Annotated in this window: 56 protein-coding genes and 1 tRNA gene (2 of these 57 running past the window's edge); 36 read left to right on the plus strand and 21 right to left on the minus strand. The window is 40.4% G+C overall.

Features of this window, described 5'->3' with window-relative positions; genetic code table 11:
• The 11 genes from CBG49_RS00485 to CBG49_RS00535 all read left to right on the plus strand — a co-directional run.
• On the plus strand, positions 1–863 hold the 3' portion of the coding sequence (locus CBG49_RS00485) for an ankyrin repeat domain-containing protein (protein ID WP_088592905.1). It extends 265 nt beyond the left edge of the window; the window shows 863 of its 1,128 coding nt (coding positions 266–1,128); its start codon lies beyond the left edge, outside the window; the stop codon is at positions 861–863.
• A gap of 4 nt (positions 864–867) precedes the next feature.
• Entirely contained in the window at positions 868–1,443 is a 576-nt protein-coding gene (locus CBG49_RS00490) for a hypothetical protein (RefSeq protein ID WP_088592906.1), read from the plus strand.
• A 31-nt stretch (positions 1,444–1,474) separates the two neighbouring features.
• On the plus strand, positions 1,475–2,737 hold the full coding sequence (locus CBG49_RS00495) for a nucleotide sugar dehydrogenase (protein WP_088592907.1): 1,263 nt from the start codon (positions 1,475–1,477) through the stop codon (positions 2,735–2,737).
• A 3-nt stretch (positions 2,738–2,740) separates the two neighbouring features.
• Complete coding sequence (locus CBG49_RS00500; RefSeq protein ID WP_088592908.1) at positions 2,741–3,340, plus strand: hypothetical protein; 600 nt, start codon at positions 2,741–2,743, stop codon at positions 3,338–3,340.
• A gap of 174 nt (positions 3,341–3,514) precedes the next feature.
• Positions 3,515–3,985, plus strand: a complete 471-nt coding sequence (locus CBG49_RS00505; protein ID WP_088592909.1) for an IPExxxVDY family protein — start codon at positions 3,515–3,517, stop codon at positions 3,983–3,985.
• Positions 3,979–5,445 carry a pyruvate kinase gene (gene pyk, locus CBG49_RS00510; protein ID WP_088592910.1) on the plus strand — a complete coding sequence of 489 codons (1,467 nt, stop codon included), beginning with the start codon at positions 3,979–3,981 and terminating at the stop codon, positions 5,443–5,445. The genes CBG49_RS00505 and pyk overlap by 7 nt, the downstream gene beginning before the upstream one ends.
• A 135-nt stretch (positions 5,446–5,580) precedes the next feature.
• Positions 5,581–6,519 carry a transporter gene (locus tag CBG49_RS00515; protein ID WP_088592911.1) on the plus strand — a complete coding sequence of 313 codons (939 nt, stop codon included), beginning with the start codon at positions 5,581–5,583 and terminating at the stop codon, positions 6,517–6,519.
• Complete coding sequence (locus CBG49_RS00520; protein WP_088592912.1) at positions 6,506–7,624, plus strand: GTP cyclohydrolase; 1,119 nt, start codon at positions 6,506–6,508, stop codon at positions 7,622–7,624. Before CBG49_RS00515 ends, CBG49_RS00520 begins: the two co-directional genes overlap by 14 nt.
• Before the next feature lie 20 nt (positions 7,625–7,644).
• Entirely contained in the window at positions 7,645–9,984 is a 2,340-nt protein-coding gene (locus CBG49_RS00525) for a glycoside hydrolase family 20 protein (RefSeq protein WP_088592913.1), read from the plus strand.
• Between the two features lie 76 nt (positions 9,985–10,060).
• Positions 10,061–11,446, plus strand: a complete 1,386-nt coding sequence (locus CBG49_RS00530; protein ID WP_088592914.1) for a dipeptidase — start codon at positions 10,061–10,063, stop codon at positions 11,444–11,446.
• 217 nt (positions 11,447–11,663) lie between these two features.
• A tRNA-Asn gene (locus tag CBG49_RS00535) sits at positions 11,664–11,737 on the plus strand.
• A gap of 134 nt (positions 11,738–11,871) precedes the next feature.
• Here the strand turns inward: CBG49_RS00535 and CBG49_RS00540 are convergent.
• The 4 genes from CBG49_RS00540 to brnQ form a co-directional block, all read right to left on the minus strand.
• Positions 11,872–12,456 carry a hypothetical protein gene (locus tag CBG49_RS00540; RefSeq protein WP_088592915.1) on the minus strand — a complete coding sequence of 195 codons (585 nt, stop codon included), beginning with the start codon at positions 12,454–12,456 and terminating at the stop codon, positions 11,872–11,874.
• Between the two features lie 69 nt (positions 12,457–12,525).
• Positions 12,526–13,182 (minus strand): hypothetical protein, encoded by a 657-nt coding sequence (locus CBG49_RS00545; RefSeq protein ID WP_157668334.1) that lies wholly within the window; start codon positions 13,180–13,182, stop codon positions 12,526–12,528.
• A complete protein-coding gene (locus CBG49_RS00550) occupies positions 13,179–13,835 on the minus strand; it encodes a hypothetical protein (protein ID WP_088592917.1) in 657 nt (218 codons plus the stop codon). The genes CBG49_RS00545 and CBG49_RS00550 overlap by 4 nt, the downstream gene beginning before the upstream one ends.
• Positions 13,836–13,843: 8 nt before the next feature.
• Positions 13,844–15,151, minus strand: coding sequence for a branched-chain amino acid transport system II carrier protein (gene brnQ / locus CBG49_RS00555; protein WP_088592918.1), 1,308 nt, complete (start codon positions 15,149–15,151; stop codon positions 13,844–13,846).
• A gap of 95 nt (positions 15,152–15,246) precedes the next feature.
• On the opposite strand from brnQ, the gene CBG49_RS00560 reads away from it, so the two are divergent.
• The 8 genes from CBG49_RS00560 to CBG49_RS00595 all read left to right on the plus strand — a co-directional run bounded on the left by CBG49_RS00560 (position 15,247) and on the right by CBG49_RS00595 (position 21,895).
• Positions 15,247–15,969 carry a metallophosphoesterase gene (locus tag CBG49_RS00560; RefSeq protein WP_088592919.1) on the plus strand — a complete coding sequence of 241 codons (723 nt, stop codon included), beginning with the start codon at positions 15,247–15,249 and terminating at the stop codon, positions 15,967–15,969.
• Positions 15,970–16,061: 92 nt separating this feature from the next.
• The gene (locus tag CBG49_RS00565) at positions 16,062–17,165 is read left to right on the plus strand and encodes a WG repeat-containing protein (RefSeq protein ID WP_088592920.1); all 1,104 of its coding nucleotides are present in this window, start codon (positions 16,062–16,064) and stop codon (positions 17,163–17,165) included.
• Positions 17,165–17,602: a dUTP diphosphatase gene (dut, locus tag CBG49_RS00570; protein ID WP_088592921.1), complete on the plus strand. Its 438-nt coding sequence runs from the start codon at positions 17,165–17,167 to the stop codon at positions 17,600–17,602. Before CBG49_RS00565 ends, dut begins: the two co-directional genes overlap by 1 nt.
• 28 nt (positions 17,603–17,630) lie before the next feature.
• On the plus strand, positions 17,631–18,266 hold the full coding sequence (locus CBG49_RS00575) for a putative polyvalent protein kinase domain-containing protein (protein ID WP_034555421.1): 636 nt from the start codon (positions 17,631–17,633) through the stop codon (positions 18,264–18,266).
• Positions 18,263–19,039 carry a lipoprotein insertase outer membrane protein LolB1 gene (gene lolB1, locus CBG49_RS00580; RefSeq protein WP_009412887.1) on the plus strand — a complete coding sequence of 259 codons (777 nt, stop codon included), beginning with the start codon at positions 18,263–18,265 and terminating at the stop codon, positions 19,037–19,039. The genes CBG49_RS00575 and lolB1 overlap by 4 nt, the downstream gene beginning before the upstream one ends.
• 44 nt (positions 19,040–19,083) lie before the next feature.
• Entirely contained in the window at positions 19,084–20,379 is a 1,296-nt protein-coding gene (locus CBG49_RS00585; RefSeq protein WP_088592923.1) for a murein hydrolase activator EnvC family protein, read from the plus strand.
• A gap of 3 nt (positions 20,380–20,382) precedes the next feature.
• Positions 20,383–21,309 carry an ABC transporter permease gene (locus tag CBG49_RS00590; RefSeq protein ID WP_167372063.1) on the plus strand — a complete coding sequence of 309 codons (927 nt, stop codon included), beginning with the start codon at positions 20,383–20,385 and terminating at the stop codon, positions 21,307–21,309.
• Positions 21,269–21,895 carry an ATP-binding cassette domain-containing protein gene (locus CBG49_RS00595; RefSeq protein ID WP_088592924.1) on the plus strand — a complete coding sequence of 209 codons (627 nt, stop codon included), beginning with the start codon at positions 21,269–21,271 and terminating at the stop codon, positions 21,893–21,895. Before CBG49_RS00590 ends, CBG49_RS00595 begins: the two co-directional genes overlap by 41 nt.
• 6 nt (positions 21,896–21,901) lie before the next feature.
• Here CBG49_RS00595 and CBG49_RS00600 read toward each other — a convergent pair whose 3' ends face one another.
• The 11 genes from CBG49_RS00600 to CBG49_RS00645 form a co-directional block, all read right to left on the minus strand.
• On the minus strand, positions 21,902–22,279 hold the full coding sequence (locus tag CBG49_RS00600) for a hypothetical protein (protein WP_193433072.1): 378 nt from the start codon (positions 22,277–22,279) through the stop codon (positions 21,902–21,904).
• A gap of 29 nt (positions 22,280–22,308) precedes the next feature.
• The gene (locus CBG49_RS15960; RefSeq protein WP_227002923.1) at positions 22,309–22,536 is read right to left on the minus strand and encodes a hypothetical protein; all 228 of its coding nucleotides are present in this window, start codon (positions 22,534–22,536) and stop codon (positions 22,309–22,311) included.
• Positions 22,537–22,547: 11 nt separating this feature from the next.
• Positions 22,548–22,958 (minus strand): hypothetical protein, encoded by a 411-nt coding sequence (locus CBG49_RS15965; protein ID WP_227002924.1) that lies wholly within the window; start codon positions 22,956–22,958, stop codon positions 22,548–22,550.
• Between the two features lie 106 nt (positions 22,959–23,064).
• Positions 23,065–23,382, minus strand: coding sequence for a type II toxin-antitoxin system RelE/ParE family toxin (locus CBG49_RS00610; protein ID WP_088592925.1), 318 nt, complete (start codon positions 23,380–23,382; stop codon positions 23,065–23,067).
• Positions 23,382–23,621, minus strand: coding sequence for a hypothetical protein (locus CBG49_RS00615; RefSeq protein ID WP_088592926.1), 240 nt, complete (start codon positions 23,619–23,621; stop codon positions 23,382–23,384). The genes CBG49_RS00610 and CBG49_RS00615 overlap by 1 nt, the downstream gene beginning before the upstream one ends.
• An 83-nt stretch (positions 23,622–23,704) precedes the next feature.
• Complete coding sequence (gene ileS, locus CBG49_RS00620; protein WP_088592927.1) at positions 23,705–27,112, minus strand: isoleucine--tRNA ligase; 3,408 nt, start codon at positions 27,110–27,112, stop codon at positions 23,705–23,707.
• Between the two features lie 62 nt (positions 27,113–27,174).
• Positions 27,175–27,648, minus strand: coding sequence for a PIN domain-containing protein (locus CBG49_RS00625; RefSeq protein WP_002678387.1), 474 nt, complete (start codon positions 27,646–27,648; stop codon positions 27,175–27,177).
• A gap of 16 nt (positions 27,649–27,664) precedes the next feature.
• The gene (locus tag CBG49_RS00630; protein WP_088592928.1) at positions 27,665–27,928 is read right to left on the minus strand and encodes a hypothetical protein; all 264 of its coding nucleotides are present in this window, start codon (positions 27,926–27,928) and stop codon (positions 27,665–27,667) included.
• A gap of 164 nt (positions 27,929–28,092) precedes the next feature.
• Positions 28,093–28,713: a GNAT family N-acetyltransferase gene (locus CBG49_RS00635; RefSeq protein ID WP_088592929.1), complete on the minus strand. Its 621-nt coding sequence runs from the start codon at positions 28,711–28,713 to the stop codon at positions 28,093–28,095.
• A gap of 12 nt (positions 28,714–28,725) precedes the next feature.
• On the minus strand, positions 28,726–29,304 hold the full coding sequence (locus CBG49_RS00640; protein ID WP_088592930.1) for a Crp/Fnr family transcriptional regulator: 579 nt from the start codon (positions 29,302–29,304) through the stop codon (positions 28,726–28,728).
• A 4-nt stretch (positions 29,305–29,308) separates the two neighbouring features.
• The gene (locus CBG49_RS00645) at positions 29,309–29,689 is read right to left on the minus strand and encodes a TraR/DksA family transcriptional regulator (RefSeq protein WP_002678619.1); all 381 of its coding nucleotides are present in this window, start codon (positions 29,687–29,689) and stop codon (positions 29,309–29,311) included.
• A gap of 190 nt (positions 29,690–29,879) precedes the next feature.
• Here CBG49_RS00645 and dusB point away from each other — a divergent pair, with 190 nt between their 5' ends.
• Positions 29,880–30,866, plus strand: a complete 987-nt coding sequence (dusB, locus tag CBG49_RS00650) for a tRNA dihydrouridine synthase DusB (protein WP_088592931.1) — start codon at positions 29,880–29,882, stop codon at positions 30,864–30,866.
• A 62-nt stretch (positions 30,867–30,928) separates the two neighbouring features.
• Here dusB and gldB read toward each other — a convergent pair whose 3' ends face one another.
• Positions 30,929–31,918: a gliding motility lipoprotein GldB gene (gldB, locus tag CBG49_RS00655; RefSeq protein ID WP_088595228.1), complete on the minus strand. Its 990-nt coding sequence runs from the start codon at positions 31,916–31,918 to the stop codon at positions 30,929–30,931.
• Positions 31,919–32,086: 168 nt separating this feature from the next.
• On the opposite strand from gldB, the gene CBG49_RS00660 reads away from it, so the two are divergent.
• The 14 genes from CBG49_RS00660 (at position 32,087) to CBG49_RS00725 (ending at position 50,241) form a co-directional block, all read left to right on the plus strand.
• Entirely contained in the window at positions 32,087–37,564 is a 5,478-nt protein-coding gene (locus CBG49_RS00660; protein WP_088592932.1) for an alpha-2-macroglobulin family protein, read from the plus strand.
• A 200-nt stretch (positions 37,565–37,764) separates the two neighbouring features.
• Positions 37,765–37,974 (plus strand): hypothetical protein, encoded by a 210-nt coding sequence (locus tag CBG49_RS00665; RefSeq protein ID WP_088592933.1) that lies wholly within the window; start codon positions 37,765–37,767, stop codon positions 37,972–37,974.
• A gap of 3 nt (positions 37,975–37,977) precedes the next feature.
• Complete coding sequence (locus tag CBG49_RS00670; protein ID WP_088592934.1) at positions 37,978–38,280, plus strand: virulence protein; 303 nt, start codon at positions 37,978–37,980, stop codon at positions 38,278–38,280.
• Between the two features lie 22 nt (positions 38,281–38,302).
• Positions 38,303–39,283, plus strand: coding sequence for a hypothetical protein (locus tag CBG49_RS00675; protein WP_088592935.1), 981 nt, complete (start codon positions 38,303–38,305; stop codon positions 39,281–39,283).
• A gap of 299 nt (positions 39,284–39,582) precedes the next feature.
• Entirely contained in the window at positions 39,583–40,521 is a 939-nt protein-coding gene (locus CBG49_RS00680; RefSeq protein ID WP_088592936.1) for a wall associated protein, read from the plus strand.
• 268 nt (positions 40,522–40,789) lie between these two features.
• Positions 40,790–41,716, plus strand: coding sequence for a wall associated protein (locus tag CBG49_RS00685; RefSeq protein ID WP_088592937.1), 927 nt, complete (start codon positions 40,790–40,792; stop codon positions 41,714–41,716).
• 272 nt (positions 41,717–41,988) lie between these two features.
• Positions 41,989–42,969 (plus strand): hypothetical protein, encoded by a 981-nt coding sequence (locus tag CBG49_RS00690; RefSeq protein WP_088592938.1) that lies wholly within the window; start codon positions 41,989–41,991, stop codon positions 42,967–42,969.
• Positions 42,970–43,215: 246 nt separating this feature from the next.
• Positions 43,216–44,157, plus strand: a complete 942-nt coding sequence (locus tag CBG49_RS00695; protein WP_088592939.1) for a wall associated protein — start codon at positions 43,216–43,218, stop codon at positions 44,155–44,157.
• A gap of 360 nt (positions 44,158–44,517) precedes the next feature.
• On the plus strand, positions 44,518–44,922 hold the full coding sequence (locus CBG49_RS00700; RefSeq protein WP_088592940.1) for a DoxX family protein: 405 nt from the start codon (positions 44,518–44,520) through the stop codon (positions 44,920–44,922).
• A gap of 3 nt (positions 44,923–44,925) precedes the next feature.
• Positions 44,926–46,131, plus strand: coding sequence for a GTPase HflX (hflX, locus tag CBG49_RS00705; RefSeq protein ID WP_088592941.1), 1,206 nt, complete (start codon positions 44,926–44,928; stop codon positions 46,129–46,131).
• Positions 46,112–46,813, plus strand: a complete 702-nt coding sequence (locus CBG49_RS00710; RefSeq protein ID WP_088592942.1) for a transporter — start codon at positions 46,112–46,114, stop codon at positions 46,811–46,813. Before hflX ends, CBG49_RS00710 begins: the two co-directional genes overlap by 20 nt.
• 227 nt (positions 46,814–47,040) lie before the next feature.
• Positions 47,041–48,504 (plus strand): NAD(P)H-hydrate dehydratase, encoded by a 1,464-nt coding sequence (locus CBG49_RS00715; RefSeq protein WP_088592943.1) that lies wholly within the window; start codon positions 47,041–47,043, stop codon positions 48,502–48,504.
• A gap of 65 nt (positions 48,505–48,569) precedes the next feature.
• Positions 48,570–49,232, plus strand: a complete 663-nt coding sequence (locus CBG49_RS00720; protein WP_088592944.1) for a carbonic anhydrase — start codon at positions 48,570–48,572, stop codon at positions 49,230–49,232.
• 85 nt (positions 49,233–49,317) lie between these two features.
• Positions 49,318–50,241 (plus strand): SPFH domain-containing protein, encoded by a 924-nt coding sequence (locus CBG49_RS00725; protein ID WP_088592945.1) that lies wholly within the window; start codon positions 49,318–49,320, stop codon positions 50,239–50,241.
• Positions 50,242–50,402: 161 nt separating this feature from the next.
• Here CBG49_RS00725 and CBG49_RS00730 read toward each other — a convergent pair whose 3' ends face one another.
• The 5 genes from CBG49_RS00730 to CBG49_RS00750 all read right to left on the minus strand — a co-directional run bounded on the left by CBG49_RS00730 (position 50,403) and on the right by CBG49_RS00750 (position 53,625).
• The gene (locus CBG49_RS00730) at positions 50,403–50,777 is read right to left on the minus strand and encodes a phage holin family protein (protein ID WP_088592946.1); all 375 of its coding nucleotides are present in this window, start codon (positions 50,775–50,777) and stop codon (positions 50,403–50,405) included.
• Entirely contained in the window at positions 50,765–51,532 is a 768-nt protein-coding gene (locus tag CBG49_RS00735) for an alpha/beta fold hydrolase (protein WP_193433087.1), read from the minus strand. The genes CBG49_RS00730 and CBG49_RS00735 overlap by 13 nt, the downstream gene beginning before the upstream one ends.
• A 35-nt stretch (positions 51,533–51,567) precedes the next feature.
• Positions 51,568–51,891, minus strand: coding sequence for a DMT family transporter (locus CBG49_RS00740; RefSeq protein ID WP_088592948.1), 324 nt, complete (start codon positions 51,889–51,891; stop codon positions 51,568–51,570).
• A 9-nt stretch (positions 51,892–51,900) separates the two neighbouring features.
• Positions 51,901–52,953 carry an RluA family pseudouridine synthase gene (locus CBG49_RS00745; RefSeq protein WP_088592949.1) on the minus strand — a complete coding sequence of 351 codons (1,053 nt, stop codon included), beginning with the start codon at positions 52,951–52,953 and terminating at the stop codon, positions 51,901–51,903.
• Positions 52,954–53,016: 63 nt separating this feature from the next.
• Positions 53,017–53,625 carry a PASTA domain-containing protein gene (locus CBG49_RS00750; protein WP_088592950.1) on the minus strand — a complete coding sequence of 203 codons (609 nt, stop codon included), beginning with the start codon at positions 53,623–53,625 and terminating at the stop codon, positions 53,017–53,019.
• A 108-nt stretch (positions 53,626–53,733) separates the two neighbouring features.
• On the opposite strand from CBG49_RS00750, the gene CBG49_RS00755 reads away from it, so the two are divergent.
• On the plus strand, positions 53,734–54,414 hold the full coding sequence (locus tag CBG49_RS00755) for a hypothetical protein (protein WP_088592951.1): 681 nt from the start codon (positions 53,734–53,736) through the stop codon (positions 54,412–54,414).
• Positions 54,415–54,716: 302 nt separating this feature from the next.
• A protein-coding gene (locus tag CBG49_RS00760; protein WP_335582332.1) for a SusC/RagA family TonB-linked outer membrane protein crosses the window boundary here: on the plus strand, positions 54,717–57,671 show its 5' portion. It continues 81 nt past the right edge of the window; 2,955 of the gene's 3,036 nt are visible here — the first part of the coding sequence; its start codon is at positions 54,717–54,719; the stop codon falls past the right edge of the window.

Genomic DNA, 57,671 nt, shown 5'->3' on the forward strand with positions numbered 1-57,671 from the left:
AAAAATTCGATTCTTTTTTAGTTGCTCTTGAAAGTGGCAACTTACCCTTGGTAAAATATCTCTTTGAAAACGTTTTTTATAAAGGACGTTCAAAACTTGGAGAAGGTGATTATTACGTACCAGGAAGTAAATATATTCTTCGAACAAGTCCTCTTATCATAGCTTGTAAATCCAACAGCCTACCAGTAGTAACTTATTTATTACAAAAAGGAGCTTCCCCCGAAAGTGTACCGCTACCTTATCCACAAGACTATTTTTGGGAATCACCTCTGTTGATAGCTTATGAAAAGAACAACTACGAAATGGCTAAACTACTCATCAAAGCAAATGCCGATTTAAGTGATTCTGATAGAACAGATAGGTATTCTCTTGCTGATGTATTTGTTAAAAGAGGAGGTAAATGGCGAGATTTAGTATTTGGAGATAATAGCATAGATAAAATTGTCTATTCAAAGAAAAAAGATTTAAATGGTGATGGCATAGACGACTCCATACTCATCTACCAACCTAAAAACAATTTAAATAGAGGATCTTATTTTGTAACAAGAATAAGGCTTAGTAAAAAAGGTTCTTTTAAAGAACTTATAAACGATATGTTCCCATATAATGGTTATTACAAATCTAACGATGGTTCTATGTCTAAAGCAAAGGGTTTTATGGGGATTACTTTTGAGAACAATACTTTTACAATCAAAGAAAACTATTCCTCAATACCTGTGTTATTTAGGTATACTACTTTTGCTATTGATCCAGAAACGAATAACATATTAGCTGTCAAAAGAGTATGTGTAGATAAAAATGGTGAGGAACAGAGAGTAGATAATTTAAACAATACCCCTTTCGAAGAATATAACAGAGATTAGTAGTATGAAAATAAAAAGAACATTTATAATATTAGCTGCTGTTATTTTTCAGACAAGCTGCTCTCAACCTGATAAAACTACATTAGAAGGAATTGAGGGACTTAATACTTTGCCTAATAACTATTTTTTCTTTGAATTAGTAAATCGTTTTCCCTTAAAAAGTGATTTAGTTAAAGAAAAAGGTCAATTTATGGTATGTTATTTACCTCAAACAACTGCTGAAAAGGAGTATTGGGAAGATTTCTTGATCAAGGAAAAGATTTCCCCTCAGTTTCGATATAAGGGCATAGACGATTCTTATTACTATACCCAAGAAGATTTAAAAAAGATAAATACATTATTAAAGAATAGAGTTGAACAGCATCTTTCTGATTATAAACTCATAGGTAGATATACTCCAGCTCAATATTTAGAGAAAATAGAAGGAGAAGAAGGTACTTATGCCTCTAAATATCCTTCCCAAGTGTATTATTACATTAAAAAGAATGACCAATGGAAGTTCATAAAGAAAGTAGAAGTCAAAGATGCTGACACTGATGAGAGCGTTTCAAAAAAAGAGTTTTTAGAAGCTTTATATTAATTATTAATTGTTAATTGTTAATTGTTAATTGATGAAAATAGGTATTATAGGTCTCGGTTATGTGGGGTTGCCTTTAGCTTGCCTCTTTGCTAAAAAATATCCCACTGTGGGTTACGACCCTTATAAGGTGCGTGTACAAAGCCTCAATGCTGGGGTAGATACTACCGGCGAAATCAGTAGTGAAACGCTTAAAGAGCGTTTGGCTACTCACCTCATTTGTACTACAAACCCTGCGGATGCCGCCGATTGCAATGTGTATATTGTGGCTGTCCCTACCCCTATCGACCTCTATCAGCAACCCGACCTTACTGCACTCCGCAAAGCAAGTGCAACAGTAGGAGCATTGCTCAAAAAAAGTGATATTGTGATTTACGAATCAACAGTTTACCCAGGAGTAACCGAAGAAGTGTGTGTACCTGTCTTAGAAAAGGTATCAAACCTCGTGTTCAACCGCGATTTCTTCGTAGGTTACTCACCCGAACGCATCAACCCTGGCGACAAACAACACACGGTGGAGAACATCTGCAAAATAACTTCAGGTTCTACCCCTGAGATAGCAGCAAAGGTCGATGCGCTTTACAATTCAGTACTCACTGGAGGTACTTATCTCGCCTCCTCTATCAAAGTAGCCGAAGCCGCCAAAGTGATAGAAAACGCTCAGCGCGATGTAAATATCGCTTTTATGAACGAAATTGCCAAAATATTCAATATTCTCGACATCGATACCAATGCCGTGATAGATGCCGCCAGCAGCAAGTGGAACTTTTTGCCTTTCCGCCCTGGATTGGTAGGCGGACATTGTATAGGGGTAGACCCTTACTACCTCATACAAAAAGCCAAACTCCACGGTGTTTCACCCCGCCTAATGATGGAAGCCCGTAAAACTAACGATTCTATGGGGGGCTATATCGCTTACCAGATTATCAACCGCTTGTGTTTGCAAGGCTCTCCCGTGAAAGATAGTAAAATCCTGCTATTGGGCTTTACCTTTAAAGAAAACTGCCCCGACACTCGCAATACTAAAGTTATAGACATCTATCGCACGCTCGAAAATTTCACTGCTCACATAGTGATATACGATCCTTGGGCTGACCCTCATCGCGCTGAGGAAGAGTATGCCGTAAAAGTAGAAACCAACAGAGAAAAACTCCCTAAAAACAATGATGTAGTAGTACTTTGCGTAGCACACAACGAGTTTTTACAGATGAATATAGCCGATTACCTAAACGAAAAAGGAATCATTTACGATGTAAAAGGCAAATTGCCTATTGCTGAGAATATTTTTAGATTGTAACAAATGAAAAATATCGTTTACATTGCAGTTTTCTTATTGCCCTCAATGCTTCTCGCTCAAGATTTCTTTGACAAAAGATGGTTTTTCCAAGCAAGTGCTAATTTAAACATCCCGAGAAAAGAAAAAGCTACTTATGCTTATGGGGTTCATTTTATAGACCATTTGGGTAGAGATGCTTCTTATGGAAAAGAACACAAGTTTAAAGAAAAAGTAATTTATTCCACCGATTTTTCGGCTAATTACCTACTCACCCATTCTTTTGCTGTAGGAGGTATTGTGGGGATTCACCATTTCAGAGCTCCCGTAACCACTGCCTTAAAAGCAGGAATCGTTGTTAGAGGAATGCTCCCTCAGGCTTCTTATGCCGATATTTACGGACAACTATCTGGTTTTATCCCGCTGAGCAAACAAGTAAAGGCCTCTTTTGGTGAAGCTAAAATAGGGTTGAGTATCCCTATTGCTGTAGAAGATTCATTCACTGTAAGCGTATTGATAGATGCTTCATATACAAGTTTTGAGGTCGGAAAACCTATCCTTTCCGATGAAATACCCGATACAGCAGAATACCGCACTTTAGGTATAGGCTTTGGCTTCCGATTCTAAAATAAAAAAGCGCGTTACTATCACAGCAACGCGCCTTAGAATATATAATATAATAGCGATTTCTAAATTATTTTACTACCTAAGACCAAAAACCGTGCCAAAACAATTTTCTAATTTGCTAATTTGCTAATTAGCTAATTAGTTCGTATCTTTGCCGCCTGAAAGTGAAGAAGTATGGCTACAGTTCTTAAATTAATAGATATTCTACCTTGTGATTACAAGCTCTTTGCTGTACATTCAGCTTTAGACGACTATCGCTTGGCTTATTTTCTAAACAAAACTCTGCAATTGCAATTGACTAAAGAAAATAAAAAAGCAAGTCTGTTAGACACTTTTTCTGGTAAGTATTTTTCGTATTACTATTGGGAAAACCCCTTGTTAGGAACTGCTTGGCACTGCATAGGCAACAAACTACTAATAGAGAAAGAAATGCACACCCTTTCACTTTTTGAGAGTACAACCTCCCTTACTTATCTGATAGACAAATTTAAAAAAGTAGACTACTTTCTAAAAATAGACACCGAAAGACGCATCGATACCACCTCACTGCTCTCTAAAATATCCGAAATACCCGCCACTACCGCTTATACTATTGATACCGATACACTAAATAATAAATATAAACAGATTTTTCAAGAATGTTAAATACAAAAAAAACGAAAATTGTAGCTACCTTAGGCCCCGCTACCGAAAGTCCTGAGGTGATAAAAGATATGATGGCGGCTGGCGTGAACGTCTTCCGTATCAACTTCTCACACGCCGATTACGACGATGTGCGCAACCGCATCAAAATGATTCGCCAAATCAACGAAGAACACGGGTTCCATACCGCTATCCTCGCCGACCTCCAAGGTCCTAAATTGCGCGTAGGGGTAATGGAAGACGATGCTGTGGTATACCCTGGCGACCGCGTTACTTTCGTTACAGGTGAACCTTTTGTAGGTACTAAAGAACGCGCCTATATGAACTACAAAGCGTTCCCTCAAGATGTAAACCCTGGTGAACGCATCTTGTTAGACGATGGGAAACTTATCTTTGAAGTGGAATCTACTAACCGTGAAGACGAAGTTGTAGCTGTAGTTGTACAAGGTGGCCCTCTCAAATCTAAAAAAGGTGTAAACTTACCTAATACTAAAGTATCACTCCCCGCTCTTACTGAAAAAGATGTACGCGACGCTCTTTTCGCTATTTCTCAAGAAGTTGATTGGTTTGCACTTTCATTCGTGCGACACCCCGAAGATATCCAAGATTTAAAAGAACTCATCAAAGAAAACGCCGGTCACGAAATTCCTATCATTGCCAAGATTGAAAAACCTGAAGCTTTGGTAAATATCGATAAGATTATGGCTGCTTGTAATGGTATTATGGTTGCCCGTGGTGACCTTGGGGTAGAAATCCCAGCTGAAGAAGTGCCTCTTATCCAAAAAGAATTGGTGCACAAAGCTAAATCTCACCACATCCCTGTAATCATCGCTACCCAAATGATGGAAAGTATGATTTCAAGCCTTACCCCTACCCGCGCCGAGGTGAACGACGTAGGAAACTCAGTAATGGATGGTGCCGATGCGGTGATGCTCTCTGGTGAAACTTCAGTAGGTAAATATCCTGTACAAGTAATCCAGCAGATGACTCGTATCATCAAAAGTGTAGAGGATTCTAACCTTATCCAAGTTCCTCTCATCACACCGTTTATACGTTCGTTGCGTTATGTAACCAATACGATCTGTTTCCACGCAGCGAAAATGGCTAACGACACCAATGCCAAGGTAATTACCTCGCTTACAAACAGTGGGTATGCAGCCTTCCGTATTTCGTCATACCGCCCTAATTCACACATTCTCATTTTCACCTCTAACAAGCGCATCCTCACCCAGTTGAACCTCTTGTGGGGGGTAACCACCTTTTACTACGATCGCTTTGTTTCTACCGATGAATTGATTGAGGACATCAACCATATTGCCAACGAAAAAGGCTATGTGGATATGGGTGATATAATGATAAGTCTCGTATCAATGCCAATGCAAGGCAAAGGAATGGTAAACACCCTCCGTGTATCCGAAATCGACTCTTGTGCCGTAAATTTCGAGAATAAAAAGAAAAAGTAATAACAAGTTACAAATAATGAGTAAAAAAGTTGTTTAACAATACTGTTAAGCAACTTTTTTTTTAATTTCCAAATTCACAAATTGGCTAATTAACAAATTATTCCTATCTTTGTCGCCTAAAATTTTCTATTTACAATGAAAAAACTCTCCTTACTCTTAATCGCACTGTTGCCAATGGCAGCTTCCGCTCAATATACCGAGATTATCAACTCTAATCTCCCCGGTAATTCTCAAAGTGCCTATGCTGTAGGGGCTCGCGTATTGCAGTTCGAAGGAGGCTTGTGGTACGAACGCAGCAACCATAAAAAAACCGGCACTTCTATGAACTTTACAGGAGTGAATTATGCCGTGCGCTATGGCTTCTTTAAAGAACAATTAGAAGTAATGCTCAATGGTACGCTGGCTTACGATTATACTGTTGAACACAGCAAGACTTCTTCTCATTTTGGCTTTGTAAACAACACTATTGGAGCAAAATACCAGTTGTTCAAACCCGCTTTTTTAGACGAAAAACCTAATATATACAGCTGGAAAGCTAACAATTCCTTCCGCTGGCGCAACCTCACCCCCTCTATCGCCCTCTATGCTGGTATGAATTTCTTGCCTAACAAGCGTTATTATTATGAGGAAGTACCCCAACTATCCCCCAAAGTAGCTGCTATTTTCCAAGCTGAACCTATTCCTCGTGTGGTAATCGTAGCCAACCTCATCGCCGATAGATTCTTAAAAAAAGAAAGTACCGAGTATAGTTATATCCTCACCGTTACTCATAATTTAGACAATGGTTGGTTCAGTATTTTTGCCGAACAACAAGGAGTGTATAACGAGCAATACCGCGACCAAATCACCCGCCTTGGAGTAGCCTTTTTAGCCTCTGATAAATTGCAACTCAATGCCGATGTAGGCTTTGGCTGGAAAGACACACCTCAGCGTTATATGGGCTTGATAGGCGCTTCTTACCGCATCGACAATCACAATAGCTATATCAAAAAAGTACTCAAAGAAAAAGTAGAACCTACTAAAATAGACCATAAGAAAAAAGCTAAAAGAAACAGACGTAATGCTATCGATTAAAGAACTTTCCTCTAAAAAAGAACTTACCGAATTTGTAAAGTTCCCTCTATCACTATACCCTAACCACCCTTATTGGGTACCGCCTCTCATCAACGACGAAGTGGCATCTTTTGATAAAACCAAAAATCCTGTGTTTGAAAATGCCGAAGCCTTCTTCTACGGCGCTTACAACGAAAAAGGTAAAATGGTAGGACGTGTGGCTGCTATCGTAAACCAACACGACCTCAAACAAGGCGCAAAAAAAGTGCGTTTTGGCTGGCTCGATATGATTGACGATATCGAGGTTACCAAAGCACTCCTCAACAAAGTAGCCGAGAAAGCTCACGAATACCAGTTAGAATATATCGAAGGTCCTATGGGCTTTTCGAGTATGGACAAGGTGGGCTTACTTACTGAGGGCTACGACCATATCTCCAATATGATGACGTGGTACCACTATCCGTACTACAAACAACATTTAGAGCAATTAGGCTTCACTAAAGAAAAAGGCTTTATCGATATGTCTTTCCTCATAAAGAATGCTAAACCCGAATTGTTCAAAAAAACAGCCGAAGCCATTAAAAAACGTTATGGCGTAAAACTTATCGATACCCCCACTACCAAAGAAGTGCTCAAACACGTCGATGCGATGTTCGACCTCTACAACGAAACCTACTCTAAGTTAGCTTCTTACGTACCCGTAAGCAATCGTCAGCGCGATTATTTCAAACAGAAATACATCCCGTTTATCAATCCTGAGTATATCCGCTTTATTGAAGATAAAGACGGCAAACTGATATGTTTTGCTATCGTAATGCCTTCTTTTTCCAAAGCCTTACAGAAAGCCAAAGGCAAACTCTTCCCTTGGGGTTGGTGGCACTTATTGCAAGCCAAAAAACACCACGATACCGTTGAGTTCTACCTCATTGGGGTTGCTCCCGAATACCAAAGTAAAGGTATCCCAGCACTCTTGTTCGATTATTACTACGATGTATTCTCTAAAAACAAGGTTACTCACTGTGTTATTACCCCCGAACTCGAAGAAAACATCGCTATCCAGCAACTCTGGAAAAGTTTTAACCCCATTATATTTGCGCGCCGAGCAACTTTTAAAAAAGAAGTTTAACCCCCTAACAACTAATACCGATGAAGAAACTTTTATTTCTTACCGCCCTCTTAACCATTGCTTGCCAACCCCTTAAACAAGAAACAGTGAAGTTTACCGAGAGTGATATTTGTATCATTCCTAAACCCCAATCAATGACCCTAAATAAGGGGAGTTTCCGATTTACTAAAGAAACCGTTTTTGTAACCGCTCCTGAACTATATCCTGTGACCAACTTGTTTGTTGAACAATACGAAAAGGCAACAGGCTTCAGAATGTTCTTTAGAAAGGCAGCTATACAAACGAGCCATATACTGCTTTCTCTTGATAAATCTCTGCCAAAAGAAGGCTATACCCTTATAGTGAAACCTGATAAGATTTCTATCACCGCAGCCGACCATAACGGGGCGCTCTATGCCCTCGAAACCCTACGTCAGCTACTACCCAAAGAGTTTGAAAGCCCCACCCCCGTGAAAACTGACTGGGTCATACCTGCAGTTACTATCACTGATGCTCCTCAATACCCTTGGCGCGGATTGATGCTCGATGTTTCTCGTCATTTCTTCTCTAAAGAATATATACTGAAGACCCTCGACCGTATGGCGATGCTCAAGCTCAACACTTTTCATTTCCATTTGGTAGACAATGAGGGGTGGCGCATAGAAATAAAAAAATACCCTAAACTTACCGAAATAGGTGCGTGGCGTGTAGACCAAGAAGATAAACTATGGGATGAGCGCACCACTAACCCTGCCAACGCCTTTGCCAATCCTGCTTCTGCTCCTAAAAAATACGGTGGTTTCTACACCCAAGAAGATATCAAAGAGATTGTAGCCTACGCCGCTGCTCGTGGTATTACGGTAATCCCCGAAATAGAAATGCCTGCCCACGTAATGAGTGCCATAGCCGCTTACCCCGAACTCTCTTGCCACAAACGCCCCATAGGAGTGCCCTCAGGTGCCGTATGGCCTATCACCGACATCTATTGTGCAGGACAAGAAGAGACTTTCACTTTTTTAGAAGATGTACTTACCGAAGTAATGGCTCTCTTCCCCAGCAAATACATTCACGTAGGTGGTGATGAGGCTACTCACACCGAGTGGGAAAAATGCCCTAAATGTCAGGCTCGTATGAAAGAACATCACTTAAAAGATGTACACCAATTGCAAAGCTATTTCATCAAACGCATAGACGATTTCTTAGTGTCTAAAGGACGTACTTTAGTCGGTTGGGATGAGATAATGGACGGTGGTTTGGCTAACGATGCAGTGGTGATGAATTGGCGCGGCATTGATATAGGTAAAAAAGCTCTTGAACAAGGCAACCCTGTGGTACTCACCAGTGACTTCTATATCAATAAATATCAAGGGCTCCCCGAGTATGAACCCCTAGCTAATGGCGGTTATTTAACACTGAAAAAACTCTACCACTACAATCTTGAAAAAGAAAACCTCAGCTCCCTCTCCTTGGGAGGGGGCAAGGGGGAGGAGAAAAACGTTTTAGGCTCCCAAGCTAATCTATGGGCTGAATACATAGCTACCCCCGAACATTCGGAATATATGCTCTTCCCTCGCTTGTTAGCTTTTTCCGAAATCTGTTGGACACCCGATAACTTGAAAAATTGGGACAATTTTATAAATCGTACCCAAACCTTTATGGAGCGTTTAGATGTGATGAAAATAAAATATGCACGCTCTATATACCAAGTATTGCCTACCGTAGAAAACCAAAATGGTAAGATTTTCCTAAAATTAGAGTGTGAAGTCCCTAACGCTGATATTCGCTATGCTTTAGGCGACACCCCCATAGAAAAAGCCGAAAAATACACCCAACCTATTCCTTTCAATGAAAGTACTACCTTCAAAGCTACTGTTTTCAGCAGAAAGGCGACTAACACCATTACCACTGGCGAGGTAATATTCCACAAAGCGATAGGTAAAAAAATGAGTTATAGTCCAGTCTATCACAAAAAATATCAAGGACAAGGCGAGGCAACCCTCACCAATGTTGTTCGTGGTACCAAAAACTTCCAAGATGGGCAATGGCTCGGTTGGTTAGGCGACGATGTAACCCTCACCCTCGATTTAGAGCAAGCCACCGAGGTAAGTGAAGTGCGTATAGGCGCAATGGATGCTCAATCCTCAGGTATTTATTTCCCTATAAAATTTGCAATCTCACTTTCAACCGATGGCAAAAACTACCGTGAAGTAGCGACCCACAACGAGCCTTGTGTAGTGAGAGGGAAACCCTCTTTAAAAGATTTTGCACTGAAGTTCAATTCTCAAGAAGCACGCTATATCAAAATTACCCTCAAAAATGTCAAAACCCCTCCTAAAGGCGGTGATGCGTGGCTTTTTATAGATGAAGTTTTGGTATTTTAGAAAAATAATGTACCTTTGTTGCGTTTTAAAACGAGAAATTGTTAATTATTAATTGTAAATTGTTAATCGATACATAATGGATTCAGTAAAAAATTATATCAACGAAAACAAAGACCGCTTTATTGCGGAACTGATAGAACTGCTCAAAATGCCTTCTATTAGTGCTGATGCTGCCTATTCTCAGGATGTGCTCAACACCGCCGATGCCGTAAAAAACGCCTTAGAAAAGGCTGGTTGCGACAAGGTAGAAATATGTGAAACCCCTGGCTACCCTATCGTCTATGGCGAAAAAACTATCGACCCTGCCCTACCTACCGTATTGGTATATGGACACTACGATGTACAACCCGCCGACCCTATTGAGCTTTGGGAATCCGATCCCTTTGAGCCTGTGATTAAAAAAACCGATATTCACCCCGATGGCGCTATCTTCGCTCGTGGAGCTTGTGACGACAAAGGGCAAATGTTTATGCACGTGAAAGCCCTTGAATATATGGTGAAAAACAACGTATTGCCTTGCAATGTGAAGTTTATGATCGAAGGCGAAGAAGAAGTAGGTTCCGAAAGTTTGAGCTGGTTCGTAAAACGCAACCACGAAAAACTCAAAAACGATATCATCCTCATTTCCGATACCAGTATGCTGGCTAACGATACACCTTCTATCACTACCGGCTTACGCGGACTCAGCTATGTGGAAGTAGAAGTTACCAGTGCCAACCGTGATTTGCACTCTGGTTTATACGGTGGTGCGGTAGCGAACCCTATCAATGTGCTTACTAAGATGATTGCTTCTTTGCACGACGAGAACAACCGCGTGACCATTCCACATTTCTACGACAAAGTAGAAGAACTCTCACAAGCCGAACGCGATGAAATGGCAAAAGCACCTTTCTCTCTCGAAGCCTACAAAAAAGCCTTAGATATCGATGAGGTATATGGCGAAAAAGGCTATACCACTACTGAGCGCGCCTCTATACGTCCTACCCTTGATGTAAATGGTATCTGGGGCGGCTATACAGGACAAGGAGCTAAAACCGTGATTCCAAGTAAGGCTTATGCCAAAATATCAATGCGCTTAGTGCCTAACCAAGACAATCGCGAAATTACCGAGCTCTTCACCAAACACTTTGAGAGCATCGCTCCTGCAGGAGTACGTGTGAAAGTAACCCCTCATCACGGCGGACAAGGTTATGTAACCCCTACCGATACGCCTGCTTACCAAGCAGCGGTAAAAGCCTGCAAAGAAAGTTTTGGCAAAGAGCCTATCCCAGTGCGTTCAGGCGGTAGTATCCCTATTGTAGCCCTTTTTGAAGAAGAGTTGGGCAGCAAATCAATTCTCTTAGGCTTTGGTTTAGATAGCGATGCCATCCACTCGCCTAACGAGCACTACGGTATTTTCAACTTCCTAAAAGGTATTGAAACCATTCCGTGGTTCTATTACTATTTTGTAAATAACAAGTAATACCAAAATAAAAGGGGGCTGTATAAACTTTGGCAAAGTCTATACAGCCCCTTTCTCATTATCTAATGGCACGAACCACGCTTATTAATAACCATTGATAATAAACACATTAACTGCAAACGCAAAAAATATTTTAAAAAAATCTTCCTAAAAATTTGCAGGTTTCAAAAATAGTCGTACCTTTGCACCGCAATTAAGAAAAAAACAAGTAGAATACTCCTCCTTAGCTCAGTTGGTTAGAGCATCTGACTGTTAATCAGAGGGTCACTGGTTCAAGTCCAGTAGGGGGAGCAAGAAAAAAGCAATACTAAAAAGTATTGCTTTTTTTGTACCCTTTCTTTACTTTAATATCAGTTCAATATAACTTTGTGATTTCTTATTCTTCCTTCCTTAGTGTAGATTTTGCCTTGTAGAGGAATTGTTCCCTATATTTTAGGAGATAATAGCACCTCTCCTGTCTCTCCGTCTATTTTATAAACATCGTATTCATATTCAGAAGTAGTGGGTATAGCTATTTGATAACATCTGTGATTTTTAAAAAATCCCCTACTAATATTGATATGAATAGCAGCTAACAAGTCAATTCCATATTCTTTTTTCATCTTTTTTATCAAATCATTCAATGAAAAAGAAAATCCCTCATCAGCATCTATTTTCTTTTGCAATTTCCCGTTGCTATCAAAATATTCCCAAATACCAACTTCCATTCTATGAAATTTCTCACCTCTTGATACTTGTCTCTTTTGTTTTGCATCATAAGTATACAGATAAGTATATGGATTTGTCGCATTGCTTAACTCCACTTCAATAATTTTATCTCCCTTAGTGATTTTCACCTTGTTATTCCCCTTTTTTAAAAATTTAGTGTTGGGAATAGGAGAAAAAGAAGTGTCCACTTCCCAATCCTTAAAAACCTTTTCATCAAAGCGTTTCATATCGCGCAAATCAAACTCTTGAGCCTTACAGCCCAAACTAAATAGCAATAATGTATATAGATAGAATGTTTTCATCTTGCATATATTTTTTAGATTACCAAAACTATTAGATAAAATTTATCGTGGAAGGGGAGGTTTAGAAGCTTATTTTTCCTTATCTTCTAATCGATATATATCATTCATATTATCATTAAAATCCTTTTCTGAAGATAACATTTTATCAAAAAGAATTTCACCATTATCAGCACTTATGGTTATATACCTAATTTCTTGTCCTCTTGTATTAGGCTTTGTAATACTAATAATATAAATAGGAACGCTTCTATTGTACCTATCTACATTTAAAAGCAAATTCATATCCAACAAATCAATACTAAATTTTTGATTTACTAGTGTTATAATATCTTTTACACTTAATTTATAGGGTTCATCATAATCTACCTCTTTAATTAACTTGCCCGTTTTGCTCCAATTTTTCCAAATACCTATTTGGCAATTATAGAAGAAATAAGATTGTAGAATCAGACGTTTGGTGCGGATATCATACTTATATTTATTTTTATAAGGATTTGCAATGTTACTAAATTCTACTTGAATAAAACTATCCGTTTTGATAATCCTAACCCTTTCATCTCCTTTTTTTAAGAATCTATCCCAATCATACATTTGAACATATTGTGTATCCACTTCCCAATCCTTAAAAACCTTTTCATCAAAGCGTTTCATATCGCGCAAATCAAACTCTTGAGCCTTACAGCCCAAACTAAGTAGTAATACTATGTATAGATAGAATGTTTTCATTTTTTATTTGAAGAAGGATTGTATATCTCTTCTATAGATTTTTTAAATTCCTCTTTTGAATGTATTTCTTTTTCTAAAAGAATTTCACCATTGTCAGCACTTATGGTAATATATTTGGCTTCTATACCTGTCATTGTATCAGGATCAGGAATTCTAATAATATAAATGGGATTTTCTTTATCATATCTATGAATTGTTAAATCTAAAGAGATATCCATTAAATCTAAATTCAATTTCTGTTTGCAAATTGCTATAAGCTCCTCAACAGATACTTTATAAGGGGCATCCCAATTTTCTTCTTTGATAAGTTTCCCTTTTTCATTATAAGTATAAGTTTTCCCTATAAGTACACTATAGAAAAATTTGGTTTCTTGCATTAGTATATTAGTCTTAGGATAATACCTATAAACATACATATAGGGATCTATGATGTTTGTTAGTTTTATTTGTTTGGACTTCTCGCCTATACTTATCTCAACTCTATCATTGCCTTTCTTCAAATAAGTAGTGCCAGGGAAAACTAATTTAGAAGTATCCACTTCCCAATCCTTAAAAACCTTTTCATCAAAGCGTTTCATACCGCGCAAATCAAACTCTTGAGCCTTACAGCCCAAACTAAGTAGCAATACTATGTATAAATAGAATGTTTTCATTTTACCTCTTATCTCTTACCTCTTACTTGTAGCACCGCTGCTCCTAAAAATGCCAATAGTGATGGCAACAACCACCCTAACGAATAGCTATCTAACGGAAGATACGCCTTGAGTGCATACACCTGCTCTAATGATGATACTCCCCAAGTTTTACAACTGTCGATAAACGATAACACAGCAGTAACAGCAATGCTCACGAGATAAGGAGTACGCGATTTTACAGTATTGCCAAAGAGCAACACTTCCAAAATGATTGTGAATACAATAGGATATAAAAACAGTAATATATAAGCCGCATATTGTATAATGCTATCTACTTTGTTGATAGAAAGCACTATAGAAACAAGTGTGCAGAGTATTACCCCTGCTTTGTACGGCAAGCGACCTTTGGTGAGTTCCTCAAAAAAACTCCCTACCGACGAGGTGAGCGCAATAGCCGTTGTGAGACAAGCCAAACCCATCGCTAGAGCAACTGCCATCGCTCCCCAGCGCCCTAATACCGAGTGAGAAATATACAATAGCAAGTCGGTGCGTGAAACTTCATTATCAGTAAGATAGCCCGAAGTTGCTCCCAAATAGATGAGTCCGCCGTAGATAAAGAGCAAGCATATCGTGGAGATACTGCCCGAGAGCAATGTGATATGAGACCGCTTTTCGGGTGAACGATAGCCTTTTTCACTCACTGCCGAAATGATAATCCCCGCAAAAATCACTGAGGCAAGTACATCCATCGTTTGGTAACCTTCAGTAAAACCAAAAACAAAACTATCTTTTGCGGTAAAATCCGATGGAAGCGTGTGGTGCAAAGGGAAGAGAATGCCCAAAGCGATGAGTAATACCAAGACTATCAGTAAAAAAGGCGTCAGAAACTTCCCTATAATATCCACAATCTTCGATTTAGAGATAGAAAGCACTAAAACCATCCCAAAAAACACCACTAAAAATGCAATTTTAGGCAAATCGGGTAACAAAGGGGCTATCCCTACCTCAAAAGTAGTAGAACCCGTACGCGGAATGGCAATCAGCGGACCAATACACAATATCACAAACAGCGTAAGCCATTTTATGAGTTCTGGGTGAATGCGATTGCCTAAATGAGTGAAGTTCGTACCTGCTTTGGCTACCATCAGCACGCCTAAAAATGGGGCGATAATAGCCGTGATAAAAAAGCCCAAAAGTGCCCACAGCCACTCATTGCCTACCTCTAACCCTATAAAAGGGGGTAATATCAAGTTGCCCGCTCCAAAGAACATCGCAAAAAGCGCAAAACCTACCGTCGTAACGGTACTCCATTTGTGTTTGTTACCTAATTCCATCGCTTATATAGTTTTTAGTCCGCAAATAAAAACATTTTATCTCTAAAATCCAAATATTTTTGCTACTTTTGCCTCATCAATACCCTTTTATTACAATGAGAACTCTTGTTATTGGCGATATTCACGGCGCTCCTCGTGCCCTTATTCAAGTTTTGCAACGCGCTGATATTCAGAACGACGACTTCCTTATCTTCCTCGGCGATTACGCCGATGGCTGGAGCGAAACCCCTGAACTATTGGATTTTCTCATCGGCTATCGCCAAACACACCGCTGCCTCTTTTTGCGCGGCAACCACGATGCCTTATGCTACGATTTCCTCTTAGGGAAACCTATGGATACCCTTTGGCGCTTACACGGCGGCAAAGCTACCGAAAAAGCCTACCGCAATGTCTCTCACGAACGCCGCAACGCTCACCTCAACTTCTTAACCGAGCTTGAAAATCACTACTTAGACAGCAAAAATCGACTCTTCCTCCACGCCGGATTTACCAACCTGCGTGGCATCGCCCACGAACATTTTGAACAAATGTTCTATTGGGATAGAACCCTTTGGGAAGTCGCCCAAAGTTGTAACCTCTCCCCAACCGACCCGCATTTCCCTAACCGACTAAAACTCTATACCGAAATATACATCGGGCATACCCCCACCACCCGATTAGGCACTGATAAACCGCTTTCTTTCAACGGTGTAACCAATGTAGATACGGGGGCTGCCTTCAAAGGGCGCATCACTATTATGGATATCGACACCCGCGACTATTGGCAAAGCGACCCCGTACACACCCTCTACCCCGATGAACAAGGTCGCAATATGTAACATTTTCCACCACCAATTTACTAATTTGCTAATTTGCTAATTGACAAATTATTCGTACCTTTGCCCCCAATAATAAAGAAAAACGAAAACGAATGGAAATACCGCAAGAATTGTGGCGAAAAAACTATGAAGAATCTCAAATCCTAACCAGTGACAACCTCGCTGCTGCTAAACGCAATGGCAAATGGGGGTTCGTAAACCAAAATGGCAAAGAAATATGCCCGTTTAAATACGATGGTACCTTCCCTTTTATCAACGGAACAGCTGCTGTGAAAATAGGCAATCTTTGGGGCGTGCTCAACACTGCTGGCAAAGAAATTGTTCCTGTGTACTACGACCAAGTTTTTACTTTTTCTGAAGGGCTTATCAAAGTGAAGAAAAACGGAAAATTTGGCTTCGTAAATACCAAAGGCGAACTCACAATCCCCGTGATTTACGACGATGCCGACCGATTTTCAGCCCGTATGGCTGCCGTAAAAATCAATGGTAAAGCTGGCTTTATCAACACCAAAGGCAAAGAAGTAATTCCTTTTGTTTATGACGATGCCGATTCCTTTAGCGAAGGTCTCGCCCCTGTGAAGAAAAACAACCTTTGGGGTTTCATCAACAAGAAAAACGAACTCGTAATCCCTTATAAATACGAGGGAACTGAGGGCTTTTTCGATGGTGTAGCTAAAGTGATTCACAACAAGTATTGGGGTATTATCAACCCAAACGACGAGGTGATTATCCCTTTTGAATACAATGAAATCATAGGTTTTAACAACGGATTTACTCCCGTACTGAAAAACGATAAATGGGGCTTTGCCAATGCTCAAGGCGAACTTATTTGCGAACTAAAATACGACGAAGCCGCCGAATTTGACGACAAGGGCGAGTTTGCTGCCGTAATGATTGCTGAAAAATGGGGCTTTATCAATGCCCAAGGCGAAGAAATCGTCCCTCTGCAATATGATGAAGTGATCGAATTTTGCAACGAAATGGCTGCCGTATGTAAAGACGAGCTTTGGGGCTTTGTAAATGCAAAAGGAGAAGAAGTTTTCTCTCCTCAGTTCGACGATGTCGAAAGTTTTCAAGAAAAAGGAATGACCCTCGGCTTTATAGGTGAAGAACCTTTTATACTCTTTGAAAATGGTAAAAAATCACCTCTTTCGCAATTTGCCGAGTTCGTAAACGATATAACAACTAAAAAATAATGATTGTAAAAATTAAAAACTTATCTAATAACGAGCTTCCTTCCTATCAAACCGAAGGAGCTGCAGGGGTAGACCTCCGCGCCAATCTCCCCGATAGCAATATCACCCTGCAACCCTTAGAACGTACTCTTGTGCCTACTGGCTTATTTTTGGAAATCCCCGAAGGTTATGAAGCTCAAGTGCGCCCTCGTAGCGGAATGGCTATCAAGCACGGTATCACTGTGATCAACAGCCCTGGCACCATTGATTGCGACTACCGCGGCGAAGTGAAAGTACCCATCGTAAACCTCTCTAACGAACCCTTCACCATTGCCCACGGCGACCGCATCGCCCAAATGGTATTTGCTGCATACGCAAAAGCCTCTTTCGAAACAGTTACCAAACTTTCCAATACCGAAAGAGGAGCCGGAGGCTTTGGAAGTACTGGAGGAAATTAGCAATTTAGCAGAGTTGGAAATTAACAAATTGAAATATGAGTTACAAACTATCATTTGCGGAACGGGCAAAGTTAGCTATGGAGATACTATCCAAGCAGCCACCCGTTACCTTAGAAGAAGCAAGAGCTCAAGCTCGCCGAGTGAGGGAGCGAAGCACTTCAAAAATGAAGAAACAGCGCGCCTTATCAAATGGATAGAAACACAACACCTTTGGTATTCTGTTGATTTATCACTATTTGTATCGGAAGGTGCTGAGCAAAAAGTGTATTTGAACAATGAAAAAGAAGTACTAAAACTCAACGATGCTATTTACTACACCTCGTGGATAGATTATTTCAATAATTTATTGCTGAACAACTATTTTTTCCCTGATACAGCTTATGAATTAAAAGGTTTTCACAAAGATAACGGCACACTTTATGCAGTGGTAAAACAAGATTTTATCAAAGAAGACACCCCTACTTCATTAGAAGAAGTGAAAACTTTTATGAAACTGAATGGTTTTATAAATATCCGAAATAACGACTATCGCAATCCCGAATTAGGTATCATATTAGAAGACCTTCACGACGAAAACGTCCTCACTCGTAACGGCTCACTTTTCTTTATAGATACCGTTTTCTATATAGAACCCTCATTTTGGCAAATCGACAAAATATTATGAAAAAAATCATCTTAATCCTTACAACTATCTTATTGGTGAGTTGTAAAACCAAACAAAATTTGGTAACTCCCGCAGGAAAAGTTAGCGTTGATAAACAATCCAAAGAAATTATCAACCACCACCTAAAATCATTCCCCTCTTTCAATACCTTGAGCGGGAGTTTGCAGGTAACCTATAACGACGGTAAAAACGAACAAAGCCTGCCTCTTTCTTTCCGTATGGAAAAAGATAAAACAATATGGATTTCTGCTCCTTTAGGCATTGCCAAAGCACTCATCACCCCCGAAAAAGCCGAATATTACAACCGTTTAGACAGCTCGTACTTCAGCGGTGACTTTAGCTATATCAGTAAGTTATTAGGGGTAGAGGTAGGCTTTACCGAATTGCAAAATCTTCTGTTAGGCAATGCGCTTTACAGTCTCAGCTTTAAAGGCGAAGGCACTATCAAGCTCCTCAATGAGGACAACAATATGTATAACATCGAAGTCACTGGCGAATCACCCATAGAAGCGATTTACCGTTTTTTGCCCGATAACTACCGCGTAGGTGTTACCGAAGTGAATCATTTAGGTGGCAAACAAAAAGCTACTGCTACTTACACTTATCAACAAGTAGACAAACTCCTCTTGCCTCACACTATCAAAATAGTTGCCAGCGAAGGCGATAGCAACACCCAAATCTCTTTAGAATTCAAAGGTTTAGACCTCGATAAAAATCTCTCATTCCCCTTTAAAATCCCTTCAGGAATGAAAGAAATAACCATTAAAAATTGATACTTTGTCAAAGTCTGTAACAGTCTTGTGAATTACATCACATTATGAATATACTAAAAACAACACTCTTTTTGCTTTGCTTCCCACTGCTCCTCACAGCACAAACCAAGCAAAAAGAATTAGAACAACGCAAAAAGGCACTGCTTGAACAAATCAAGGAGATGTCGGCATTGCGCCAACAACAAAGTCAGCAACACAAAACTACCGTGCAACAAATAGAAGTCGCTAACGAGAAAATATTAGCGCGCACCCGCCTGATACAAATCAATCAGCAGCAGGCAAATCTGCTTTCTAAAGAAATCGCCGATAACGAGGAGCAAATGCGCACCCTCAAAAAAGAATTAGAATACCACAAAAGCGAATACGCCAAAATTATCAAACAGTCGTACAAAAGTAAATCCGCTCAAAACCGATTGCTCTTCTTGCTCTCATCCGAAAGTTTCTCTCAAGCCTACAAGCGTTTGGCTTATATGAAACAGTACGTGAACTACCGCAAAGAACAAGTTACCCTCATCCAAACAAAAACCGACAAGATTAAGAGCCTCAACGATACCCTCATAGCTCAACGGAATACTAAAAACCAAGTGCTTGAAGAACAACGCCAAGAACAAGCTACCTTGCAGACTGAGAAAAAGGAATTAGAAACCCTCGCTGCTAATATCCGTACGGTAGAACGCAGTTACGAAGCTCAAATACGCGAAAAACAAAAACAAGCCAACGCCATCGACCGCGAAATACAACGCCTCATCCGCTTGGCAATTATCGAGGCTAACAAACGTGAAAAAGAGCGTTTGGCAGCCCTGAACCGCGCCAAGGGTAATGCCCCTAAAACACAAACCTCACAAGGCGGAATGACCACCTCTACCCCTCCATCAGCTTCTGATGCCGAGGTATCTTTTGTCCTCACCCCCGAGTCGCGCCGTGTCGCCGATAGTTTTGAAGCCAACAAAGGCAACTTGATATGGCCTGTAGTCAAAGGGTATAAATCACAAGGTTTCGGCGTGTACTACGACCCCGTATACCCTGAATTACAACACTATAACAATGGGGTAACCATCGCCACCGAAAAAGGTGCTGAAGCCCGTTGTGTGTTTGAAGGTGAGGTATCGGCGATACAATCTATCCCTGGTAGCAACAAGGTAGTGCAAGTGCGTCACGGGAATTACATTACTATTTATTACAATCTTACCGATGTATATGTGAAGAAAGGAGATAAGGTAAAAGCTAAAGAAGCGTTAGGTAAAATCTTCACCGATAGCAATGGCAAAACCGAAATGAAGTTCTTTTTATACAAAAACACCACACGACTCAACCCCGAATTTTGGATACATAAAATGTAAGGAATGTTGCACCTCGCTCTCTACCTCGCTTATATCTACTATCGCAAACTCTTCCCCAAAGACGATTTGCTCACTATGGGATTGCTATTGGGTGTGTTATGTTATGCCTTATTAGGCTTATACCAGCATTATGAAACTTGGCACTACGCCCTTTGGAGCTTGCCCTTGAGTACTTTTGCTTATCACAACACTCGCAAAGATATATCGCTGCTAAAAGCACACTCGCATTATAGAGCAATTCTCATTGCGGAATATGTAATCGAAAGTCTGCCTTTTTTCATTCTTATGTTGTTAAAGAATGATTTCTCAACAGTTATTGGAATTCTATTATTCTTTGTATTTATAAGTTACTTACCCCAAAAAAACTTCACTCTCAAATACCCTTTCTCACTTACTGATCCCTCTTGGCATATCGCCTCCCGCAAGTATAAACTCATCATTGCCTTACCTCTCACTATAGCTCTTGTGATAATAGGACGTATATACGAGAATCCTAACGTAGCACTTTTTGCTTTAGGAGCAATGGCTTTTACCGCTTATGTCCCCTATTTTGAAAGGGAATTTAGCCCGCATATAGCAGTAGCAAATCACAAAGGAGAAATATACTTACGCGAACAACTCAAAGCAGGACTATTGAATACAATGATACTCTTTGCCCCCTTGATCATCACTTATTTTATAGGCTTTGGAACGCAGAATATAGCAATTCTACCTTTGTTTGTCGCTTTTCCTATTTTGGGGGTAATTACTAAATACACTTTTTGGGAAAACCCTTTATGGCAATTCTTTGCATTAGCAGCTATTAGTGCAGGGGCAATTTATATCATTCCGCTTATTGCGATTCCTTATTTTTATTATTTGGCTATACAAAAGATTAAAAAACTACAATATGCTGGAGATTCTCATTCAAGAAAAACACTATTCCGATAGAAAAATACTTGAAAATATACAACTTTCTATTCCAAAGAACGGACTCTATGGAGTAGTGGGGAAAAATGGTGCTGGAAAAACAACTTTCTTTAAATGTTTATCGGGTTTAACCCCTTTTAAAGGAGAAGTACGTTATTGCGAAAGGAGATTAATGCCAGAAGATATTGGTTTTTTACCTACTGAACCTTATTTGTACGAACATCTTACAGTAGCCGAGTTTTATACGTTTTTTCGTTTGTTATTAGGAATAAAACCAGAAGAGGCTATGCCTTTTGAAGTAGATAAAACACTTCTCATTCGAGAGCTTTCTACAGGAATGCGGAAGAAAGTATATTGTAATGCTGTATTACAAAAGCCTTACACCCTTTATATTTTTGATGAGCCTTTCAACGGTTTGGATATTACTTCGGTATTGCATATCAAACAGTTGTTAAACAAGTTGGCTGCTAATCACATCGTATTGATTGCTTCTCATATTTTAGAAACCTTACAGACTTGTGAAAAGATATACTTAATTCACGACAAGAGTATACAAACCTTTTTACCCTCAGAACTCAATGCCATAGAAGAAATTCTTATCAGTTAATGTGTTTTACTTAAAGTACTCTATTTTTCGCTCTACATAAAGCACAGGAATTCCTTGTTCATAAGTAATCATCTTTATCCAATTACCCTGTTTATCATTCGTATAAACGAAAGTACTAACCTTGTCAGATGATAAAGTCAAGTGCTCAATCACCCTACCATCAGCCGAAAATTTATTCCAAAAACCATTGCTTTTATTGCCGTTTATCTCAATATACTCCTCTTTCAGTTTATTGTGTTCATCATAAGTGAATTTAGAATCCCATATTATACTCCCTTCTTCCTTAAATAGCGAACCTATCAATAAGTTTTCCCCTTCATACTCATAAAAAGCGCGCACACCCACAATTAATAGTAAAACACACGAGAAATATTTCATTTTCATTACATTAGGGTTTTAAAATTTAGAAGGTACTACCTAAAAACACTATAAGTAGCTAAAATAATACTAAGTCTTTCGGTATAAGTATCAGGATATTGTTTTATAATATCATCAGCATAGGGTTCAAGATATTTCTTACCTAATTCTTCTTCTAACCAATAGATTTTCTTCTTTTTTAACCACATTTCTTTGCTAATTTGGCAGAGCTCAGCAAAATTAGGTGCTTTCTGCAAATCGCGAAACCCTTGTACAACTCTCATATAACGAGTAGCTAATATTTTAGCGGTATTAATACCTTTTGTTGCAATCTCACTCTGGGGTTGTGCATCTCATTGATTACGGCTTCTTTTAAGCAAACGGCACTGGGCAATAGATTGGTAAGTCTATTGATGTATTTGTCATAAAACCCTGAACCTAACTCAAAGTTTTCATCTAAAGGAATGCCAAAAGCTAAGGAGGTACGTTCCCAAACATCATCGTTATCACGTGGAGGCGATACGATAAGAAAACCATCTTGGCTATGTTGTTTGTACTGACCGACGTAAACATACATATAAACCAAGTGCTTGCTATCCAATTCCTTTACCCACGAACGAAGGTTATTGTAATTCATTGGTACAGCCAAAAAACCTTGCTCTTTTAAAAAACTGCTTAGGTTCTTAATATCATTAGCAAAACTCATAGAAATATTTCTTATTTGGTTATTTTATAGAGGTTTTTGATAGCTTCCTCAGTCCATCTTATTTCCATATTTTGCAGTTAATCTTTTGTGTAGTTCAGTACGACTCTTAATTAAATCTCAATTTCTTAGGATTAGTTCTATTATCCCAAAAAAGCACTATCTCAATTTCTTCTTTATCTTCAATTATTCTATAGAAAATAGAATAATTTGTAAGAATTATTAACTGTCTTATATCTTTATTGCTCCTTTTAGGAAATATTGGACACATTTTAGGGAACTCTGATAAAAGTTCAAGAGAATAAGCTACCTCCTTCTGAATCTTTTCTACATAGGATATTGTTTCTGTCTTTTCTATCCAAAAAGTAATTACCTCACTATATTGGATTTTAGCCATAGGAGTCCAATGTATAGCTAATTTTTTCATTACTTTTGATAGCTTTTTATGAGTAAGTCTATTTCTTGCATTACTTCATTATGGGGTATCAAAAGCCCATTATCTGCTTGTGTTATACCCTCATCTAATGCTTGCAAAAGAACTTCATCGTCTTGCAAAGTTACCTCCCCATAAGGGTTTTCTATTTCCACCCCTATCGTAGCAAAAAAATCTACTATTTGCTGGTACTGATGATAATCAATACTATTTTTTAATACTATGGTGTTCATTTTGCTTCTTGTTTTTAGATAATTCACTTTGCCAAAGGTTTCAGTCCTCGTGGTTCGCTCCTTTGGCAAAGTGTATCATTAGCTTACGATTTTGCAACTACTATTCTTGTTGTTACTTCGTCGAAGGCTATTTCTTCACCCTCTGGCAGACTCTCTACAAAAGTGATGCTATCAGTAAGGGTTTCGTTCTTGATATAGGCTTCGTTGGCTGTAACGGCTGCTTGCAAAGCGGGCTGCGCTTGAAGGCGTATTTGTATGCGGTCGGTGATGTCGTAATCGTTGTCCTTACGGATATTCTGAATGCGGTTCACCAGCTCACGAGCGATACCTTCTTGGCGCAGTTCAGGGGTGATGTGAATATCTAAGGCTACCAACAGACTGCCAGCGGTGGCTACCAACCAACCTTCTATATCTTGGGTGCTGATTTCTACGTCGTCCAAACTCAAAGTAACCGTTTTGTCGAGTAGTTGCAAACTGTACGTTTGTGCTTTTTCAAACTGAGCTATTTCCTGCTGACCAAATTCTTGTACCGCTGTGGCAATGGCTTTCATATCCTTGCCAAACTTAGGTCCTAAGGTCTTGAAGTTCGGTTTGATTTGTTTTACCAATATACCTGAGGCATCTTCCAAGAGTTCTATTTCCTTCACATTCACCTCGTGCTTGATGAGGTTTGCTACGGCTTCTATTTCAGCGCGCTCGGTGGCGTTGGCTATCGGTATCATTATCTTTTGCAATGGCTGACGCACCTTGATGCTTTCTTTCTTGCGCAACGATAGTACTAAGGACGAGATAGTCTGTGCTTTCTGCATCTTACTTTCCAACGATTTATCGATATAGCTTTCATCAACTACGGGGAAATCGGTGAGGTGTACACTCTCTTTGTTTTCTTTGCCAGTAACACTCACCAAGTCTTTGTATAATCTATCGGCATAGAAAGGTGCGACAGGCGCCATCAGTTTGGCGATAGTTATAAGGCAAGTGTAAAGCGTTTGGTAAGCGGCTATTTTATCGGTTTCGTATTCTCCTTTCCAAAAACGGCGACGTGACAAGCGCACATACCAATTACTGAGGTTTTCTTGTACAAAATCCGAAATAGCACGCGTAGCACGGGTAGGCTCATAATCGGCGTAGAGCGCATCTACTTCTTTGATGAGGGTATTGAGTTCCGAAAGTATCCAGCGGTCTATTTCAGGGCGTTCAGCCAGTGGTATATCGGCTTCTGCATAAGTGAAGCTGTCGGTATTGGCATAGAGTGCAAAGAATGAATAAGTATTATAGAGCGTACCGAAGAACTTACGACGCACCTCAGCTACCCCTTCCAAGTCGAATTTGAGGTTGTCCCAAGGGTTCGCGTTAGAAATCATATACCAGCGAGTGGCATCGGCACCATACTCGGCTATGGTAGTGAATGGGTCTACCGCATTGCCCAAGCGTTTCGACATCTTCTGTCCGTTCTTGTCGAGTACCAAACCGTTAGACACTACATTTTTGTATGCCACACTGTCAAAAACCGAAGTAGCAATGGCGTGAAGTGTATAGAACCAACCGCGTGTTTGGTCTACCCCCTCCGCAATAAAGTCGGCTGGGTAAGCGGTATGGTTTTCTATATAGTCCTTGTTTTCAAAAGGATAGTGCCATTGTGCATACGGCATAGACCCTGAGTCGAACCACACGTCGATAAGGTCGGTTTCGCGGTGCATTGGCTTGCCTGATGGCGATACGAGCACTATGTTATCGACGATATTTTTGTGTAAATCTACCTTGTCGTAATTGCTTTCGGAGTTGTCGCCCACTACAAAATCTTTATAAGGGTCGGCTGTCATTACGCCCGCTGCGATAGCTTTTTGTATTTCGGCTTTTAGTTCTTCTACCGAACCGATGCAGATTTCCTCTTGTTTATCGTCAGTACGCCAAATAGGTAACGGGATACCCCAATAGCGCGAACGCGAAAGGTTCCAGTCGTTAGCATTTTTGAGCCAGTTGCCAAAACGCCCTTCACCGGTAGCCTTAGGTTTCCAGTTGATGGTTTCATTGAGCTCAAACATACGGTCTTTGAAGTCAGTAACCTTTATAAACCACGAGTCGAGCGGGTAGTACAACACGGGTTTATCAGTACGCCAGCAGTGTGGATAGCTGTGTACGTATTTTTCTACTTTGAAAGCCTTGTTTTCTTCTTTGAGGAGAATCGCCAAACTCACATCCCACGATTTTTCAGGCGCTTCTCCTGCATCGTAATACTCATTTTTGATATATTTACCGGCAAAAGCCTCAGGAATATTGTGCCCTGTGATAAATTTTCCTTGTAAATCTACTAACGGAATCAAATTGCCGTGAGCGTCTTTTACAAGCATTGGTGGTACGCCGTATTCTTTGGCTACACGGGCGTCATCAGCACCAAAGGTAGGAGCGATATGTACGATACCTGTACCGTCATCGGTCGTAACAAAGTCACCTGCAATCACGCGGAAAGCCTCAGTAGGGTTTTCGGCAGGAGTGCACCAAGGAATGAGTTGCTCGTAAGCAGTACCCACAAGGTCAGCACCTTTGCATTCCCCTATAATTTGATAAGGAATTGTCTTGCTTTCAGGCGTATAAGCCGCTAAGGCTGTAGCATCGCCCTCTACGAATTTCTTGCCGAATTGTTTTGCTAAAAGCGGTTTACCGATGATGATAGTAATCGGCTCAAAAGTATATTGATTGAATGTTTTTACGAGTACATACTCAATCTCTTTGCCCACGGCAAGTGCGGTGTTAGAAGGCAATGTCCAAGGGGTAGTTGTCCAAGCGAGGATATGAATAGGTGCTGTAGGGTTACCCAAGGCTTTGGCTGCCGCTGCTGCTAACGCTTTTACTTTAAACTGTGCTACTACGGTTGTATCGCTCACATCGCGGTAGCACCCAGGTTGGTTGAGTTCGTGCGACGACAAACCTGTACCCGCCTTAGGCGAGTACGGCTGAATGGTGTAGCCTTTGTATAGCAACTGTTTGTTGTAGAGCTGTTTCAAAAGCCACCACACGCTTTCCATATATTTGGGTTTGTAGGTGATGTAAGGGTCTTCCATATCCACCCAGTAGCCTATTTTCTCGGTAAGGTCATTCCAGATATCGGTATAGCGCATCACGGCTTCCTTACAAGCCTTGTTATAGTCCTCTACGCTTATTTTCTTGCCTATATCTTCTTTGGTAATGCCGAGTTCTTTCTCTACTCCCAATTCTACGGGCAATCCGTGGGTATCCCAACCTGCTTTGCGTTTTACTTGAAATCCTTTCTGAGTTTTATAACGGCAGAAAATATCCTTAATAGAGCGCGCCATCACGTGGTGAATACCAGGTACGCCATTAGCAGATGGTGGTCCTTCAAAAAACACGAACGGAATAGCGCCCTCACGTGAGGCGATACTCTGCTCAAAGATGTTAGCGGCTTTCCAGAAAGCCAATATTTCTTCTGCTATCTTAGTAAGGTCTAAGTGTTTGTACTCGTTGAATTTCATATATCGGTTATTTTTAGTCGTTAGGTGTGAGCCACACGGGCAGTGGTTGTTTGTTTATTCTTTTAGATATTCTTTTTATATGTTTGTGCTATTACTTCTTTTGTTGAAATAAAGAAATGAGCGTACCCCTTTTGAGTAAGTCCCTCTTTCAGACGGTCATCAGAAGTCCAGATTTTATGTTTTATCTCTAAGTGTAGTGCGATAAAAGGCAAATCATTCACATCTACATCATTAACTATTTCTAGAGCTTTTGCTACATTCTCTTTCCTAACTTCGCTGTCTACATCTACTATTTTTACTCCTTTCAATAACTTTTCAAAATCATCTACTAATTTTTGTTTTATCTTCTTATATGAAAGATTACTTTTAGACTCAAGACGTTTTGCTAAATTTGGAATATGTTCATTTACTTCTTTTATAAGATAATCAGGCACTACAAATTGCAGTCTCTTCCTCTCTGTTAAAATAGTGGAGATACCTCCTTTAGGAGCTAATAAGGCACTTATAAAAATATTACTATCTGCAATAATAATCATAATTTGATTGGCATTTTTAAATATTAAAATGTTTCCTCATTCGGTCAGTCATTTTCTTATTGATTTTCCTTGAGAGGTCTAAAATAAAATCCTTGTGCTCTAAAGGAATACCATTTTCGTCCTCCTCTAATATTTCATCAGAAGCTACATACTGGGTAGGCGTTGCTAAGGCTTTTGCTTTTTTGGGTTCTTTGAACGTTACAAAATCAAAAGCTCTCAACATCTCTATAATAGCATTGGCTTGCGGACTGGTTTGCTCTATGGTTACTGTTACTGACATAGTTCGTTAATTATTAGTCGTTAGACGTTTGTTTGGCGCAAAAGTAGAAAATAATCAGGAATTTAGCAAATTTGGAGTTTTAGAGCATAAAAAAACTTTGCCAAAGCTACGAGCCTCATAGGCAAAAATTTTGGCAAAGTATGCTATTTTTTTACTATTCACTATCAACTCTTTACTTCCGCCAGCATCGTCCAAACATCTACGCCCCCTATTTTGGTTTGGTGAATTTGCTCAAAACCGTGTTTTTGGTAGAAAGATACATTTGTTTCGGTATTGGTAACCAAACTGAGTTGGCCACCTCCTTCACGTGCTACTAAAGGCAAAACGGCTTCGTCTAAAAACTTACCTCCTATATGTTTGCCTTGCCACGCGGGACTCACTACAAAACTCTCTAAATACCATCTGTTTTCAGAAGTTTGTTTTTTGGCGTACTCGCTGCTCTTGTCTAAAAATGGCAAGAAACATTGAGTAGGTTTGGCATAACGCCAAAGCGCAAAAGCTCCTGAGCGCAGGTAGTCCCAAAGGGTAATACGGGTGTGGCGCAGTGATTGCATCACAGCAACAGCTATAATTTCGCTATTTTCTTCGGCTATCAGGCAATAGCCCTTGCGGATATTGCTCATCACTTGCACATAATGCAATTTATTCAGATAGTCGATATACTTGCTATCGGTAGTAAAAAAAGAGCTGAGCACCGCGCGATACATATTGTAATTAGCAAAAGCATCGGTGAGCACAGTAGCTACTTTACGGGCATCGGCAGGAGAGGCAAGACGGTAGGTCATAGGATTTAGAGGTTAGGGAACAGGGGTTAGGAGGTTTGCTCTGATAACGCTGAGGGTTTGCTGGGTAATGCCTAACAACGAGGCGATATGCCCTAAGGGAGCGCGGAGGAGTATTTGGGGGTAGTTGTTTAACAGCCATTGGTAACGCTCTTGGGCGGTTTGGAACTTTACGAGGTACAGCCGCTCGGTGAGTGATTTGATAGCTGAGACCAAGAGCAGGCGCATCAGGCGTTCAAGTTCCTGATGTTCATTTACAACGAGTTCTACTTCCGAAAAGTTGGCTACCCACACTACACTGTCCTCTAAGGCTTCTAAACACAAAGGAGAAGATTGATTGAAATAGATGCTTTCCACTGGAAAATAAAACATCTTTTCGAGAAAAAAAATATGGGTAATATCTTTCTTTTTCTTGTAGTAAAAACAGCGCAACAAGCCTTCTTCCACATAGAACAACTCTTTTGAAGTAGTGCCCGCTTTGAGCAAAATGTTATACTTCTTTACCTCCCTGCGCTCGAATAGGTGAGCCGTTAGGGAGGTAAGGGTTGTGATGGGAATTTGAGTTTCTTGGTGTAGATACTCGGTGAGTGTCATCAGGCTATTGCATATTTTTAGCCTCGATGCTAAGGGTAGCGTGAGGCACTGCCATCAACCTGCGTTTATCGATGAGTTTACCTGTTACGCGGCAGATGCCATAAGTTTTGTTCTCAATGCGAATCAGCGCATTTTTAAGATCGCGAATAAACTTCTCTTGACGGATAGCCAAGGCAGTATTTTCTTCTTTGCTGGTTACCTTAGAACCCTCTTCAAAAGCTTTGAAAGTAGGGGCAGTGTCGTCGGTACCATTAGTAGCACTATTCATATAGGAGCTTTTGATAAGTTCCAAATCAGCTTGAGCTTTTTTGATTTTTTCTTCTATAAGTGCCTTAAATTCTTCCAATTCCTTATCGGAATAACGTACTCTGATATTTTCTTCCATAACGTAATAGGGTTTAGAGGTTTAGAAGTTAGTATATTACCTTCCAATTCCTAAATTTGGGGCGTAAAAATACAATTATTTTTTAAAGTAGCAAAATTTTAAAAGATTTTTTTTGTTTGCTAATCCCTAAATTTGCTAATTTGCTAATTACACACTACCTTTGCGCCTTTGAAAATAAATTTATTACAACGTGCCTAAAATAGGAAATATAGACTTGGGAGAATTCCCACTGCTGCTCGCTCCTATGGAAGATGTGAGCGACCCTCCTTTTCGCCGATTGTGCAAAATGCACGGCGCTGATATGCTCTACAGCGAGTTTATCTCATCGGAAGGTTTGATACGCGATGCTATTAAAAGCCGACAAAAATTAGATATTTTTGACTATGAACGCCCCGTAGGAATACAGATTTTTGGGGGTGATGAGGAGGCTATGGCGCTCTCGGCTAAAATTGTAGCTACTGTAAACCCCGATTTGGTGGATATCAACTTTGGTTGCCCAGTGAAAAAAGTGGTGAGTAAAGGAGCGGGCGCTGGAGTACTCAAGGATATCGACCTGATGGTACGCCTTACCAAAGCTGTGGTAAACAGTACCACCCTACCGGTAACAGTGAAAACGCGCTTAGGCTGGGACGAACAGAGTATCAACATAGAGGAAGTAGCTGAACGACTGCAAGATGTGGGGATTAGTGCGCTCACTATTCACGCGCGCACCCGCAGCCAGATGTACAAAGGGCACTCGGACTGGAGTTATATTGCCAAAGTGAAGAACAACCCGCGTATGCACATTCCTATTTTTGGCAATGGTGATATCGATAGCCCCGAAAAGGCTTTAGAATACCGCAATAAGTATGGTATCGATGGCATTATGATAGGGCGCGCGGCTATTGGCTATCCGTGGATTTTCAATGAAATCAAACACTATTTCGCTACTGGCGAACTTCTCCCCTCGCCTACTATTGCCGACCGTGTGGAAGCAGCTAAAAACCACTTGTTATGGTCGGTAGAATGGAAAGGCGAACGCCAAGGGGTAGTAGAAATGCGCCGCCACTATGCTAATTATTTTAAAGGAATCCCTAATTTTAAGGAACACCGACACAAATTAGTAACCTTAGACGCTTCGGAAGAGGTGGTTAAGGCTTTAGATAATGTTTTAGAGGTCTTAGGAGATAAGAGGTAATTTGTAGGAAAGCCAGTGATAGCTGGGTATGTGCTGCAAACGCCCCTATAAAAATCTCATCATTACTTATTAGGCTTGTACTGTGATTGTTTAAAGAGGGCATCGGAGTTCATTGCCAAAATCTTTACTAATGGTTCTTCTTTATGATTTTCGGCATACGCCTGAACGATGCGTAACCCCATAAATTTTGCTATTTGCCCTGGTGACTCATTATCTAATTCCAAATAGAATTTAGAGAAAGGCGCTGGGTAGAGAAAACGCGCAAGGAGCTTCTTATCAGTTTGATAAAGGAGCTCTTTTTCTATAAAATAACGCCATATTTCGGGTTCATTAGCTTCAGCCCACGCGTACTGCTGGTCGGTATATCGCAACAAGTCGGCAGTAGATTTTTTAGGAAGTAATTGTTGTTCCAAGTACAGTTTTTTTCCTTCGTAAATCATATTGTCCAGAAAAGAAAGATGTACGCCTCGAGGTACTAATTTTTCAGCAAAAGCATCGGCTACATCCACTGCTAAATATTTCTTGTCGAGCTCGGTAGAAATGTAATGTTGCATATCTTGGTAAAATGGGTGTTTGGCACCCAAGTAGTTATCACTGCCTATAAGCAGGAGGCTATCGGCATAAATCACACGCGACTCGTAGTCTACTCTACTGAGGAGGGTGATGACCTTAGGCGCTTGAAATTTAGGAAAATAGTACTTGATATGTTGGAACAAACTTTTTAGTTCTTTCTTTTCGGTTGATAAATCACCTAATTGTTTTTCTACTTCGCTATATAAGGTGTGATAATAGATATTTGCAAATTCTGGCAAATCGGGGAAAATGGGTTTGTGCTTGATTTCCACCCATTCACTATCGCTAATGCTGGGAGTGAAAAAATAAGGATATTGATGGCGTAAGGCAGGGAACTGTGCATCAGGAGTTTTTACAAATAGTGAATCCAAGCGCACCATCTCAAAGGACATTGGTATAGCAGCAATTTCCTTTTCTTTTTTGTCGCCACAGGCTACCATTAGCAGCAAAGAGGCGAAAAGGAGGAGTTTTTTTGTCATTTTCTTAGTATTGTTAATCATCATCAGATTTGCATTTTCAACTTTGGTAAAGTTTGAAGTGCAAAAGTACAAATAATTAACAAATTAGCAAATTAGCAGATTGGCAAATTTGTTAATTAACAAAATTATTACTATTTTTGTCGCTTGAAAATCAATTGTTATTGAACTATGAAAAAAATAGTCTTTGTACTCTTAGCATTATTATTAGCAGTTGCTTGTAAGAAAAACGCCAATTTCAACAGCGATCCGCTGGCTTTTAAAGATTATATTTCGGGGTATACCTCTGGGGTGATTTCTGCCCATTCAGGGATTAAAATACTACTGAATGAACCGCTATCTCAAGAAAAGATGGACAAGATAAACGACCTCCATCTGTTTGAAATTTCACCTAAAGTAGAAGGGAAAGTGGTGTGCCAAAGTCCGTCGCAAATCGCCTTTGTGCCCAATAAACCTTTATCTCAAAACACTGAATATCAGATTTCTTTCAATGTAAAGAAACTTTTTGATGTTCCTAAAAAAGAACTCGAACTCTTCAACTTTACTGTAAAGACTTTAGAACAGGCTTTTAGAGTAAAATCGGGCGACTTGCAGTCCTACAACAAAAATTTATACTTCCTCAATGCCGAGCTTTTGGCTAACGACCAAATTTCCTACGAAACCGTAAAAGATGTGCTCAAAGCCAACCTCAACGGCAAAAAAGTAGCCGTAAAATTCCAATCACAAGGCACTAACAACAAGTTTGTGATTATTTTTGATAGTATCCCGCGTATTGATAAAGAGCAAACACTTGAAATTAAATGGGATACTAAGGATGTTCCTCAGGAAAACCTCATTCCTTTCTCCTTTACTATTCCACAAAAAGGAATCTTCAAAGCGCTAAATGCCCGCACCGATGGCGCCAACCAATCGTTTAGTGTAAACTTTTCCGACCCATTAGAAAAAGAACAAGATTTTACAGGGCTCATCAGCCTTAGCAATACCGATACCGCACTGAAATACAGTGTAAATGGTAACGTGGTGAAAGTATTCCGCGAGGAACAAAAAGAAGGTGATTACAAGGTGCATGTTTCCAAAGGCATCAAGAATATCTATGGCGATCGCTTGGAAAAAGAAGCGACTTTTAATATCAAATTCTTACAACAAAAACCCGATATTCGCTTCCTCAAAAGCGGCACCATACTGCCGAGCTCGCAAAATTTGAAAATTAACTTTCAAACTATCAACTTGCGAGCGGTGAATGTTACTGTATACCGCATTTTTGAGAACAATATCTTTCAATTTTTGCAAGATAACGATTTAGGTGGAGGCTCCTATATACAGCGCGTGGGTAAGCCTATTGCACGTAAAGTATTAAAATTGAATGATGGAGCGCTCTATCCGCTCAATGAGTGGAACACCTATTCCTTAGATTTAGCATCGGTAATCACCCCCGAACCAGGAGCTATTTACCGCGTGGAATTAGGGATGACCAAAAACTATTCACTCTACGCTTGTGGTTCTAAAAACGAAGAACCTCTCGACCTTTCATTTGAAGAAAAACCTCTGAATGACGACGATGTGAACTACGCACAATATTACTACGATTACGACGAAGAATTCTACTGGGAAGAAGATGAGGATAGCCCTTGCAAAGACGATTATTACTACGGCAGAACAGTGGGCACCAATGTGCTCGCCAGCGATCTCGGGGTAATAGTGAAGAAAGGTCAAACCAATAGTTTTACCATCATAGTAAACGATTTGCTCACTACCAAACCCGTAGATGGAGCTGTAGTAGAGGTGTTTAGCTACCAACAACAGAAAATACAAGAAGGCAAAACCGATAGCAAGGGAATGTTGCGCTTAAACCTCAGCAGCCGCGCTTATTTTGCAAAAGTAAAAAAAGATAAGTTTACTACTTATGTGAAGTTAGACGACGGCGCTCCCCAATCGGTGAGCAAATACGATGTAGATGGTATGCGCTTGCAGAAAGGACTCAATGGCTTTATTTATACTGAGCGCGGCGTGTGGCGCCCTGGTGACAGCATTTATGTCGGTTTCATTTTAAACGATTTTGCTCAAAAAAATCCTGAAAAATTACCTATCAAACTCCGCTTTACCGACCCTTATGGCAAGGTGATTGCCGAACGTATGCAAACCAGTAACCCTACCAATCAATATGTTTTTGGATTGAAAACCAATGCCGATGCTCCTACAGGCAATTGGAGTGTTGCTATTTCGGCAGGAGCTGCCAAGTTTAGCAAACGCATCAAAATAGAAACTATCAAACCTAACCGCCTCAAGATAGAGAATAGCCTCAGCGGGAAACTCATCAGCGGTAATGGAGAGAATGTGCACTTGCAAGTATTGTGGTTACACGGTAGTCCTGCGGGCAATACGGGGGTAAATGTAAAAGCAAAATTCTACCCCTTAGAAACCGCTTTTAAAGGCTATGAAAAATACGTGTTCAACAACCGTGCTTACCAGTTTGAGAGCGAAGAAATGAACGTGTATGAAGGACAAACCGATAGCAATGGTAATGCTAATTTCTACTTCAGAACGAACGACTTAGAAGCTCCTGGTATGCTAAAGGTGAACTTCCTCACCCAAGCTAACGAAAGCGGTGGTGACTTCAGCACCGATGTGAGTACCGCCTCTTTCTCTCCTTATAGTGAGTATGTGGGTTTGCGTTTGCCCGAAACTAACAAATACGACTACTACAACACCCAGCAAAACCATACTTTCGATGCTGTAGTGCTCAGTGAAAACGGACAGCCGCTGGGCAACAGAACCGTAGCAGTTACTGTTTATAAAGTAGGTTGGAACTGGTGGTGGGACGCTTCTAACCAAAACATCTCTACCTACAACAGCAGCAGCAGTAATGCTATTTACAAAACCGACTATCTCACCACCGATAACAACGGTAAAGGGCGATTTACCCTCAATATCCCTGATGCCGACTGGGGTCGCTATTTTATTATGCTCAGCGATAACCAAAGCGGTCATAAGTGCGGTACTACTGTTTATTTTGATTGGGGTGACTGGACTGGCAAATCACGTGGCAGTGAAGGTAGTGAAGCGGTGATGCTCGCCTTAGGTACTAACAAAAAAGAATACAATGTAGGCGAAAAAGCCAAAATCACTTTCCCTTCCGATAAAGGCGGACGTGCGCTTATTTCGGTAGAAAATGGCAACGATGTACTCGAAACTTATTGGGTAGAAACTGCTAACAAAGAGACTACTTTTGAGGTGCCTATCACCAATAAGATGTCGCCTAACGTGTATTTCTACGTTACCCTCTTGCAGCCGCACAACAAAACGCTCAACGATGCGCCTATTCGCTTGTACGGAGTTGTTCCCGTGAAAGTAGTAGATAAAAACACAGTGCTCAACCCTGTAATCCAAATGCCCGACCGATTGACTCCTAACCAAAAAGTAAGCATCAAGGTAAGTGAGAAATCGGGTAAACCGATGACCTATACCGTGGCAATTGTGGAGGACGGGCTGTTGAATCTCACCCGCTTTAAAACACCAAACCCTTGGAATACTTTCTTTAGCAAAACAGCTTTAGGAGTAAAAACTTGGGATGTGTACGACGATGTGATTGGCGCTTATGGCGGAACTATCAATCAGGCGTTTAGCATAGGAGGTGACGAGGATTTAGGCGGTGCCGATGCTCAAAAAGCAAACCGCTTCAAACCTTTTGTTATCTTCCGCGGTCCGTTTGAACTCAAGAAAGGGGCTACTAATGCTCATACCGTGAAAATTCCTAATTATATGGGCTCTGCTCGTGTGATGGTGGTCGCCAGTGATGTAGCCACCAATGCTTTTGGTAGTGCCGAGAAAAAGGATATACCTGTGGTAAGTCCGCTATCAATTTTAGGTTCCTTGCCGCGCAAAGCCGTGCCTAACGAGAAAATCGTGTTGCCAGTAACCGTTTTTGCTATGGAAAAACAAGTGAAGAACGTGTCTCTCCAAGTAGAAACTAATGGCTTGTTTAAAGTGGTGGGCACACATAATCAGCAGTTACATTTTGATAGCACTGGTGAGAAAATGGCTTATTTTGAGCTCGAAACCACCGCTCAGACAGGTATTGCCAAAGTGAAAATCACCGCTACTTCGGGTAAAGAAAAATCTACTTATGAGGTAGAAATGGATGTGTACAACCCTAACCCTGTTACTTATGTAGTACAAAACGCTGTATTGCAAGGCGGACAGTCACACAACCTCAATATCAATCTCTTTGGCGAAAAAGCCAAAACAGTGTTGGAAGTTTCCAGCTTCCCAGGGGTAAACCTCACCCAGCGTTTGGGTTATCTTATCAGCTATCCACACGGCTGTGGCGAACAAATTACTTCGGGGGCATTCCCTCAATTATTCCTCAGTGACTTTGTAACCCTTTCTAAAGAAAAAGCCGACGAGGTGAACCGCAATGTGAGTGCAGCCATCAGCAAATTGCACGAGAACCAACTCTCCAACGGTGGTTTTACCTATTGGAAAGGAGATCGTTACGCCGATGATTGGGTAACTTCGTATATAGGTCAGTTTTTTGTAGAAGCCGAGAAAAAAGGCTATGTGTTGCCATCGGGTAGCAAACAGAGCTGGCTCAACTATCAGAATAGTGAAGCACGCCAATGGCGTTATGAGGGTAAATACCAAAACGATTTTGCCCAAGCCTATCGCCTCTATACTTTGGCACTCGCCGGAAATCCTAACATAGGCGCTATGAACCGCTTGCGTGAACTCAACGAGCTCACCCCTAATGCTAAACGCACTTTGGCAGCTGCCTACGCCCTTGCCGGACAAAAACAAACTGCCGAAAAATTGTTCCAAACCACCGCTATCGACGATGATGCCAATAGTTATTACGGTTCTGTACTCCGCAACAAGGCAATGGCAATGGAAACCGCTTTGCTCATTGGCAGAAAAGAAGATGCAGGACGATGGGCATTAGAGATAGCCGAAAAACTCTCTACTAACGATTGGCTTAGCACCCAAACCACTGCTTATGCGCTCTACGCAATGGCAAAATATGTAGCTGTGAATAAGAGCGGCAGGAGCATCAATGCCAGCTATACCCTCAGTGGTAAAACCGAAAATCTAAAAGCTACCGAGCCTATGCTACAGAAAACCCTTGCTGCTAAAGGCAATGAGAGCTTACAAGTGAAGAACAATGGCAACCAAACCCTCTATGTACGCCTCATCACAAGTGGCGTATTGCCAGTCGGCAAAGAACTCGCTATGCAAAACGGTCTTTCGCTTAGCACTACTTACCGCGATAGCAACGGACACACGCTTGATGTAACCAATTTGCGCCAAAGCACTCAGTTTGTAGCCACAATCGAGATTACCAACCTCACTGGTGAGGCGGTAGAGAATGTAGCGCTCACTCAAATCATCCCTTCAGGTTGGGAAATTGTAAATACCCGCTTTACCGATTACGATGAAGGCAGCAGCAATAGCAATATAGACTACGCTGATTTCCGCGACGACCGCGCGAATTTCTATTTGTCGCTCAAAGCTAAGCAGACCAAGTATATCAAGCTCAAACTCAACGCCTCGTATGCGGGCAAGTACTATCTGCCTGGCACTTATGCTGAGGCAATGTACAGCAACCGCTACAACACCCGCACCAATGGTAAATGGGTAGAGGTAATGAGAAAATAAGGAGCGAGCCGCACAGGCAAAAAACTTTGACATATTCTATAAATCTGATAATCAATCACTTTTAATCATTTTGTAGGGGCGTTTGCTAAACGCTCCTACAAAATGAAACTTTTAGGACAGCTTTTTTTAATTGCCCGTCGTGCTACGACTTCGTAATTTTTTACTATCTTTGCCCCCATAATTATAAATCTTATAGCATTATGAAGAAAGAAACCTCTCAATCCCCTTATAAAGTAGGTGATATATTAGAAGTATCGCCTTATTTAACAATGTTAGATGACTGGATTATAGGGAAAGTTATTAAGATATTTAAAAATCCTTTCATCGGAGACGAAATAGCTATTGAAGATGATAAAGGTCGTATTTTCTTTGGTGTTAAAGATTATTTCAAACCTCATAAAATTCAATAGATTATGTATGCTTTAGCTTTTGATATGAGTATTTCTGATTTAGAAAAATACTATGGAAAACCTTATAATAATGCCTATTTTGAAATAGCTACTATTCTTTACAAATATGGTTTTTATAGAATACAAGGAAGTACTTATGTTACAGAAGATAGAAATATAGGCAATCTAATGTTAGCTGTTGATGCCCTTGCTTATACAGAATGGTTTGCAAAGTCAGTAAGGGATATTAGAGCTTTCAAGATTGAAGATTGGAGTGATTTGACCGAAACTGTTAAAATCAAAGCGTCCTTATACAAAAAACGATAATATTTTAAATACTTATAGCATTATGAAGCATTTTTTAGTAAGCCTTTTGGCAATTGCAGCTTTAGCCGCTTGTAGCAAAAACGATGATGACAACAACAATAACGGTGGTGGCAATGGCAATGGTGGTACTACCTCAACTACTGTTACAAGCACCACACAAACCCCTACAATGAAAGTTGAGCGAATGATTTTCTTTGAGCCAGACGGAAAACACACCTATGAAGTTATAGCTCACTATGAAAATGGAAAAATAACCTCTTTCTCTGAGAGAGAACTCATTGACGGAGTACAAACTGGAACTACTCAAATCACTACTATTAAATATGATGCTCAAGGGCGTATTCAAGAAAGAAAAGAAGCTCAAGAAGACGGCTCTATCGACAGAGAGAACAAAACAGAAACTTTCTTCTATGACGGCAGTGGTAATTTAGAGCGAAAAGAAATTACCTACCCTATGAAACTTAATGGGAATGGGACTATAGAGTACAAATACGAGAATGGTAAACTAAAACAATTTACCTATAAAGGAAGTTTAAATAATGGGGAAAAACGTTATGAAACTCATACTTTCAATTACACTAATGCAAACATTACTGTGAATATCAAAGAGTATTATGTGAATGCACAAGAAGCCGTAATAACCAGCACTATAAAAAATTCTAAAATCATCTATATTCTTTCTAATGGTAATGTTATAACAAAAGAAGAAACTCATCCTCAAGGAAGTACTACTATAACCAATTTTAAACACGACAATGCTAAGACTCTTCATTCTTTGAATACTTTAACGCTCGAACCAGAAACTTATGATGAAAGCGACTTTTGCAAAAATAATATTACATTTAAGGAGGTTATAAGCACATATTCACATAATGGACAAACCAATACTCACAAAACTACTTATCGTTATGAGTATGAATATACTCCAGAGGGTTATCCTAAAACTATAAAGGAATATAATAGTGAAGGTAAGCTAGAAGAAATTAAAGAATACGAATATTAATCCCCTTTCACTCCATACAAAACTGCCCCAGCAATGCGGGCAGTTTTTTATCTCTACATTTTACCAAAGGTGCGAGGTGCGAGCCGCACGGGCGGTTATGGGGTGCGAGTCGCACAGGCAAGAAAATTTGACAAATCCTATAAACTTGATAATCAATTACTTTTAATCATTTTGTAGGGGCATTTTGCAAACGCCCCCTCAATATAGAATTTTTGGAACAGTTTTTTTAATTGCCCGTCGTGCTACGACTTCGTAATTTTTTACTATCTTTGCCCCAAAATTTAAATACTTATAGCATTATGAAGAAAATTTTATTCAGCCTTTTGGCAGTGGCTACACTTATAGGATGTGGCAAAAACGACGACAATGGCAGTGATTCAGCAAACTATCTGGTTAAGAAAATTACTACCAAGGACGAGGATGGAAACCTCGAAGAGGTAATGACACTTACTTATCAGGGAGGACGTCCTGTGTCATTTTCTGAAGCTAATTACGAGAATGGTGTGCAGACAGGTACTACCCAAGTTACTACTCTCTACTACGAAGGGAGATTTATCAAACAGGCTAAAAGAGTAAATGCAGGAAGAGATAACTATGTGCAGAACTTTACGTATGAAAATGGAAAGGTAGCTACTAAAACAGAGAAGTATGAAAGGAATAACTATACTACTACGTATCAGTATTCTTATGCAGGGGATCAGCTTACCAATGTATTGAAAAGCCGTCCTACCATTATTTATGTAAATGGAAATGTCCAAAGTGGTACTTATTATGAAGAAAGACAATTTACCTACAGAGGTAATACAGTAATTGAAGTAACAACTCGATATGAAAAAGACCTTAATGGTGCAGTGGTAACTGATACTTCTTATTCTTATGGCACTGATACTACAACTTATACTCTTTCTGGTGGAAATGTTGTGAAGGAAGTAGAAGAAAATTCTTATTCTAACTCTGTAGAAGAATACACTTATGATACTAAGCCTAATCCATTACACTATATGGGTGATTTAGTAGAACCAAACCCTACACGTTTTCTTGACGTTCTTAATGGGAAGAACAATATCTTAACCTATAAGAATACTTATGAGCATAAAACAGTTGGCACAAAAGACGAAACACTTATCTCCTTTGAGTACACTTATAATGCTGATGGTTATCCAACCGTAATAAAGCAGTATAAGAAAGAAGGAAACGGCACAAGAGAGTTTCGAGGTACTAAAGAATACGAATATTAATCCCCTTCCCTCTCCATACAAAACTGCCCCATCCCCGTGGGCAGTTTTTTTATCTCTACACTTTGCCAAAGGTACGAGCCGCACAGACAAAAAACTTTAACATATTCTATAAATCTGATAATCAATCACTTTTAATCATTTTGTAGAGGCGTTTTGCAAACGCCCCCTCAATATAGAATTTTTGGAATAGTTTTTTTAATTGCCCATCGTGCTACGACTTCGTAATTTTTTACTATCTTTGCCCCAAAATTTAAATACTTATAGCATTATGAAGAAAATTTTATTCAGCCTTTTGGCAGTGGCTACACTTATAGGATGTGGCAAAAACGACGACAATGGCAGTGATTCAGCAAACCTTCTGGTTAAGAAAATTACTGAAAAAGACGAGGATGGAAACCTCAAAGAGGTAATAACACTTACTTATCAGGGAGGACGCCCTGTGTCATTTTCTGAAGCTAATTACGAGAATGGTGTGCAGACAGGTACTACTGTTATTACCAATATCAGTTATGAAGGAAATTTCGTTAAACGGATAAAAGTAGAAAATGCAGGAAGAGATAACTATGTGCAAAACTTCACGTATAAAGATGGAAAGATTGTTACTAAAACAGAAAAGTATGAAAGTGACTACCGTACTTACACATATCAGTATTCTTATACAGGTAATCAACTTAAAAGTGTTTTGCGAAGCCACCCTATTACTATTTATGTGAATGGAGGTACCCAAAGTGGTACTTATTATAGAGAAAAACAATTTACCTATAGTGGCAATACGGTAATTGTAGTAACAACCCAATATGAAAAAGACCTCAATGGTGCAGTAGTGACTAATACTTCTTATTCTTATGGCACTGATACTACAACTTATACTCTTTCTGACGGAAATGTAATGAAAGTGGTAGAATCAGATCCTAATTCTATAAATGAATACACTTATGATACTAAGCGCAATCCATTACACTATATAACTAACTTTGTAGATTCTGACCCTACAAGTTTTCTTGACGCTGATAGTGGAAAGCACAATATCTTAACCTATAAAAATACTCACGAGCATAATGGCACAAAAGACGAAACTCTTAGCACCTTTGAGTACACTTATAATGCTAATGGTTACCCAACCGTAGTAAAACAATATAAGGAAAAAGGAAATGGTGCAAGAGAGTTTCAAGGCACTAAAGAATACGAATATTAATCCCCTTTTCCACTCCATACAAAACTGCCCCATCTCCGCGGGCAGTTTTTTTATCCCTATACTTTGCCAAAAGAGCGAGCCGTACAGGTAAGAAACTTTGAAATATTCTATAAACTTGATAATCAATTACTTTTAGAGTATGTTATGTAGGGGCGTTTTGCAAACGCCCCCTCAATATAGAATTTTTGGAACAGTTTTTTTAATTGCCCGTCGTGCTACGACTTCGTAATTTTTTACTATTTTTGCCCCAAAATTTAAACTCTTATAGCATTATGAAGAAATTTTTATTCAGCCTTTTGGTAATTGCTACTTTAGCAGCTTGTAGCAAAAACGATGATGACAACAACAATAACGGTGGTGGCAATGGCAATGGAGGTACTACCTCAACTACTGTAACAAGCACCACACAAACCCCTACAATGAAAGTTGAGCGAATGATTTCCTTTGAGCAAGATGGAAAACACACCTATGAAGTTATAGCTCACTATGAAAATGGAAAAATAACCTCTTTCTCTGAGAGAGAACTCATTAACGGAGTACAAACTGGCACTACCCAAATCACTACTCTTAAATATGATGCTCAAGGGCGTATTCAAGAAAGAAAAGAAGCTCAAGAAGACGGCTCTATTGACAGAGAGAACAAAACAGAAACTTTCTTCTATGACGGCAGTGGTAATTTAGAGCGAAAAGAAATTACCTACCCTATGAAACTTAATGGGAATGGGACTATAGAGTACAAATACGAGAATGGTAAACTAAAACAATTTACCTATAAAGGAAGTTTAAATAGTGGACAAAAACGTTATGAAACTCATACTTTCAATTACACTAATGCAAACATTACTGTGAATATCAAAGAGTATTATGTGAATGCACAAGAAGCCGTAATAACCAGCACTATAAAAAATTCTAAAGTCATCTATATTCTTTCTAATGGTAATGTTATAACAAAAGAAGAAACTCATCCTCAAGGAAGTACTACTATAACCAATTTTAAACACGACAATGCTAAGACTCTTCATTCTTTGAATACTTTAACGCTCGAACCAGAAACTTATGATGAAAGCGACTTTTGCAAAAATAATATTATCTCTAAGGAAAGAACCTATACATATTCATATAATGGACAAACCAACACTCACAAAACTACTTATCGTTATGAATATGAATATACTCCAGAGGGTTATCCTAAAACTATAAAGGAATATAATAGTGAAGGTAAGCTAGAAGAAATTAAAGAATACGAATATTAATCTCCTTTTCCACTCCATACAAAAGAGGCTGTCCGAAAAGTCTAAAAATCGCTTTTGCATCATAAACTTTGTCAAAGTCCCAAAACTTTGACAAAGTCTATAAACCTGATAATCAATTACTTTTAAAGTATATTATGTAGGGGCGTTTTGCAAACGCCCTCTCAAACACCCTCTTTTCGTCATTCGTAACTCGTAATTCGTAATTTTTTACTATTTTTGCCGCAAAATTTAAACTCTTATAGCATTATGAAGAAATTTTTATTCAGCCTTTTGGCAGTGGCTACACTTATAGGATGTGGCAAAAACGACGACAATGGCAGTGATTCAGCAAACCATCTGGTTAAGAAAATTACAGCAAAAAACAAAAATGGAAATCTTGAAGAGGTGATAACCTTTACTTTTCAAGGAGGACGACCTATTTCACAACATTCCTCTTATTACAAAGATGGCGTACAAACAGGTACTACTCAAGTTACTACTATTCACTACGAAGGTAATTTAGTAAAAAAAGTAAAAACAGAAAATGCTGGAAGGGAAAACTTCGAGGAAAACAACTACTTTTATGAAAATGGAGAGCTTTCTCGTTCAACTGAAAAACGAGAAAGAAATGACTATACTACCACGTATGAGTATTCTTACACAAATAATCAGGTTACTACTGTATTAAAAAGCTATCCTACCACTATTTATCTTAAAAGTGGTGGCACCCAAAGTGGCACACGTTATACCGAGAGACAATTCACCCACAATGGCAATACAGTAATTGAAGTAAAAACTGGATATGAAAAAGACCTTAATGGTGTGGTAGTAACTAACACTGTTTCTTCTAACGGTACTCAAACTATAACTTATACCCTTTCTGGAGGTAATGTAGTGAAAAAAGTAGAAGAAACTGAATATTCTACCACTACAAGAGATTATACTTATGACACCAAGCACAACCCTCGTTATGAGATGATCGGAATATTCAATCCTGACCCTACAAAAACTCTTGAAGCCTATAATGGAAAAAACAATGTTATAAAAGAAAAATATAACTATACAGAGAAATCAGGCAGCAGAAAAATTGTTTTTATTCGCACTAGTGAGCACACTTATAATGCTGATGGCTACCCAACGATAGTAAAACTGTATACAGAAGAAAACGGCGTAAGAGAATTTAATAGCACTATCGAATACGAATATTAATCCCCTTATAACCTCATACAAAACTGCCCACATTATTAGGGCAGTTTTTTTATCTCTACATTTTATCAAAGGTGCGAGCCGCACAGGCAAGAAAATTTGGCAAAGTTGATTACCCTGATAATCAACCACTTTTAGAGTACGTTGTGTAGGAAAGCCAGTGATAGCTGGGTATGTGCTGCAAACGCCCCCTCAAAATGAAACTTTTAGGACACCCTCTTTTAATTGCCCGTCGTGCTACAACTTCGTCATTCGTAACTCGTCATTCGTCGCTATACTTTATCTACGACTTCGTCATTCGTAATTCGTAATTTGTAATTTTTTACTATTTTTGCCCCATAAACTTAAAAATACCTCCATTTTATGAAAAACAGAGATTTAGGACTACTCGTTCTCCGCCTTACTGTAGGCTTATTAATGATTCCTCACGGCATCAACAAACTATTGCACCCCGATGCCTTTGCTTTTGTTCAAAGCACTTTAGAAGCTAAAGGTCTTCCCTCTTTTATAGCCTATGGCGTATTCGTAGGCGAAATTGTGGCGCCCCTGCTCATTGTTTTGGGATTCCGTTCGCGTTTAGGAGCTCTTGTGATGTTCCTCAACGGACTGGCTACACTCTATTTAGCCTATTCTGATTCACTTACCGCCCTTAACCCTCACGGTGGTTGGGTTCCCGAATTGCCCGCCTTATTCTTCTTAGGTGCCTTAGCTTTACTCTTTACTGGAGGGGGCAAATACGCTCTTTCTACTCGCAATAAATGGGATTAACAAATGTTAGAACAAATCAATCTTACTTACGAGAAAGTTGTACTCGTAGGGATTATCAATCAATTACAAACAGAAGAAAAATCTAAAGAATACCTCGACGAACTCGAATTTCTTACCTATACCGCTGGAGGTGAAGTGCTCAAACGCTTCACCCAAAAATTAGACGTGCCCAACCCTAAAACCTTCATCGGCACCGGTAAAATGGAAGAAGTACAGCAATTTGTTGAAGAAAATGAGGTAGGAACTGTCATCTTCGACGATGAGCTTACACCTGCCCAACAGAAAAACATCGAGCGCATTCTCAAAGCTAAAATATTAGACCGTACAGGGCTTATTCTCGATATCTTTGCCCAGCGCGCCCAAACCAGCTACTCACGCACTCAGGTGGAACTCGCTCAGTATGAATACCTTTTGCCACGCCTTACGGGACTATGGACGCACCTCGAACGTCAGCGTGGCGGTATTGGGATGCGTGGCCCTGGTGAAACCGAAATCGAAACCGACCGCCGTATTGTGCGCGACCGTATAGCTTTGCTCAAAAAGAAACTCTCCGCCATCGATAAACAAATGGCTACCCAGCGCAGCAACCGCGGGGCATTAGTGCGTGTAGCACTCATCGGTTATACCAATGTGGGCAAATCTACCCTAATGAATGTTATTAGCAAAAGCGAAGTCTTTGCCGAAAACAAACTCTTTGCCACGTTGGACACTACTGTGCGCAAGGTCGTGATTGAAAACCTACCTTTCTTGCTCAGCGATACCGTAGGGTTCATTCGCAAACTCCCTACCCAGCTTATCGAATCGTTCAAAAGTACCCTCGACGAGGTACGTGAAGCCGATTTGCTCTTGCACGTAGTAGATATTTCGCACCCTAATTTTGAGGAACATATCCAATCAGTAAATCAAATATTAGCCGAAATTCACAGCGCCGATAAACCCACCATTATGGTATTCAACAAGATTGATGCGTATACTAATGAAGAAATTGCCGAAGACGATTTGGCTACCGAACGCACTAAAAAACACTTCACCCTTGAAGAATGGAAACAAACTTGGATGCAGCGAATGGGGCGTGATGTTCTGTTTATTTCGGCACTCAATAAAAACAATCTCGAAGAATTCCGTGAGGTAGTGTACGAAAAAGTGAAGGAGATACACATCACCCGCTTCCCTTTTAATAATTTCCTATATGAGAAAATTGAAGAATAACCTTTTTTTACTCCTTTTGTGCTTGTGCTGCAGTTCTTTGGCTATTGCTCAAAACGATGAAAACATCAATACCGATCGCCCCGACCAAAGTGAAGGAGTGTACACACTACCCAAAGGTCAGTTTCAAATAGAAAATGGATATGTTTTCAGCAAAGAAGATAGCAGTGCGAATCTAATGTTGCGCTACGGACTTATCACTAACACCGAAATCCGCTTAGAAGGCGATTTCGACCTCCGTACTCCCGATTTTAGCAGTACTACCTTCAGCGTAAAACAGCGTTTATACGAATCCGAGCTGCGTTTTATCCCCTCTGTAGGGCTCATCGGCTATGGGCAATACAGCAAAACAGATGCTAAAGCCTATACTTTCGATGCTTGTTTAGCGTTCGAGAGTTCGCTCACCGATGCACTTTCATTAGCTTATAGCGCTCGTAGTTCTGGGCAATTTGAAAATTTGGATGTTACTGCCCAGATCAATTATGCTCCCAACAATAAGCTATGGGGCTTTGTTGAGTATTACGCCTCTTATAATGGCACACGTGCTCCTGAGCATAATATCAATGCAGGTTTTGCCTATCTCCTCACCCCTACTCTACAGTTAGACATCAGTAGCGGACGTACATTATGGCAAGACGAACCACAATATTTCATAGGAGTAGGTTTTGGACTTTTAATTAGATAAAATCTGAGAGTATTCTCCACTGGAGATTACAAAAAAAATCTCAAAATCACCTTTGCACCGCAAACTTTGTCAAAGTCCTTAGACTTTGACAAAGACAACTAATTGATTATTAAATTTTTACTTACAACCAACTCACATTAATTATTAATTACCGGAGAAATTCTGATACTTCAGAGTCTTTCCTCTCAACAAAAAAACCGACAATAAAAACACCTCTTACCTAAAAAATGAAAATCCTTAGCTCTCAACAACTACGTGATGCCGATGCCCAAACCCTCACTGCCCAAAATATCTCCTCTTGGCAACTGATGGAACGCGCCGCTACAAAACTTTTCGATTGGATAAAACAACACTGCTCTAAAAAGGAAACTTTTACCATATTAGCCGGCACAGGTAACAACGGTGGCGACGGACTTGCCTTAGCGCGTATGCTCTCTGCCGATGGTTGGCACGTAACTACTTATTTATTGCGCTTTAGCGATCACCTCTCCCCCGATTGCCAGCAGAACAAAACCCTCTTAGAACAACAAGGTATTACCATAACCGAAATACAAGCCGAACAAGCCTCTCAAATCTGCTTTGAAAAGGTGGTTATCGATGCTGTTTTTGGCATTGGGCTCTCCCGCCCAGCCCCTATTTGGCTGCAACAGCTATTCCAAAAACTCAACGATTCCAATAGCCATATCATAAGTGTAGATATGCCCTCAGGGCTCCCTACCGACCGCATTCCTTCACACGAGGAAATTTGGGTACACCCTCACCAGCTGCTCACCTTCCAAACCCCTAAACTCCCCTTCTTGCTACCTTCCACAGGAAAGTATATCCCTCATTGGGAAGTGCTTGATATAGGTTTAGATACCCACTTCCTAAACACCCTGCAACCTGATTACTACTACCTCGAACCCGATATACTGCAATTGCAACACCAACGTACAAAATTCTCACACAAAGGCACTTATGGTCACGCGTTGCTTATAGGTGGTAGTTATGGCAAGATGGGCGCAGTAGTGCTCAGTGGTACAGCTGCATTGCGCACAGGCGTAGGGCTACTCACTGTAGCTATTCCCGAATGTGGCTATACAGTGTTACAAACTGCCTTACCCGAGGCAATGGTGCTCACCTGCGACGAGGCTAAGCATTACAGGGCTATGGAAATTCCTTTTGCTCCCTCGGCTATAGGTGTAGGCGTGGGTTGGGGCACTCACCCCGATACGGCTAACGCGCTGTTTAGTCTGTTGCAACAATACCCCGATACGCCTTTTGTCCTCGATGCCGATGCGCTGAACATTCTCTCTCAACACCCCGAAAAAGTAGCTTTGTTGCCCAAAAATACAATCCTCACTCCCCATCCTAAAGAGTTAGAACGCCTGATAGGCAAATGGGACGACGACTTGCACAAACTTGCCAAAGCTAAAGATTTTGCCAAAGAGCACAAAGTACTCCTCCTTATCAAAGGAGCTTACACAATGATTACCAATGGCGAGCATTATTGGGTGAATAGCACCGGCAATGCCGGAATGGCAACAGCAGGCAGTGGCGATGTGCTCACCGGTATGCTCACCAGCTTGCTCGCTCAGGGCTATAGTGCTATAAAAGCCGCCTGTTTAGGAGTATACCTCCACGGTCTACGGGGAGATGAAGCCGCTAAAAAAGAAGGAATGTCACGCCTCATCGCAAGAGATTTATGCTAAATTTCTCATTGCCAAATTAACTAATTAACAAATTATTCTTACCTTTACAACCTGTCACCTAATTTATGCCTACATACAAAAAAATATTCGAAAACAATCGTGAATGGGTAAAACGCCGCAAAGAAGGCGACCCCCATTTCTTTGAAAAACTCGCTGAAGACCAAACACCCGATTATCTCTACATCGGTTGCTCCGATAGCCGTGTAGCCACCGAAGAACTAATGGGTGTCGGCCCTGGCAAAGTGTTCGTACACCGCAATATCGCCAATGTGGTAAACACCCTCGATATGAGCTCTACTGCTGTCATTCAATACGCTGTAGAACACCTGCAAGTAAAACATATCGTCGTGTGTGGACACTACGATTGCGGAGGCGTAAAAGCGGCTATGCAAGCCAAGGACTACGGCCTGCTAAACCCTTGGTTGCGAACCATCCGCGATGTATATCGCTTACATCACGCTGAACTCGATGCCATTACCGATATCGACCAGCGTTACCGCCGATTGGTAGAACTCAACGTCGAAGAACAATGCTTCAACGTAACCAAAATGGCTGTCGTACAGGAAAGTTACCTAAAAAACAAATTCCCTGCTGTGCACGGTTGGGTGTTTGATATAAAATCGGGTAATCTCATAGACCTCAATCTCGATTTTGAGGAGTTCCTCTACAAAATCCAAAAGATATACGACCTTACAGGTGAAGAATGGTACACTTCAATTAAAAAATAACAAATTTGCTAATCTACTAATTTGCTAATTTGCTAATTAATTCGTATCTTTGTGCCGTATAACAACCTAAAATATTTTATTTATTATGCCTTACTTTTTTTACATTATCATCTTTTTTGCATTAGTATTTTTGCTCTCTACTTTCTTTACAGTGCGCCAACAAACCGCCGTATCAATAGAGCGTTTCGGTAAATTTGAAAGCATTCGCCATTCGGGTTTACAAATGAAAATACCTATCATCGATAAAGTAGCGGCACGCATCAGCCTTAAAATCCAGCAGCTTGATGTGATTGTAGAAACCAAAACTTTAGACGATGTATTCGTAAAAATCAAAGTGTCGGTACAATTTGTCGTTATCAAAGAAAAGGTGTACGATGCCATCTACAAACTCGAATACCCTCACGACCAGATTACCAGCTATGTGTTCGATGTAGTTCGTGCCGAAGTACCTAAAATGAAATTAGACGATGTATTCGTTAAGAAAGACGATATCGCTATCGCTGTAAAACGCGAAGTTCAAGAGTCTATGGAAACTTACGGTTACGACATCATCAAAACCTTGGTTACCGATATCGACCCCGATGCCCAAGTAAAAGCAGCGATGAACCGCATCAACGCCGCCGAACGTGAAAAAGTAGCCGCTCAATACGAAGGTGATGCTCAACGTATCCTCATCGTCGAAAAAGCTAAAGCTGAAGCCGAAAGCAAACGCCTCCAAGGTCAAGGTATCGCCGACCAGCGCCGCGAAATAGCACGCGGATTGGTAGAAAGCGTTGATGTACTCCAAAAAGTAGGGGTTAGCTCACAAGAAGCCTCTGCACTTATTGTTGTTACACAACATTATGACACACTACAAGCTGTCGGTCAGCAAACCAAAAGCAACCTCATTTTGTTGCCTAACTCTCCCGAAGCAGGTAACGAAATGCTTAACAATATGATTACGTCTTTCACCGCTTCAGCTCAAGTTGTAGAAAACTTGAAAAAGAAAAGTGAACAAGCAAAAAGTTAATAAGTTTTTCTCTTAAAAAAAGGCTGCCTAAAAAGTTTAAATTAAACTTTTAAGGACAGCCTTTCCTTTTTAGATTGTTGTTTCTTTTAATTGCAAAACACATCTTCTACCTTTTGCTTACTGCAATGATATTTCCCTCTCTCAGTGTTTTACTAAAAGTTTTAATTTTCTCTCTTCTTATTTGCCATTGCTTGTTCAAAAGGAGTGATTGTAATGGTTTGTGCAAGTGATAAACAAGTGCTAAACAGCAAAGCTCCCAAAAAACCATATACTTTAAAACCTCCTACAATTAGGGAAGCAAGGAGTACCATTAGGGTATTGTTCAGAAACATTGTAAGTCCAAAAGTGAGTTCGGCAACAGGCATCAGTATGTACTCTAACAACGGACGCACATAGCCGTTCAGGCAAGAGAGTACAAAGGCAGCAAGTACCGCTGTGAGATAACCCTCAATAGTAGCTCCTACGTTCAACACACACAACAAAAATATAAGCGTTGCCGAAATCATCAGGCTTATAAAAAACTTTAGGAATTGCATAGAAAATGTATCGTTTTATCGTAAAATTCATTAGGATTTTGGGCGTGTAACCAATGTCCTGCTTTGCTCACGGTCTCTATAATAGCGTGAGGAAAATGAGTATATATAAGTGTTTCGTCTTCAGGCATTACATATTCAGAATACTCGCCTTTGAGAAAAAGCGTTTTACCATTGTACACATTGCTATCAGGCAGTTCAGCACCTATCTCACTCTCGTTGGCAATAAGCGCCGGAAGATTCAGGCGTAAACCTAAATGCCCTGGGGTTTCCCAATAGAGATTTTTAAGTAAGAACTGACGGGTGCCTATATCACTCACATAAGCAGCAAGTGCTTTATCAGCCTCTACACGCGAGGTAATTTTGTTAAAATCAATAGATGCTAATCCTCGTAATATTTGTTCGTGATGAGGTGGAAAATATTTAGGTGCCATATCGGCGACGATGAGTGAGAGTACCTTTTCGGGATATTCAGTAGCAAAGAGCATTGCTGTTTTGCCCCCCATAGAGTGTCCCATTAAATGAAAAGCCTCCAACTGATGAGCTTCAGCATATTGTAGTAAATCTTGTACCATTAGCGGATAGCTAAAATCATCGCTGTGGAAGCTGCGCCCGTGATTGCGTTGGTCTACTAAATGCAGTTGAAAACCTGCTTCGGCATATCTAAGAGCTAAGGAACGCCAATTATCGGACATTCCTAAAAATCCGTGTAAAATCACGAAGGGAGTTCCTTCTCCTATAATTTGAGAGTGTAATATCATAATTTCAATTAACAATTAACAATTAATAATGGCTAATTTGTTAGTTTCAGTCCGATAATGGAGCTGATAAGGGTAAACAGAAACACTACTCGCCAGAGAGTTATAGGTTCTTTGAAAAAGAGCATTCCTACCACTACAGAGCCTACTGCTCCTATACCTGTCCATACAGCATAAGCCGTACCTAACGGGAGGGTTTTGGTGGCTTTCATCATCAACCACATACTCAGTAAAAATGCAATCACAAAAAGTGCATACCACAAGAAACTCTGTCTGCCAACAGTCTCACGTGCTTTACCCATACTAAACACAAAAAGAACTTCAAAAAGTCCTGCTAACACAAGATATATCCAAGCCATATTAGGGGGTTAGGGGTTAGAAGTTAGTTTGTAGGAACGCCATTTCTCGATACACGCCTGCATATCATCGGGGAGTTCGCTATCAAAACTCAAAAATTCGTGGGTTACAGGATGCTCAAAACCTAATGTTTTGGCGTGTAGGGCTTGCCGGGGTAATACGGTAAAACAATTCTCTACAAATTGTTTATATTTAGCAAAAGTAGTGCCTTTCAGTATTTTATCGCCGCCATAACGCTCGTCGTTGAAAAGGGTATGTCCTATATGTTTTAAATGTACCCTTATTTGGTGAGTACGCCCTGTTTCTAACCGGCAGGACACAAGGGTTACATAGCCAAAACGCTCTAATACTTTGTAATGTGTTACTGCCTCTTTGCCGTGAGAGCCATCGGGAAAAACATCCATTTGCAAACGATCTTTCAAGTGTCGCCCTATATGCCCTCGCACAGTCCCTTCATCTTCTTCTATATTGCCCCATACCAAGGCGATATACTCACGCTGGGTAGTTTTGTAAAAAAACTGCTGGGTGAGATGTAGCATAGCTTCTTCGGTTTTAGCGACTACTAACAAGCCGCTGGTATCTTTATCAATGCGATGTACCAGTCCAGGGCGATTGCTGCTGTTGTTAGGCAAATGATCAAAGTGATATACTAAAGCATTGATGAGCGTTCCGCTATAGTTGCCGTGCCCTGGGTGTACTACCATACCCGCAGGTTTATTCACCACAAGCAAGGCTTCATCTTCATATACAATATTTAAAGGGATATTCTCGGGCACTAACAAATCCTCGTGTGGAGGGTGAGAGAGGAGTACCTTCACCACATCGTTAGCTTTCACACGGTGATTAGCTTTCACTGGTTCACCATTTACGAAGATATTCCCCTGTTTAGCTGCTTGTTGTACCTTGTTGCGAGTTGCATTTTCTACAAAATTCATCAAAAACTTATCCACACGCAAAGGTTCTTGTCCCTTACCTGCTGTAAATGAATAATGTTCGTAGAGTTCGGGAGCTTCCTCGTCGTCTGGTTCTAAATCGTCTACTAAATCTTCTTCGTACAAAGTCATAGAATTTTTAGCGATAGTTTGGATTAATTTGTTGTAGTTAAGGATTAAAACTTAGGCAAAATGCTAATCCCCCATCAGCTCCTCTATCGGTATTTCGTCGGGAATAGAATCACGTGTTTCAAAGCCATTACCGCAAATTAGATCGATGCGTGAAGTTTTTACTAACTTATCACCTGGTTGCACTGGCTTGCCATTGTATTGCATCTCAAGCACCATATCCTTACCGATATTATCTACATAAGTAACTTGCCCAATGGTAAGCCCTACCGATTGCAGGGTAGCCTCCGCATTCCGGCGTGTTACTTGTATCACCTTAGGAACAGTTACTTTGTGATAGCCTTTAGGATTGAGCGTGAGATATATTTTGCGATTGTATTTCACTCGCTCATTAGGCTCGGGACTCTGACTAATCACTGCTAAGGGTGGATATTCAGGATTATACTCGGTAGAATCGATTACCTCGCAACGCAAATCTTGTTCTTCGAGGAGAATTTGCACTTCGGTAAGGCTTTTGTTAGTAAGATCGGGTACTACCACAAACTTACCGTGAGCGGTGTAGAGTTGTAAAAATTTGAGTGATATCCACACCAATAACACCACTGCTATTGTGGCAAAAAGCAGTTGCCAAGCAAGTTGTTTTCCTGATTTTTTAAAAAATTCTTTGAAGTTCATACTTTGCAAAGTATTGTTACAGACGGCAAAGATACAAAATAATTGACAATTAACAATTGATAATTAACAAATTATTCTTACTTTTGCAATCTAAAAACTTTCCATAAAATGAATACACGCTTTATAACAATGTCTCTTTTAGGGCTTGCACTCACTGCTTGCCAAAACACTCCTCAAGAAATACCCGTTGCCGATGATGCTCTTGCTAACACTGAATTGGCTGAAGCACAACGCGATAAATCAAAAGAAGGCAATCCTTTTGAACAAATGAACAACAACACTACGCAAGCTACTTTGCCTTCTACCCCTACAGGAGTAACCCTTAATCCTCCTCACGGACAGCCAGGACACCGTTGTGATATAGCTGTAGGTGCCCCACTGCCCAACGATGGCAATGTAGTTGCCCAAGCACAATCTCAAGCACACCCTGTATCACAAGGAGAAGCGATGCCTGTAGTTTCAGGTGGTATGCCTCAACAAGTAGTACAAGTACAACAACCTCAAACCCAGCAGAGTTATGTAGGACCTAAGGGCGAAAAACTCAACCCTCCTCACGGACAACCAGGACACCGTTGCGATATACCTGTAGGCGCACCCCTCAATAGCAAACCTGTTGCACAACCTGCTGCCCCTCAACAACAAGTAACCCAACAGCAAATTGTAATCGACCCTCAACAAGCACAACAACACACAGGCACTACCGAACCTGGCTTTTCAGGCAAACCCAATCCTCCTCACGGACAACCAGGACACCGTTGCGACATCGCCGTAGGAGCTACTTTACCTTAATTAAAAATTAACAATTATTAATTAACAACTTGCGACACAAAATATAGAAGAGGTTAGTCAAAACTTCATCTCAATTTCACCTCATAAACTTTGTCGAAATCTATAACACAACCCGTGTTAAGATTTCGACAAAGTTTTTTATTTAGTTTTCTTCAAAATAATTTGTACACTTCACTTCTATTTACTACTTTTGCCGCTTCTAAAAACCTTTAACTCTTAACTTTTTACTACTAACCCACTAATAACTAATATTTATGAAAAAATATCTAATCGCGTGCGCACTCTTGCCTTGTGGTGTAGCAATGGGGCAGACGCCCGTTACTCCTAAGGACAGTATCATACAACTGTCATCGGTTGATGTAGTGGCTACAGGCTATCAAAATCTTCGAAAGTCGCAAACTACTTCGGCGTATACCGAAATCAAACCTTCGCAAATCAATCGGCAAATCAATGCTACTCTCAAAGATGTCATAGAAGGGCAAGTTGCAGGTTTGCGCTTCACAAAAGACCCTTCTACGGGTAAGGAAGTTCCTATTTTGCGCGGTGTAGGCACTTTCTCGGGCAATGTGGGGTATACTCCTCTCGTTGTGATAGACAATATCCCTACTGATATCCCGTTAGAAGAAATCAACCCACAAGATATTGAATCAGTAACAGTACTAAAAGACGCTGCTGCTACGGCTATCTACGGGGTACGCGCTGCCAATGGCGTGATTGTAATCGTTACCAAAAAAGGATTGCATAACGGTTTGCGCATCAATGTACACACCGACCTTTCTTATACCTTTAAACCCAATGTAGACCGTATGCACTACGCTTCTACTTCCGAACTCATCGATCTCGAAACAGCTTTCTACCAAAGCAAATTAGCCGATAGCAATGGCAATGTAAATACCCTCTTTGAATCTTACGGAACTATTGGCGGAAGGCAAACCGTGCGATACTACTCACCTCTCTTTCAGCTCTATCGCGACCAAGCCCAAGGAAAACTCAATGCACAACAAGTGAATAGCACCCTCAACGAGTGGCGCAATCGCGATTACCTTCGTGACTTCAAGCGTTATGTATGGCAACCTATCGTTAGCAAGCGTTACAACATAAGTGTAGAAAGTGGCAATAACCGCAGTCAGAACTACGCTTCCTTGCAATATGAAGACACCGATGAGCGCATCGTTACCGAAAAAACTCGCGCGCTCAACCTCTATTTAAAAAATACTTATCAGCTCACCTCTTGGCTAAAAAGTACTATAGGGGTAAACGGCAGGTATACCACTATTGATGCTGTAGCCGAACCAATGCGCAACGCCTATACCAATCCTTTGGGGCAACCACGCTACACTTCGTTATTAGGTACAAATCCGTATGCGGGTTTTAACTTAGTAGCCCCTATCAACGGCTATATCTTAGAACAAATTGCCGGCAACGATGCTTTCCGCTCGTATAGCTTCAATTTATTGGAATCAATCGCTCAAGAACACCAAAAGCAACACGCTCTCAACTTGCGCCCGTTTGTAAATCTGCAAGTGTCTATCCTCAAAGGGCTGCAATATCAAAGTTATTTTCAGTACGAACTGAACACTTCCGACAGCGAAACTTTCTTAGGTAAAGACACTTATTATATGCGTTTACGCCATAACCAATTAGTAAAACAAGATGCTAATACTCAAAAATTCTCTTCCGAACTACCCGAAGGCGGTTATTACGAACAACAAAAAAGACAAAACCAGCACTATACTTTTCGTCAGCAGTTAGATTTCAACCGCACTTTTACTGAGGTGCACAATGTAACGGCTTTAGTAGGTTTTGAAATGCGTCAGCACTATACTCCGCGCAATATTTTAGAAGCGCATTACGGCTACGACGAGCAAACGCTTTCTTTTCCTACCCTCAACTGGAAAGAGCTCTTCAACCCTGGGGTAACTTCTTATCTATACGGCAGGCAATCGCTATCGTTAAACCGCAATCAGCAGAGTGAAACCAAACACCGCTTCATTTCTTTCTACAGCAATTTTGGTTATTCATATCGCCAGAAATACAACCTCACAGCGAGTGTACGCATAGACCAAGCCGATATGTTCGGCGCAGACCCTAAATACAAATACCGTCCGCTATGGTCGGTAGGCGGTAGCTGGAATATACACCGCGAAAACTTCTTCAATATGAATGATATCAACTTGCTAAAATTACGCCTCACGTATGGTATCAGCGGAAATGTAGACCAAACTACCACTCCTTTCTTGCGCGGACGTTTGCTTACCGATGTGCGAGGCGCTTACCCTTCTCAACAATATTTACAGTTCAACGATACCGATTTGCCAAACCCTAAATTGCGTTGGGAAAAGACTGAAACTGCTAATATAGGTATTGATTTCGGGATGTGGCATTGGCTTTCAGGAAGTATCGACCTCTACCGTCGTTATAGTTCTGACCTTTTGGTACTGACCGAACTCGACCCTACCGTAGGGGCTCAACGCCGACTTATCAACAACGGCGCTTTGCTAAACAAAGGAATAGAAGTGAGTTTGAATGCTACTCGCAAATTAGCTGACGATTTGCAACTTAGCGTAGGTACTACCTTTGCCTACAACAAAAATACCATTGAAAAAGTGAGCAGTAAGCCTACTAATGCTGTGGAATACGCTCGTAACCCATTGTATTACTATCGCGAAGGTGATGATTTCAACTCGCTATACGCTTACCGATACAAGGAAACCGTCAATGGTTACCCTATTTATTTAGACGAAAATGGCAATCCTAATACTACTTTTGATGCCAATGGCGTACCTACTATCAAAGATATCAAAAATGAAGATGCTCTTGTGAAATTAGGCACAATGAATCCTACCTTCAACGGGGCACTCAACTTGCAACTGCGCTACAAAGTTTTTGAACTCTCCACAATGTTTGTATACGCTGGCGGGCATAAACTTCGCAAAGACACCTATTCTATCAATCAAGAAAACGAAACGCACCGCGATATCAACCAGCGTTGGACAGCGACCCATCCTACTGATATGCCCCGTATGTCATTTGACTATCCAGCGACTTTGAGACGCGCTGCCAACACAGTGAACACTCTTTGGCAACTCGGTGATAACCACGTGGTAAATGCCGATTACCTCAAATGGCGTAATGTGGTATTTGCTTGCTATATCCCTAAAGAAATTTGTGAGAAATTGCGCTTGCAAAATGCCAAAGTTACCGCTCAGCTCAACAACCTACTCACTTGGTGTGCTGCTGGTAACGACATCGACCCC

This window comes from Capnocytophaga endodontalis (assembly GCF_002209445.1).
Lineage (GTDB): Bacteria > Bacteroidota > Bacteroidia > Flavobacteriales > Flavobacteriaceae > Capnocytophaga > Capnocytophaga periodontitidis.

Bases quoted from the DNA above. Each gene is read 5' to 3' on its own strand.
- CBG49_RS00490 (WP_088592906.1), top strand. From the start codon at position 868: ATGAAAATAAAAAGAACATTTATAATATTAGCTGCTGTTATTTTTCAG.
- CBG49_RS00495 (WP_088592907.1), top strand. From the start codon at position 1,475: ATGAAAATAGGTATTATAGGTCTCGGTTATGTGGGGTTGCCTTTAGCT.
- CBG49_RS00500 (WP_088592908.1), top strand. From the start codon at position 2,741: ATGAAAAATATCGTTTACATTGCAGTTTTCTTATTGCCCTCAATGCTT.
- CBG49_RS00505 (WP_088592909.1), top strand. From the start codon at position 3,515: ATGGCTACAGTTCTTAAATTAATAGATATTCTACCTTGTGATTACAAG.
- pyk (WP_088592910.1), top strand. From the start codon at position 3,979: ATGTTAAATACAAAAAAAACGAAAATTGTAGCTACCTTAGGCCCCGCT.
- CBG49_RS00515 (WP_088592911.1), top strand. From the start codon at position 5,581: ATGAAAAAACTCTCCTTACTCTTAATCGCACTGTTGCCAATGGCAGCT.
- CBG49_RS00520 (WP_088592912.1), top strand. From the start codon at position 6,506: ATGCTATCGATTAAAGAACTTTCCTCTAAAAAAGAACTTACCGAATTT.
- CBG49_RS00525 (WP_088592913.1), top strand. From the start codon at position 7,645: ATGAAGAAACTTTTATTTCTTACCGCCCTCTTAACCATTGCTTGCCAA.
- CBG49_RS00530 (WP_088592914.1), top strand. From the start codon at position 10,061: ATGGATTCAGTAAAAAATTATATCAACGAAAACAAAGACCGCTTTATT.
- CBG49_RS00540 (WP_088592915.1), bottom strand. From the start codon at position 12,456: ATGAAAACATTCTATCTATATACATTATTGCTATTTAGTTTGGGCTGT.
- CBG49_RS00545 (WP_157668334.1), bottom strand. From the start codon at position 13,182: ATGAAAACATTCTATCTATACATAGTATTACTACTTAGTTTGGGCTGT.
- CBG49_RS00550 (WP_088592917.1), bottom strand. From the start codon at position 13,835: ATGAAAACATTCTATTTATACATAGTATTGCTACTTAGTTTGGGCTGT.
- brnQ (WP_088592918.1), bottom strand. From the start codon at position 15,151: ATGGAATTAGGTAACAAACACAAATGGAGTACCGTTACGACGGTAGGT.
- CBG49_RS00560 (WP_088592919.1), top strand. From the start codon at position 15,247: ATGAGAACTCTTGTTATTGGCGATATTCACGGCGCTCCTCGTGCCCTT.
- CBG49_RS00565 (WP_088592920.1), top strand. From the start codon at position 16,062: ATGGAAATACCGCAAGAATTGTGGCGAAAAAACTATGAAGAATCTCAA.
- dut (WP_088592921.1), top strand. From the start codon at position 17,165: ATGATTGTAAAAATTAAAAACTTATCTAATAACGAGCTTCCTTCCTAT.
- lolB1 (WP_009412887.1), top strand. From the start codon at position 18,263: ATGAAAAAAATCATCTTAATCCTTACAACTATCTTATTGGTGAGTTGT.
- CBG49_RS00585 (WP_088592923.1), top strand. From the start codon at position 19,084: ATGAATATACTAAAAACAACACTCTTTTTGCTTTGCTTCCCACTGCTC.
- CBG49_RS00590 (WP_167372063.1), top strand. From the start codon at position 20,383: ATGTTGCACCTCGCTCTCTACCTCGCTTATATCTACTATCGCAAACTC.
- CBG49_RS00595 (WP_088592924.1), top strand. From the start codon at position 21,269: ATGCTGGAGATTCTCATTCAAGAAAAACACTATTCCGATAGAAAAATA.
- CBG49_RS00600 (WP_193433072.1), bottom strand. From the start codon at position 22,279: ATGAAAATGAAATATTTCTCGTGTGTTTTACTATTAATTGTGGGTGTG.
- CBG49_RS15960 (WP_227002923.1), bottom strand. From the start codon at position 22,536: ATGAGAGTTGTACAAGGGTTTCGCGATTTGCAGAAAGCACCTAATTTT.
- CBG49_RS15965 (WP_227002924.1), bottom strand. From the start codon at position 22,958: ATGAGTTTTGCTAATGATATTAAGAACCTAAGCAGTTTTTTAAAAGAG.
- CBG49_RS00610 (WP_088592925.1), bottom strand. From the start codon at position 23,382: ATGAAAAAATTAGCTATACATTGGACTCCTATGGCTAAAATCCAATAT.
- CBG49_RS00615 (WP_088592926.1), bottom strand. From the start codon at position 23,621: ATGAACACCATAGTATTAAAAAATAGTATTGATTATCATCAGTACCAG.
- ileS (WP_088592927.1), bottom strand. From the start codon at position 27,112: ATGAAATTCAACGAGTACAAACACTTAGACCTTACTAAGATAGCAGAA.
- CBG49_RS00625 (WP_002678387.1), bottom strand. From the start codon at position 27,648: ATGATTATTATTGCAGATAGTAATATTTTTATAAGTGCCTTATTAGCT.
- CBG49_RS00630 (WP_088592928.1), bottom strand. From the start codon at position 27,928: ATGTCAGTAACAGTAACCATAGAGCAAACCAGTCCGCAAGCCAATGCT.
- CBG49_RS00635 (WP_088592929.1), bottom strand. From the start codon at position 28,713: ATGACCTACCGTCTTGCCTCTCCTGCCGATGCCCGTAAAGTAGCTACT.
- CBG49_RS00640 (WP_088592930.1), bottom strand. From the start codon at position 29,304: ATGACACTCACCGAGTATCTACACCAAGAAACTCAAATTCCCATCACA.
- CBG49_RS00645 (WP_002678619.1), bottom strand. From the start codon at position 29,689: ATGGAAGAAAATATCAGAGTACGTTATTCCGATAAGGAATTGGAAGAA.
- gldB (WP_088595228.1), bottom strand. From the start codon at position 31,918: ATGACAAAAAAACTCCTCCTTTTCGCCTCTTTGCTGCTAATGGTAGCC.
- CBG49_RS00660 (WP_088592932.1), top strand. From the start codon at position 32,087: ATGAAAAAAATAGTCTTTGTACTCTTAGCATTATTATTAGCAGTTGCT.
- CBG49_RS00665 (WP_088592933.1), top strand. From the start codon at position 37,765: ATGAAGAAAGAAACCTCTCAATCCCCTTATAAAGTAGGTGATATATTA.
- CBG49_RS00670 (WP_088592934.1), top strand. From the start codon at position 37,978: ATGTATGCTTTAGCTTTTGATATGAGTATTTCTGATTTAGAAAAATAC.
- CBG49_RS00675 (WP_088592935.1), top strand. From the start codon at position 38,303: ATGAAGCATTTTTTAGTAAGCCTTTTGGCAATTGCAGCTTTAGCCGCT.
- CBG49_RS00680 (WP_088592936.1), top strand. From the start codon at position 39,583: ATGAAGAAAATTTTATTCAGCCTTTTGGCAGTGGCTACACTTATAGGA.
- CBG49_RS00685 (WP_088592937.1), top strand. From the start codon at position 40,790: ATGAAGAAAATTTTATTCAGCCTTTTGGCAGTGGCTACACTTATAGGA.
- CBG49_RS00690 (WP_088592938.1), top strand. From the start codon at position 41,989: ATGAAGAAATTTTTATTCAGCCTTTTGGTAATTGCTACTTTAGCAGCT.
- CBG49_RS00695 (WP_088592939.1), top strand. From the start codon at position 43,216: ATGAAGAAATTTTTATTCAGCCTTTTGGCAGTGGCTACACTTATAGGA.
- CBG49_RS00700 (WP_088592940.1), top strand. From the start codon at position 44,518: ATGAAAAACAGAGATTTAGGACTACTCGTTCTCCGCCTTACTGTAGGC.
- hflX (WP_088592941.1), top strand. From the start codon at position 44,926: ATGTTAGAACAAATCAATCTTACTTACGAGAAAGTTGTACTCGTAGGG.
- CBG49_RS00710 (WP_088592942.1), top strand. From the start codon at position 46,112: ATGAGAAAATTGAAGAATAACCTTTTTTTACTCCTTTTGTGCTTGTGC.
- CBG49_RS00715 (WP_088592943.1), top strand. From the start codon at position 47,041: ATGAAAATCCTTAGCTCTCAACAACTACGTGATGCCGATGCCCAAACC.
- CBG49_RS00720 (WP_088592944.1), top strand. From the start codon at position 48,570: ATGCCTACATACAAAAAAATATTCGAAAACAATCGTGAATGGGTAAAA.
- CBG49_RS00725 (WP_088592945.1), top strand. From the start codon at position 49,318: ATGCCTTACTTTTTTTACATTATCATCTTTTTTGCATTAGTATTTTTG.
- CBG49_RS00730 (WP_088592946.1), bottom strand. From the start codon at position 50,777: ATGCAATTCCTAAAGTTTTTTATAAGCCTGATGATTTCGGCAACGCTT.
- CBG49_RS00740 (WP_088592948.1), bottom strand. From the start codon at position 51,891: ATGGCTTGGATATATCTTGTGTTAGCAGGACTTTTTGAAGTTCTTTTT.
- CBG49_RS00745 (WP_088592949.1), bottom strand. From the start codon at position 52,953: ATGACTTTGTACGAAGAAGATTTAGTAGACGATTTAGAACCAGACGAC.
- CBG49_RS00750 (WP_088592950.1), bottom strand. From the start codon at position 53,625: ATGAACTTCAAAGAATTTTTTAAAAAATCAGGAAAACAACTTGCTTGG.
- CBG49_RS00755 (WP_088592951.1), top strand. From the start codon at position 53,734: ATGAATACACGCTTTATAACAATGTCTCTTTTAGGGCTTGCACTCACT.